A 56,792-nucleotide genomic window follows, 5' to 3' on the forward strand; every position below is an offset into this window, starting at 1 on the left:
GAACTTCTGGACTGCGTTGATATAGGATCGCTGGGTTGCCGGGGACAAATTGCGGACCGTCATGTCCTCAATCATCCGGCGGCGAAGAGGGCTTATCTCAGCCATCGGGGCCTCCTGTCTGAAGGGTGGGTTGCAACACCACCATCCTCTCAGTCAGGGCGCTCTCCTCAAAGGCCGCCACAAATCGCCGCGATTAGCGGCTTAGTTCAATCCACCGTCTAAGGGAATATTTTCATCGCTGGATAAGCCGCTTCCGCTCGAGGCAACCGGCTAACTGACTTCCGGCTGACATTGCTCGCGGCCAAGAAAACGGCCGCGAGATCGGTCACGACGAATGCCGAAATCTATTTGCTACCCTTCAAGGAGCCATCCTCGGCAAGCGCTGCGAGGTCGTACAGTCTACAGCGCTTTCCGGGCTTCGTCGGGGCCTGCGACTGAACCTCAGACCGATTGCGGATCGAGAAACGCTACGATCTCCTCGCCGAATTCCTGCGCAAATTCGATATTGGAGAAGTGCACGGACGGGAAGGTTTTCAGTCTCGCCCCAGGGATCGTGCTGGCGATCGCTTCACCCATCGCATGTGAGGTCACGGTATCGAACTCTCCCGCAATCACCAGCGTCGGGCTTTGGATAAGCGTGATCGTGCGGCGCATGTCGGCGTCGCGCACGGCGGCAAACAGGCCGGCAAGGCCCTGGCGCGATGTATTCAGCAATACGTCGCGAAATTGGCGCACAACAGGTCCATTCGCTGCGAGCATTGGCTTCGGAAACCAGTTGCCGAGAAAGGTTTCGGCGGTTTCCTGCATATCCGCCGCGGCCAGCGTTGCGGCTATCGACCGGTCAAAGTTCTCTGCCGGACCGAGATAGGAAGACGTATTGCTGAGGATCAGACGGTCGATGCGTTCCGGCGCATGGATGGCAAGCCATTGGCCGACCCAGCCACCCAGGGACAGGCCGAGGAAATGTGCCCGTTCGATCCCGAGCCAATCCATCAGTTCCAGCACGTCGCGGCCAAGCCGCCCGTCGGAATAGGCGCCGGCCGGAACATCGGAGCCGCCGTGACCGCGGAAATCATAGCGGACAACCCGAAAATGCGCGGCCAAGGTTGGGATCTGGAGATCCCACATATGCAAGTCGGTCGCAATAGAGTTGGAAAGGATAAGCGCTGGGCGGTCCTCCGGGCCATCGACCCTGTAAGCGACCTTAACGCCATCACCAGTGGTGAAGAACGACAAGGCGGTCGGTTCGTCATAATTGAGCGTGGCGGGCTGAGCGGAGCTATTGGTCATGATATGCACCTTCACTTGCTGTTGGCGCTTTCCGTGTGGAGCGCGTTTACCGAAGACAGTGCGACGCTAGTTTGACGCTCGTTCAAAAAAAATTGAAAAGATTCGAAGATCATTGTAATTAGAATATACAATGCAGCCCTTCACGCTCCAGGAAATCCAGTGCCTCGATGCGGTCGCCCGCGAAGGTGGCTTCCAGGCCGCAGCCTCGGCACTGAACCGGTCGCACACAGCCGTCTTCGCGGCGATCGCCAAGCTCGAGGCAACCCTTGGGGTGGCACTGCTCGACCGCAGCGGCTACCGGGTTAGCCTGACCGAGGCCGGGCGATCCTTTCATCGCAAGGCGCAGGCCCTGCTTGGTGAAATGGAAGTCTTGCGGCTGCATGCGCACCAGCTCTCGATGGGCGAAGAAACACGTCTGCGTGTCATTCTCGGCGATACATGCCCGCTGCATGGTGGGCTGCAATTACTGGGTGGATTTTTCGGTGACTACCCGAACACGCGGCTGGACTTGCATTTCGAGACGATCGGAGGTCCATCCGAGCGGCTCCTCCTCGATGAGGCTGACCTGATCCTCCATTGGATAGACAAGTCCGACCCGCGCTTCGAATGGATCGACCTCGGCACGATCTCGTTCGTACCGGTCGTCGCCCCGAATTTTCTGCCGTTTGCGCCCTCGCCCTCAATCACCCCCGAGCAGATGCGCGGGCTGACCCAGTGCATCATTCGCGACACCGCGCGGGATACTCCGAAGACCAATTTCTACGTGGTGGAAGGCGCACCGCAATGCACGGTCGCCGATCATACAATGAAGAAGGAGATCGTGCTTCGCGGCATGGCCTGGGGTCATCTGCCCCACTTCATGATCGGGGAGGAACTGCGCGAAGGGCGGCTGCTCTCGATTGCTGGGCAGCATTTCCCCGGCACCGATGTCGCACTCGTCGCCACCCGCCGTCGCGACCGACCGCATGGACCGGTCGCCAACCGTCTTTGGGACTACATCAAAACGCATCCACCGATTTTCGGATAGGCTGCCGTTTTGGAACTCACACGGGAAGCTTCTCCCTTCATGGTGGGAGGTCTCCTGATCGGTGACAGCACGCAGGCGTGCCGCCACATGCGTATTGGTAAGGTTTCTTTCGCACCCCTCGAGGTCAGCCCTTTCCTAGGAAACTGGAAAGTAAGCACTTGCAAAAATAGCATCTCTTGATTAATCGTTTAATCAACAAGGATCAAGACCACCGAAATGAGTGAAACGCGCCCTTCTTCCATTCGCCAAATTGCCGACAGGCTGGGTGTGTCCACGGCGACCATCTCCAATGCTCTGCGCGGGAAGGGGCGCGTTTCTCCGGCCCTTATCGAGCAGATCCGGGCTGAGGCAGACAGGCTGAGCTACGTGCCGGATCATACGGCGCGCGCGCTGCGCACGGGCAAAAGCAATACAGTCGGACTGCTCGTTCCGAACATCGGTCAACCCTTGTTTCCAACCTTCGCCCAGGCCATTGAGCGGGCGGCCAAGCAGCGCGGCCTTGCCGTTCTCATCGGCGACAGTCAGGGTGATCCGCAGCAACAGGATTTCGAGATCAGGAATATGATCGCGCGCGGCGTCGACGCCCTGATCGTCATACCGACGCGCGGTACGACCGTTATGCCAGAGAGCGTTGCAGTTCCTGTTGCCGTGATCGACAGCGCGGTCACCGGTGGCAATGTCGCCGCGAGTGATCACCGCGAAGGCGGCCGCAAGATCGCGCAGCATCTGCTTGCGCTTGGTCATGACAAGCTTCTTGTGCTTGCTGGCCCGGAGAATTCATTGGTGGCAAGCGAGCGTGTCAGAGGAATATGCGAGATATTCCGTTCGGCTGGTATCGAGCCGACGTTGACGCATAGCGACGCGACTTTTGAGGCGGGATGCGCTCTCGGCGGCGAACTTGACGTCACTCGCTTCACAGCCTGTGCGGCCGCCTATGATGCGCTGGCCATCGGCTTCGCGCTCGCCGTTCGGGAGCGGGGTTGCCGTATACCGGCTGACCTATCGCTTACGGGGTTCGATGACCTGATGTGGGCGCAAATCGTCTCGCCACCGCTGACGACAGTCCGTCAGGATCTTGAGGCCGTTGCCGTGCACGCTCTCTCCTTCGTCGCCGGCGAGACCAGTACCAGCAGAATTTTTCCGACAGAACTTGTTGTCAGGCAATCCACCGCGCGGCCATCAGCCATCGCCCAGGGAGACACAAATGCCGAATGAACCCCATGATCTCCATGCATCCGACCTGCGCGATCGCGCGGTGCGGGCCGCCCTTGCGCTCGAACCTTTCGATGTCCTGATCGTTGGCGGTACGATCGTCGATGTCGCGACCTCGGAGATTCGGCCGGCTGATATCGGCCTTGTCGGTCCGCTGATTGCGAGTGTTCATGCTGCAGCGAGCAGGACCGACGCCAAACAGACAATCGATGCTTCGGGACGCTTCATTGCGCCCGGATTCATCGATACGCATATGCATGTTGAAAGCTCGATGGTAACGCCGAGGCGATATGCGGAAACCGTCGTCCCACAGGGCACGACGACCGTATGCTGGGATCCTCATGAAGTTGGCAATGTCGCCGGTCTCGAAGGCATCCGCTGGGCGCTGGAAGCAACGAAACAGCTGCCGCTGCGCTTTTTAACCCTGGCGCCGTCCTGTGTGCCTTCTGCGCCCGGGCTGGAACTTGCCGGCGCAGAGTTCCGGTCCGGCGAAATGGCGACCATGTTGAGCTGGCCGAACATTTCGGGCGTTGCTGAAGTGATGAACATGCGCGGCGTGCTTGAGCGAAGCGAGCCGATGCGCGGGGTCATCGAAGCGGGGCTCGCCAGCGGCAAGCGCGTCTGTGGCCATGCCCGCGGCCTCGAAGGCGCTGATTTGCAGGCTTTCGTCGCGGCGGGCATTCAATCCGATCACGAGATCACGTCCGGGGAAGATCTGCTGGCGAAATTGCGCGCCGGCCTTACCGTCGAGTTGCGCGGCTCCCATGACTATGTGCTGCCCGGTGTGATCGAAGCACTGAGGACACTACCGCATCTGCCGCAGACGCTGACGATCTGCACCGACGATGTCTTCCCGGATGATCTGGTGAACGATGGAGCAATGTCGTCCGTTCTCAGGCGACTTATTGGCTATGGCATGAGGCCGGTCGACGCCATTCGAGCCGCAACGCTCAATGCTGCCATGTGGCTCAATCGATACGATCTCGGGTTGATTGCTCCCGGTCGACGCGCCGATATCGTCATCCTGTCCGACCTCGAAAAAATCAAGGTCGATCGCGTCTACGCATCGGGGCGCGAGGTCGCCAATGACGGCAGACTTGCGGAGGTTCTCAATGGCAGTGCACGGGCGGACGCGTATCGCGACACGGTAAAGCTTGCCAGGCTGTCAGCAGCCGATTTCGAGATTGCCTTGCCTGGCAGGGCCGAGGCCCGCATCAACACCGTCGTCAGCCCTCGCTTCACAAAATGGGGAGAGGCCGCCGTCGAGGTAAAGGACGGCAAGCTCGTCCTGCCTGACAACATGCTGCTCATGGCGGTTATTCACCGCCATGGGAGAAAAGACCCCTCGCCCGTTATCGGAATTCTGGAAGACTGGGGCCATTGGTGCGGCGCGTTGGCAACGACAATATCGCATGACAGCCACAACCTGACGGTCTTCGGCCGCAACCCCGCGGATATGGCCGCGGCGGCCAACGCCGTCATCGATGCCGGCGGCGGCATGGCAACGGCTGAGGATGGCAAGGTTACGGCGCTGCTCGCCCTGCCCGTCTGCGGGCTGCTGTCGGATGCTCCAGCACACGAGGTTGCCGAGGATTTCGCCAAGCTGCGCTTGGCAGCCGACGCGTTCGCCGATTGGATGCCGCCAATTCGTACCTTCAAGGCGGTCGTCGGAGCCAGCCTTGCATGCAATCCCGGCCCGCACGTCACCGACCTTGGACTGACAGACGGCACGACACTGCAAATCAGACCGCTTCTGGCCGCAGGCTCAAACTGACGTCACTGGCTGCACGGCAATGATTGCCGACTTAGGAGAGATATATACGATGGCCTCAAACACGAATGTTGTGCAGCCAAGCGAAGCATCGGAAGTGTGGTGGAAGACTTATTTCCGCATGCGTGAACGCAGTACCAATACGAAAACGGAGGTGATTGCCGGCATTACCTCCTTCCTTGCCGCCGCCTATCTACTCGTGGTGATTCCGTCCCTGCTTTCGGCTGGCGGTATCGATCGCGCGGCCGCGACGACGGCGACCATCCTCGTCATCATCGGGGCGACACTGTTCATGGCGCTCTATGCCAACATGCCCTTCGTGGTTGGCCCCGGTATCGGCGGCTCGGTTCTGGTCGGGCCGACAATGGCGGCTCTGGAACACATTCCGTGGCAGACCGGTCTTGCCATCTCGTTCTGGTCGAGCGTCATTTTCGTGCTTTTGACCGTGTTGGGTGTGCGCCAGGTCATTGCCCGCATGGTGCCAGCCCAGATCAAGCTCGGCTTGGGCGCGGCCATCGGATTGTTCATCGCCCTTCTTGGCTTCAAGAATGCGGGGCTGGTTGACGTCAACGCCAAGAGCCATGCGCTCATGCTCGGATCCTTCAGCTCGGGACAGGCCATCATCGCCGTTTTCGGGATTTTCCTGGCCGTCTTTTTGCGCGGGCGCAAAGTGCCGGGACCGATCCTTTGGGCCATTCTGGGCAGCACGCTGCTCGGCATTCCGCTTGGCGTCACGAAGCTCCCGACCACATTTTTCGGCGTACCGCACGGCATCTCCGAAATCGGTCTGCAGCTCGACTTCTTCGGCGCGCTCAAGATCCAATATTTCCCCTATCTCTTCGCCTTCTTCGCCTCGGAATTCTTCTCGACGCTGGGCACGACGCTTGCTGTCGGTGCAAAGGCCGGTCTGGTTGACGAAGCCGGCAATATGAAGGATCTTGGCAAGCCTTTCCTGGTCGACTCCATTGCCGCAACGATCAGCCCTTTACTTGGTATTCCCTCAGCCACGGCGCTTGTCGAATCCGCCACTGGCGCGGAAGTAGGTGGCCGCACCGGCCTTGCCTCCATCACAACGGCGGCTCTGTTCGCCCTCACCCTGCTCTTCACTCCCATCGCGCTGATGATCCCGGCCGCCGCCACCGCACCGGCCTTGATCCTCGTCGGCATGTCGATGTTCGGCGCACTGAAGAAAGTCGATCTCGAGAACTTTTCAGACGGTCTCTCCGCCCTGATGATGGTCTTGCTGACCTTGGTTTCAAACAGTTTCGGGACCGGCATTGCCGGAGGCCTGCTGTTCTACGTTATCGTCAAGGTTCTGTCGGGCGAGGCAAAACAGGTGTCGACCGGCATGTATCTTCTTGCCATCCCGCTCGCCTACTATTTCTGGACTGTCGCGGCTCACTAAGCGGCAAGCAGCTCGCGCATTTCGTGCGCTGATCCGGTATCAACGCCAAAAGCCGGCCCCATCCATAGATGGGGTCGACTTATCATTGTTGTCGCGCCGTTCCCAGGCAGCGCCGTCGCGTCCTATTGCGATGGCTGCTTGCGCTGCAGGAGCTCCATGGTCAGGAATAGCAGCGTTACGATTGCCAGAATGACCGTCGACGCGGCCGCAAGTGTCGGACTGACCTGCATGAACACATCATCCCATCCCTGCAGTTTCGAACCGCCCTCCCATGGCCGACGACAGCGAAAACAACCAATCGCCGGCGAAGACGGCAAGCATGGTCATAAGTGTAAGTAGGACGGCAAGCGCACTGCCCACGCGCCAGTTTTGATAGGAGTTGATATGCTCGATGACCAGCTGGCCGATCATGGTCTGAGCTGGGCCGCCAAGCAGCGCCGGCGTGATGAAGAGCGAAAGCGCCACAATGAAAACCAGCAGGCCGGCGGTTGCCACGCCGCGCATGGTCAGCGGAAAATAGACGCGCCAGAATGTCTGCGCGCCGCCTTCACCCAATGTTCGGGCCGCCGACACCAGGCTGCGGTTTACCGCATTGAGAACGGGAAACATGATGATGACGGCAAGCGGCAGCAGCGTATGCGTGATCGCGAATATCACTGTGCCTCGATTGAACAGAAGGTTCCCTCCCCCGGCATGCCCAGATAGTGCTGCAGGTTGGAGAACGGACCGTTACGGCCGAGCCGGACCAGCCAGGCAAAATTCTTGACCAGCGAACTCGTCCAGAAAGGCGTCAGTATGAGGACGAGAAGCCGCCTTTGACGCGCCGGCGACTGATGGGCGATCCAATAGGCAAGCGGATATCAGAGGGCAACCGGTGGGATTTACCTGCCAGTCGTTCCATAGCCTTTTGCTGGAGCCGTCCTTGGTCTCCTTCAGCGTCATGCACAGCTCGGCGAGTTGGCCGAAGATCCGAGCTGCGGGCATCTTTTCGGTCAATATTCTAGCGTCAGGACAAAGGGAAATTTCCAACGCCTTAGGTGACAAGTGGCAAGGCGTCGCCTGGAGCGGAACGACTTCAGGCAATCCGGTCATCGAAGGATCTCTCGCCTGGGTCGATTGCACGCTTTACGAAGAACATCTTGCCGGCGACGATCGCATCGTGATCGGGCTGATGAACGACATGAGCGTCGCTCAGTCGGAGAACGAACAGCAGCCCCTGATCTTTTTCAAGGGCCGCCATGTCGAACCGGCGTGATACGGCCGCGGAAATCGCTTTCCGAGAAAAGAGACAGAGGCCTTTCCGGAAAAAGCGGAGCGCGTTCTAAAGCGCTCCGCCAAGCATTCGAATGACGCCGATCTTAATGGCGCATCAGCGCCTGCCTATTTGCTGAGCGTGGCCTGCAGGGCTGTCCAGCCGGCAGCGAAGACGTGCGTGGAAACGATCTCCACGTATTTTCCTGCATCTTCGGGCTCTTCGTCGAAACTAGCCGTCCATTCCGCGAATGTGCGGTTCCCTTCCGTGATCGGGAGCAATCGGATCCCTGCAACATAGTTCTTCACCGGAAATGCCGGCTTCACGAAGCTGTAGGACAGCGAATGATCAACGTCGCTGAGCGCGAGCAACTGTTCGCGCACATGCGCGCCATCCGTGAGATAGAACGAGCGGATGCAGCCGACGTCGCCGCTGCCATGCCCACCCTCGATTTCGCTTTTCGCAATGGCCGGATGCCAATTCGGCAGACCGTTGAAATCGCGCACAAGTTTCCACACGGTTTCAATCGGCGCATCGATCACTGCACTTGCATATGCCTTGGCCACATTCCCCTCCTAATGTTTGATGACAAGATTTTTGAAGGCTCTCGTCTGTTCGACGAGCGCTTTTTCCACCGGCAGGCGCTCCATGCTGGAAGCGCCATAGAAGCCATGGCAACCCGGGCACCGCTCCAGAATGTAGCGGGCATCCTCCGGCTCGGCGATCGGACCGCCATGGCATAGGACGATGATGTCGGGATTGACACTCCGGGCTGCGGCGGCGATCGCATTGACCTCCTCCACGCATGCCTCCAAGGTCAGCGCGGTGTCGGCGCCGATCGCTCCGCCCGTCGTCAGTCCCATATGGGCAACAACGATGTCTGCGCCGGCTTCGGTCATCGCACGAGCGTCTTCGACCGAAAAAACATAGGGCGTCGTCAGCAAGTCCTTGCTGCGCGCCAGCCGGACGAGCTCAACTTCCAGGGCATAGCCCATACCGGTCTCTTCGAGATTGGCTCTGAAGGTGCCGTCGATCAGACCGACAGTCGGGAAGTTCTGGATGCCGGCAAATCCCAGCCCTTTCAGCTCGTCGAGAAAATGGTCGAAATTACAAAATGGATCCGTACCGTTCACGCCGGCAAGAACCGGGGTGTGCTTGACGACGGGTAGCACTTCACGGGCCATGTCGAGCACGATCTCGTTGGCGTTGCCATAGGCGAGAAGACCGGCGAGCGAGCCTCTTCCGGCCATACGGTAACGGCCGGAATTATAGATGACGATCAGATCGATGCCGCCGGCTTCCTCGCACTTGGCCGAAAGGCCGGTACCGGCGCCGCCGCCGATAATGGGAATTTTTGCGTTGATCTGCTGGCGGAACTTTTCCAGCAACTGACTTCTTTTGAACTTCATACTAACGCCTCGTGCTGATTTCGTGGAAGTGTCGAACGGCTTCGGAGCAGAACTCCGGGGAATTGATTGCATGCGGCACCCGAAGCACCCGGCGGTCCTGAGTCTGCTGCACCGTGCTTTCGATGGCGTCGAACAGCGCGGCGTTTGCTTCGGGGTCGTGGAACGGTTGGCCTGGAGCGTCCAGAAGCGACACCCCTCCGAGGGGCAGTAGGAAGCGCACTGGACCAATGCTGCGATTGAGCCGCTCGCCTATCCATTTGCCCATCGCCACGTTTTCTTCGACCGTCGTGCGCATCAGCGTGATCTGCGGGTTGTGCACATAGAGATTGCGGTGACGATACTTCTCCGGAACGGTGTCGATGCCAGCGAAATTGACCATGTCCAGTGCGCCGCAGGAGCCGACATAAGGCAGCGGTAGCTGAGCAAGGAAACCGAAACGCTCCTCCGTCGCCGGCAAAATGCCGTCAAACAGCAGATCGCATACTTCTGTTGTGGTGATGTCCAGGACCCCGGCCAGATAGCCGGACACGGCAAGCTTTTCCATGGACTGACCGCCGATGCCGGTCGCGTGGAATACCAGGCACTCGTACTGGTCGCGCAACTGCTCGACAACCTGGGTGATGCAAGGCGTGGTGACGCCGAACATCGTCAGGCCGAGCGACGGCCTGTCGTCCTGTTCTGCCTCCTTGCGATTGCGGACCATGCCGGCGATCGAATTGGCGGCATTCGACAGGACCGTTCGCGAAATGCGGTTAAGCCCGGCAATGTCGGTAATCGAGTTCACCATGGAAATATCGTTCGGGCCGACATAGGCGCTGATATTGCCGGCGGCCACGGTCGAGACCATCACGCGCGGGGTGCCGACGGGCAAAACCCGCATGGCCTGCGTGACCATCGCGGTTCCTCCCGAGCCACCAAGGCCTATAACGCCGCCGACGTCGCTACGCGACAGGATGAAGTGTTCGAACGCAAGGCCCATCGCCGAAACGGCTGAACCGCGGTCTCCCGTGAAGACGGCTTCAACACCACCCGCATGGAAGCCGGCGACGGTCTTCGCATCGACGTCGACATTGGTAGACGGCGTCGCCGTCGAAAGATCGACCAGCACGGCGGTCATCCCTTGAGCCCTGATCAGCTCCGCGACGTAGCGCAGCTCGTCTCCCTTGGTATCGCAGGAACCCGCCACATAAATGGTCTTCGGCATAGTCATCGTTTCCTCCTCACGTATTTTTCAATTTTCTTGCAGCTGTGCGTAGCCCCAAGCCGATCATCGCCAGCAGAGTGATGCCGTAGGGGGCTATGTCGGTGATTTGGTTGGGTAGCCCCTGCCCCTGGAGCCGTAGCCCGATCGCATCCGCCAAGCCGAAGCCGAAGCATGCCAAGGCGATCCCGAGTGGATGGGCGCGGCCCAGCATTACGGCGACTACAGCTATCCACCCCCGCCCGGCTGTCATGTTTTCGGCAAAAAGCGCAACGGAGCCAAGCGCCAGCTCTGCCCCCGCCAACCCGCAAAGAGCGCCGGCGAAAACAACGATGGTAGTTTGATAGCGGCTCACGTTCGCGCCCATCGCCGCTGCCGCGGACGGTACCTCGCCGATGCCGCGCAGCCGCAAGCCCCAGCGTGTGCGGAACAGGTAGATGTTGACGAGGATCACCAGCAGCCATGAGAGATAGACGAGCGCATTGTGTCCGCCGACAATCGCGCCGAACACCGGAACGTCAGCAAGACCCGGAATGCCGAAGCGAGGCAGAGCGGTAACGGACGGATCGACGAGCGTGCCGGTTACGCCGAACAGGGCGCTCAGAAAGTAAGTCGTCAATCCGGAGGCAAGCAGGTTCAGGCCGATGCCGATGACGATCGGATCACCGCCGAACCGCGCGCCGCCGAGAGCAAGTGGCGTCGCGAAGATTGCAGCACTGATGAGAGCCAGCAGCACGGCGAGTGCCGGTGAGCCAAAGGCAACGCTTGCCGCAACGACCACGAAGGCACCGACGAGCATATTGCCCTCAAGCGCGATGTTGAAAACGCCGGCGCGTTCACACAGCGCTCCGGCCATCGCCGCCAGCAGCACCGGCGTCATCAGATCGAGCACCTGGGAAAGAAGCATATTGATCATGATCTATCGCTTCCTCAGGAAGATTGGGCGTGCGGCGAGACAAAGAATGATCAATGCCTGCAAGACCCATGTGAGGACGGCTGGTAAGCCAAGCGCCCGCTCCATGGAAAATCCACCCACCTGCAAGGCTGAGAAGAATATCGATGTGATGATGGTCGCAATCGGGCTTGCCATAGCAAGAACCGCAGCCATCAGTCCGGACCAGGTGTAGCCCGGAGCAAGCAAGGCGCCATCGGTGAAACGATATTGCTGTCCGAGTATAAGCAGGGCACCGACCAGCCCGGCCAGGGCGCCGCTCAGGGAAGCCACCCGGCGTGTCTGACGCTGCAAGTTCGTTCCTGAATATTGCGCGAAGCGGGCATTGAGACCCGTCATGCGCCACTCGAAACCATTGACGCCGTGCCGGTCGTTGACGACCACGGCAATTGCGACCCCAGCCATGATCACCATGCCCCAACTGATCGGCAGTTCGAGAATGCTGCTGGGCAGGCGTGCTGCCGTCGCGACACGATAGGTTTCCGGCATACCCGTCGATGGATCGCGCAGGGGATAGCGAACGAGATAGGATGTCAGGCCGCGGGCGATATAGCTCAGGAGCAGGCTCGCGATCAGAAAAGGAATTGCGAGACTTAGCTGAAGGATGGCCGCGATCCAGGCATAAAGGCCACCTGCGCACATGGCGGCCAGCAACGCCAACACGGCTCTGAGGACACCCGGCGCCGGCAGGTAAAGCGCAACAAGCGCGGCTGCGAGCCCGCCGACCAGCATCTGCCCGTCGCCGCCGAGATTGACGAGGCCGGCGCGCAGCGCGATCGCAGCCGCCAAGGCCATACCGACCAATGGTACGGCGCGAGTGAGCGTCTCGCCCAGTCCGCGGCCGGCGACGGCGCCGGTGATGATCTCACGATAGACAGAGAGCGGATTGGCACCGGTCGAGAGAACGACAAGCCCTCCCAGGACAACCGCAGCCATGATGGAGAGCACAATGGCCACCATTCTTGATTTCGTATCGAGGCCTCCCGCCGTCGTCATGCGCTTTGTACTCCCCCCATCATCCAGCCGCCGATGGTGCTTTCGTTCATATCGTTTCCGGTGAGGCTGGCGTTGATCCGTCCCTCGAACATCACGAGAATGCGATCCGAAAGCGCCAGCAGTTCATTGAGGTCGGATGAGACCACCAGGATCGCCCGGCCTTTGTCGCGTTCGGCAATCAGCGTCTTGTGAATAAATTCTATTGCTCCGACATCCACCCCGCGTGTCGGCTCCTCAATGATGATGAGCGGCGATTGGTGCTCGATCTCACGGGCTATGACCACTTTCTGCATGTTGCCGCCGGAGAGCGAGCCGATAGGCACCTGCTCCGAGGTGGCTTTCACCCTGAATTGTTCAATCAGCCTGCGCGCCTGGGTGCGGATGGCCTCTTTGCGGAGAAATCCCCGGTGAGAGGCATCTGAAACACGATGCGTGCCAAAGACGATGTTGTCAGCAATCGAGGCTGCGGGGGCAGTTCCCGTGAGATGCCGATCCTCGGGCACATAGGAGATGCCGGCGGACCGACGATCTGCGACCGAGAAATCGGAAACGTCCTTCCCAGCGACGACCACCGAGCCCACCGCGCGCTCAAGTCCCGTGACGGCTGAAATCAACTGCGGCTGACCGTTTCCGGAAACGCCGGCGATACCGACGATTTCCCCAGGTCGAACGTCGAAAGACACATCGTCAACAACGGCAACATTTGCCTTGCGGATCGAAAGGTTCCGGACAGAGAGCATCGGCGTTGCGGTCGACACCACCTTCGTCGCGACCGTTGGCGGCACATTTCGCCCAATCATGGCACGGATGATCTCGGCCTCGTTCGTCTCCGCCGTCGTCAAGGTACCCGTGAGGCGGCCGTCACGCATGACGGTGATCTGGTCTGTGACGGCGGTGACCTCCGGAATTTTATGGGTCACGAGAATGAGCGCCATGCCTTGGCTTGCCAGATGTCGCATGGCCGTGAAGAGGCTGTCGCGCTCTAGCGGCGTGAGGACGGCCGTCGGCTCGTCGAGGATCAGGATCTTCGCCTGACGCGACAGCGCCTTTAGAATCTCGAGGCGCTGGCGTATGCCGACCGCCAGATCGCGCACACGGCTGTCGGGGTCGATCTCGAGCCCGTGCTTGGCGCCGAGCTTGCGAACAAAATCGCGAGCGGCATCGGCTGAGACAAATGGACCATTGCCGGGCTCGTTCTGGAACACCAGGTTTTCCCAGACGGTCAGGTTCGGAAACTGCCTGAATGTCTGATGAACCATGCCGACGCCGGCGGCGATGGCGCTGAGCGGGCTTGCAAAATCCATGGTTTTGCCATCGATCACGATTTCGCCGGCATCCGGTTTGATGAGCCCATAGAGGATGTTCATCAGGGTCGACTTGCCGGCCCCGTTTTCGCCCATCAGCGCGTGGATCTCGCCGCTGTTTACCTGGAGGCTGACGCCGTCATTGGCAGCAAGGCTGCCAAATCGCTTCGTAATGCCCTTCATCTGAAGCAAGGCCATTGTCGTGCTCCGGAATCGTCACTGAGCCATGGGATCAGGGATAGCGATCGCACCCGATACGATCCTTGCCTGGATTTCCTTGAGTTTGCCGATGACTTCGGTTTCCTTTGCGACCGCGCAGCCGGAGGCCGCAACGTCCGGTGACATGGCCAGCAGCTCCAGTCCGCCTTCGGCAAGGCCGAAGCCCACTACCGGCTTGGCGGAGCCCTTGAGGATGCCGTCGATGGTGGCAGGAAGAATGACATCGACGCGCTTGAGCGTGCTGTCGAGGATGGCGCCGGGAGCATCGCCACACTGATTGACGTCGAGGCCGATCGCCATCGCGCCGGGCTTGTCAGCCACCGCCTTGAAGACGCCGCCATTGCTGCCCGCCGCGACCGCATAGATGCGGTCCGCTCCATTCGCGAGCTGCAATGCGGCTTGCGTCTGCGCCCTCACCGGATCCTGGAAGGGATTATCGCCGCCGATCCATGAGGTCGGCAGGACGTTGATGTCGGAGCGCACCGCCTTTGCGCCGAGCGCGAAGGAATCGGTGTAGCGATGCAGGAACGGGATATCGAGAGCGCCGATCACACCCACCGTGTTGCTGCTCGAGGTCAAGGCAGCCTCCGCGCCGGCGAGATAGGCGGATTCCTGTTCGCGGAACACGGCGCAGTGAACATTCTTCGGCGCATCCGGAATGCAGGTATCGATGATGACGAAATTCGATTCCGGATAATCCGGCGCCAGATCGGCGATGATATCGCCGAACTCAAAGCCCATGACGGCGATGATCTGGGCCTTCATGTCGATTGCGGCCTGGACGTTCTGTCTGCGGGTAGATGGATCGGTGCCTTCGAAGATACGCGCTTTCACGCCGTGAGCCTCTGCGGCTTTTTCGATGCCGATCTTTCCGAGGCCGAGGAACTTGTTCACTCCAATGCGGCTGGGCGTGACCAGAACGTAGGTGGCGTCTTCAGCCTTGGCCGGCACCCAAAGCAATGCAAGGGCAAGGGCGGAACCGAGGCAGATATTCAGGAATTTGCTGGTGGTGGTCATTTGAGACTCCAAGGGCAAGTATGTCGCGGGAGTTGCGGAACGCAGAAGCGCCGAACAGCCAGGGCGCATTGGTTCAATAGGGCGTATCGCCACCATCGGCGTTGATCGCCTGGCCGCGAATGATCATCGCGTCGTCGCTGAGCAGGAACGAGATCGTGCGCGCGAGTTCGGCCGGATCGATGTGCCGGCGCAATTGCGAGCTGACGAGCTGCTTGAACACGTCATCGGGAGCCTGATCGACGAGACCGCCATAGGCGACTGCGACCTCGCGGAGCATGTCCGTCGCCATGCCGCCTGGGCAGACGCAGTTCACGTTGATGTCGTTCGGCGCGAGCACTTCAGACAGGACGCGCGTGAAGTTGATCATGGCCGCCTTGCTGGCGCTGTAGGCGAGCGACTGGGTGTGTCCCTTCTTGCCAGCCTCCGATGCGACATTGACGATTGCGCCCTTGATGCCCTTCGCAATCATTGCCTTGGCGACAAGTCGCGCGGCTTCGAACGCGCCAAAGACATTGATGGAGAAAATGCGCTCCCAATCCGTCCAGGGCGTTTCAAGAGGATCGACATGTCGGACGATGGCCGCACAGTTGACGAGCCCGTCCAGGGCGCCGAGCCGATACTCAGCCTGCCCGATTGCCGCTGCGATAGACTCGGCGCTGCTAAGGTCGACCACGACGCCAGAAACCGTTTTGGAATGTGGCCCGAGGCCTGCAATTGCCTCATTCAAGGCCTGCTCGCGGACATCGCCGATGACGACCGAGGCGCCTTCAGCCGCCAGCAGTTCAGCGGCGGCCTTGCCGGCACCGCCTGCACCGCCGAGGACTAGATAACGTTTGCCAGCATGCGAGCGCGTTGGCACGACTTGCCGTATGGCCAATGGCGCATGCTCGCCCCTGGTGGCGAAAGATCCCATTTTTTCCTCCCCTGGGCCTACTGACCGAGGCCCTTCATCTCGTTCTCCGCAAACCAAGTTGCTCCATTCTTCGAGATCTGACAAAGTCCACTTGTCGAGAAGTGGATCAGGAATGAACAGGATTTCACCGGCAAGGATCAGCCGGCTCATTGGTGACTGGCGCATGCTCGAGGGCAAGATCAGCCAGCAGCTGAGTTTGGCAATCGCCAAGTTGATCGCCGCGAGAGAGCTGCCCGTCGGTGGTCTGTTACCCTCGGAACGAGCGCTTGCGACGGCGCTTGCAGTAAGCCGGGGAACGGTCGTTGCGGCCTATGCTTCTTTGCGGGATGCGGAAGTGCTGGACAGCCGGCATGGCAGCGGCCATCGCATCGTTGCGTCTGCAACCACCTCGGGGGCTGCGCATACGCGCCTTGCCGGCGAAGTCTTGGCGCTCCCCCAGGATATCGATATGACCAGCGGCGCCCTGCCGCCCTCACCCGTTCTCACCCGAATGCTTGCCGCTTTGCGCGGTGCCGATCTTGCGAGCGTGGCCGCAGGCCTTGGTTACGATGCCTCCGGTCTGCCTGCGCTCCGCTGGGCTGTCGCTCGTTACTATACAGACCTCGGACTTCCGACCCATCCCGACAATATTCTGATTACCAGCGGCGCCCAGCAGGCGGTTTGGCTTCTCGCCAACGCCCTTGTCGATCCGTCGGATGCAGTCGTTGTCGAAAACCCGGTCTATCGCGGCTCGTTGGAGGCCTTTCGCCGGCGCAATGCGCGGATTGTTCCAGTTGCTGCCACAGATACCGGTCTGAACATGGTCGAATTGGAAAAGGCGCTCAGGAACCGGCCAAAGCTTCTCTATCTTTTTCCGGAAGCGCATAACCCGACGGGGCGATCGCTGGACGATGCCAGTCGCCGCAAGCTTGTGGATCTGCTAGAACGTTACCCGACTTTCCTCATCGAAGATGGTGCGCAAAACGAACTTTCCACCCTCGCTGGAACAACACCGCGTCCACTCGCCGGCCAGACGAATCCGGAGCTCGTCGCAACGATCGGAACGCTATCGAAGCTGTTCTGGGGTGGTATCCGCATCGGCTGGATCAGGTCTACGCCTCCAGTCGTGAAGCGGCTCGCGAGTTTCAAAGCGGTCAACGACCTCGGTTGTTCGATGTTCGATCAGCATCTCGCCGTCGGCCTGCTCGAAAACATCAGCGAAGCACGGACTTATCGTCACCAGGAGGTTGCCGGCCACCTGAAAGCCGCCGAGGATCTCATTACGGAGCGCGTCCAAGGCCGATGGCGCTGGTCGCGTCCTGCGGGCGGCACTGCCATGTGGATCCACATGCCCGGTGTCGATACAGTGGCGCTGTGCCAAGAGGCACAACGCCACCGCCTATTCCTGTCGGCCGGCCCCGGCTACTCCGCCAATGAGAATTTTGGCGACTTCATCCGCTTGCCTTTCGTCCGCCCGCCGGCGATCATGCAGTTCGCCATCGACACCATTTGCAATCTGGCAGGCGAGACTTTCCCCGCCTAGCAATTCCACCTGCCTACTTATTGCTCCATGTTCACATAGGATTCCGGGAAGAATCGCGGCGTGCACAGGCAATAGAATTCGAGATCTACTGCGCCCGTATTCTCGATACGCTGTGCCGCGCCGGCCGGTATGACTGCCTGATCCCCCACCTGAAGCCGCTGTTTTACGCCATCGATTTCGAGGATGCCCTCGCCTTGGCGAACGATGTAGCGCTCGATCACACCGGTCAAGCTGTGCAGCCGCGTGGTAACGCCTGTCTCAACGCGAGCGACCGCTAGCGACGCTTCCGGAGACGCATCGCAATTGTGCAACTCCGTAATATAGCATCGTTCGTCGGTCCAGAACTCGCCCTTACCGTTCGCGAAAACGATCTTGTCTTCCTCAGCCATCAGCTTCCTCCGTCATGTTTGAGCTTGCAAACTGAGCCGCGAATGGATGGCTCGGCAAGGACCACTTTGTGAAAAGTGGTTCGGACCTCGCCGTTTTGGCAACAATGGGCAAGGCGTCAGCCAAGCCGATATCAGAAGTCAGGCAGCCATAGTTCCTATGGCTTGGATGCTGGAGCCGGAATGATTCTCAATAAAAATAGCAAAATATCAATGGCTTACATTAATATCCTAACACGGAAAACAAAATCATCCCGCCTACCTGGCTTTTCAACAGGGGGATCGCCGCACAATAGGATAGCGGTGTTCTTCAATCGATATGACTGCCGCTGCCCCTGTGACATGGTATGCGTTTGACCTACCTGATCCGACGATGGACATTGGCGGCAAGGCGATCATAGGTGCTGGAGGCAAGCGGAAATGAGCAAGACGGACAATACCGTATCCTTCACCAGAACGCCTCCGACAGTGAAGGATATCGTCGAGATCGCAAGAGGAAACGCGACGATTGCGATTTCGCCAGAGGTCGAGGGAAAGATCCGCTCAGCCCGTGCGGTCGTGGAAGGCTATCTCGCCGATGATCGTCCGGTCTATGGTTTGACAACCGCTTTGGGTGCGGGTGTCGATACCAGGCTTGATGCGGATGATCTGATTGCCTTTCAGATGCGCGTGCCGCAAGCGCGTGCGGTCGGAGTCGGCCCTGCGCTGCCGCGCGAGGCTGTTCGAGCCATGATGGCGGCGCGCCTCGCCGGCATGGCGGCTGGCGGGTCCGGCGTGTCGCTGCCGGTATTTTCAGGACTGGTGGCCGCGCTTAATGCAGGTTTTCACCCGGTCGTGCCGTCGCTTGGCTCTATCGGCGCGGCCGATCTTGCTCCGCTTGCGCACATGGGCAGAGCTTTGCTGGGAGATGGTGAGGCCGAGGTCGGCGGTATGGTAACAACGGCGGGCGAAGCTCTCGAAAGGGCCGGTTTGAAACCGCTTCCGCTGGGACCGAAAGATGGCCATGTTCTCGTCGTCGCCAACAGCCTGTCCGTCGGCAGGGCATGTCTTTGTCTCGAAGACGTTTCTCGGCTGTTCGACTGGTCGCTTGCTGCAATCGCTTTGAATTTCGAGGCTTTCCGCGCTAACACATCCGCTTTCGACGACCGGGCGCTGGCTGCAAGACCGGCCTTTGGCCAGAGGGATGTCGCAGCCGGGCTTCGCGAGCTGCTTACCGGAGGCTCACTGCTCGCCGATGGTGCGGCCCGGCGGTTGCAGGATCCCTTGAGCTACCGCTGCGCTCCACAGGTCTGGGGTGCGCTTCACTATGCAATCGGCCAGGCTCATGAGGTGACGGAGATCGAGCTTGCCAGCTCGGGCGACAACCCGGTCGTGCTCGCCGATGCAGGGCTTATTCTCTCGCATGGAAATTTCGACATGACCGCCTTCGTGCTGGCATGGGAACACCTCGGTCAGGCGCTGGCGCATTGTGCCGCCGCCACCGCGTACCGCACGATGAAAATCATGTCGACCGCCATGTCGGACCTGCCGCGGTTCCTCACGCCGCTTGGCCAGAGCCGCACGGGTTTCGCGACGGTGCAAAAGACGGTCTCGGCGCTCGAGGCCGAGATACGGCATCTGGCCATACCGATCTCGCTCACACCCCTTCCGGTTGCGGACGGGGTCGAGGATCAGGCGTCGATGGCTCCGGGTGTTCTGGCCAAGACGGGGGCGATCATCGAGCGGCTGCGCTACCTCGTCGCCATCGAGCTTATCGCTTCGGCGCAAGCAGTTGAGCTCCGTGGCGTGGAGAATGAGCTTGGCACGCTCACCGGGCAAGCCTACCGGCAGGTTCGTGCTCTCGTGCCGCCTCTCGGTGAGGATCGTGCTCAAGGGCCGGATTTCGAAAGACTGTCAGAGTTCATCGAAAATACCGGCTGGAAACCTGGTCTCGTCCAAAATTCGTGACGGTGCCCAACAGGCGCGCAACCCGCCTTATCGATAGACCGGCTCAGCCGGTAAGTGACTTGGAGAATGGCAATGCAGGAAATCTGGATCGACTATCTGAATGCTCTCGATGCGAAGGCACTGGCACTTTCCAACGATGAAATTCTGGACGCCGTGACCACAGCACTCGATGCGCAAGGGCGCGGCGAGACCGTGATCGAGCCTCGTGTCCATCTCGTTCCAGAGAGCTCAGATAAAGGACATTTCAATGTCTTGCGCGGCTATGTGAAACCATTGGATTATGCAGGCGTGAAGGTCGTCGGCGACTTTGTTGACAATTACAAACAGGGCCTGCCTTCGGAAATGGCTATGCTCAACCTCTTCGATCCTCATACCGGCGTGCCGAAGGCTGTGATCGACGCGACCGCGATTACCGACATGCGCACTGGCGCGGTAACGGCTATCGGTGCCCGCCATCTTGCCCGCAGGGACAGCAAGATCCTCGGCCATATCGGAGCGCGCGGCACCTCTTATTGGAATGTGCGTCTGCTCGATCATCTCTTCGATTTCGAAGAAATCCGCGTCCACTCCCGCCGCCCGGAAAGCCGGGATGCATTCGCTGCGCGCTTGGAAAAGGACCTCGGCAAAAAGATCGTCGTGACGGATAATTGGGAAGATTGCCTCAAGGGCGCCGATATCATGATTGAGGCCAGCCGCCTGCCGGAACCTGCGCCACTCTTCAAAACGAGCTGGGTGAAGAAAGGTGCATTCGTCGTTCCCTACGGGACGATGAGCGCGCTCGAATTCGACCTGACCGACATTATGGACAAGGTCGTCGTCGACGATTGGGGACAGTGCGGTCCCGGTCGGCCGTTCGGCGCGCTGCGCCGACATGTCGATGAGGGCAAGGTGACGGCCGAGACGCTCTATGCCGAAATCGGTCAGATCGTTTGCGGCGCCAAGCCTGGCCGCGAAAATGACGAGGAGACTATCCTCTTCTGGCATCGCGGGCTCAGCACCACCGATGTCGCGCTCGGCGCGGCGATGGTCGAAAAGGCCAGATGCATGAATATCGGCCAACGCCTTCGCTTTGCGTGACCTGATATGACGACGCCCCTAGCCCCAGCCATCGCTTGCTCGCGCATGTATAATCTCAGCCCGCGGATTTCGGAGCAATGGGATCGCTTGTTCCATTGGCTTTCTCGCCGTTCCGATGTCGATCTCGAGGTTATTCCCCACGCTGCACCCGCACCCCTTTCAGAACTTTGGGCGCGCTCGGATATGGGCGTCGTTTTCATGTGCGGCTATCCGTTTTCCAAACTGGCAGCCGAGGAACGTCCCGTGCCGCTCGCGGCACCGGTTTCCCTCGCGGATTGGAGCAAGGGACAACCGGTCTATGCCAGCCACATCGTCGTGGGGCGCGATGCGTCATTTGATCTTGCAGATCTTCCAGGCTTGCGCTGGGGTTGGACAGTGCGAGACTCTCAGTCCGGCTACAATGCGCCGCGGGAGTTTTTCGCCGAAATCGCAAACGAACATTCAGCCCTAGAGACAGTCGGTCCCTTGCTCAATCCGCATGGCGTGATCGAGGCAATCCGCACCAATGCGATCGATGTCGGTGCGATCGACGCCTATGCTTTCCAACTATTGGAACTGCACGAGCCTGATATGCTCGCCCCTTTGCGAGTGATCGCGACGACAAGGCCGGCACCCTTCCCGCTCCTCGTCGCGGCCAGGCAGCTGCCTCTCGAGACAATCGATGCGCTTCAGGCGGCACTTCTCGATGCACACCGAAGCCCGGACGGCCGCGCCATTTTGAAATCGCTCGGCCTTGCCGGATTCGCCAAGCCGGATATGGCGGCCTATGGCCAGCTTCCAGCAAGAGCCAAAGCAATCGATGACGCTCTTTCAGGGCGTTGGTGAATCTGCGGCGCCGTCGCATCGCGCCCGATCGATCGTTTTGGAAGGAACACTGCCTCTCGTAGGCAGTCAGGCGCCGATGGCAGGTTTCAACAGTCTCTCCGCCGCCAGCTTCAAGCATTCTTCAAAGGCGGTCAGGTCCAGAAACAGCTGATCAGGCGCCACTTTTCGCGTGACTATCGCGCCATTGCGCGTGGCGATTCCGCCATCCAGCATCAGATTTTCTGTCATGTCGAAATTCTCGAGAGCCATGCCGTCCGGCCCACGATGGCGTCCATCGGCACCGAGATGCACGTCCGACCGATAGAAGGTACTGACGCGCTCGAAGTGATTTTCGGTGGCATTGGAAAAGGCAAAGGCGGGGCAGCCGCGTGCGCACATGAAACCCAGTTCAAAAACCGTGCCGACATCCGCCGAGACGCCCCGAAATGGCGTGAGATTGGCGATGATGAGATCGGCGCTGCTCATCAGGCTCTCATTGATGGCGCTGATTGCCAGTCCACGCTGATATTTGGTTTCCGTTTCCGGAACGGTCAGATCGCCGGGCGATACTGGCATAAAGCCATAGCTGCGCGCCAAGGCGATCTTGCGGTCCAGCACTTCCCGCGCATTGGGAAGAAACACCTCGGGACCTGCCAAATAAGCTCTCAATTCGCTACCCCTAAACAATTTGTTTGCAGCCCGGCAGCCGCCGAACCATATGAAGGATATGACCGATTCAGCGTTGTCGCGCCAGAGCGGAAGAATTGGCGTGCAAATCCGCAAACTTCTGGCGGAACATCGTTTCCGGCAAATGGCGAGGGCGATATATTCGCCTCGGCGCAAGCAGCGACCGTCGGTGACAGGCAAGAGAATTTGTGGGGTAGGAAATGGAATCCTCTATTGAAGCAACGGTCGGCACGGAAATCGATGATCGCGGTCATTGGCCGACGAAGCAGAGCAAGATCCTCGACTGGCTGATGCATGATGTTCGCGAGCAGCGCTTCATCGACAACATCCTCGTTGAACTATGCGAGAAGATGCGAGCGGTCGGAATATCGGTCGCCCGATCAACCATGCATTTCAGAACATTGCATCCGCAATGGCTCGGCGCGCGGATCCTCTGGCGCACCGGCATGAAGGAAGGCGACATCGCCACCTTCAGCTATGGCGTCGAGAAGACGCCACAGTTTCTGGCCAGTCCCATCAACGAGATTTTCAACGGTGCAATCGAAGTCCGGCAAAATCTGGAGGTCTCGGACAAAAACCAGTTGTCCTATCCCTTGTACAAGGAAATGCATGCGGAAGGGCTGACGGATTACATCGCCTGGCCGATCTATCATACGCTCGGCAAGCGCCACATCGTCACCTTTGCGTCCGATGCGCCGGGCGGGTTCACCGAACGGGACATCACCTTCCTGAAGGACTTGCTGCCGGCGCTGACGATGGTGACCGAGATCAGGCTCAAGAACATTATGGCGCGCACTCTTTTGCGCACCTATGTCGGACCGCATGCCAGCGAGCAGATCCTGGCGGGAGCGACGACGCGCGGCAGCGGCGCCACTGTCGGCGCCGCAATCCTGATCTGTGACCTTCGCGATTTCACCACGATCTCCGATATGTGGCCGAGAGACGACGTCATCGAGCTGCTCAACGGCTATTTCGATGCCATGGTTGAACCGATCGAGAAGCACGGCGGCGAAATCCTGAAATTCATGGGCGACGGGCTTCTCGCCATCTTTCCGCTCAGCGACCCCAATGCCTGCCACAATCTCCTCGTCTCCATCAGCGAAGCGCAGGCCGCGGTAGCGGCACTCAACGAAGAGAACCGAAAGCATGGCCGTGAGGTGCTTCGCTACGGAGTGGGCGTGCATGTCGGCGACGTGATGTACGGCAATATCGGTTCGCGTACACGGCTCGACTTCACCGTTATCGGCCCCGCCGTCAATATTGCTTCACGGCTGGAATCGCTAACGAAGCAGGTGAAGCGGCCGGTGCTTCTGTCCAGAGCCTTCGTCGAAATGGCCAGTTGTCAGCGCGATATGGAAAGCCTTGGCTCCTTTCCACTGAAGGGCTTGGGTGAACCGGTCGATGTTTTCGCCTTCACCGCGAAAGAAAAGCTGCCCGAGAATGCGTGATTGACTATTGGCTGGTTCTGCGGTCTCCCGCGGCCGATTTTAAGCCGCGCGATTCAATCGGTTGCAAAACGTGAAGGAACGAGGGGCTGTGATCGCCGTTCTAGCTCCCTATAATCTAAGGTGGATCATGACGATAGCCGCCTTATTTTGAGGATCGTTCTGGAGTTACAGACTGTAGTTGAGAGCTGATTCCGTCGGCTTGGCCAAAGGGTGTCCCACCCATAAATACTCTGACAAGGAGAAAACAGATGAGAAAAATCCTGACACTGGCACTTTCTGCCGTATCGCTGATGGTCGCCGGCACGGCGGCAGTGCGCGCAGCGGATCTGACGACCTATAGCGACGAGGGAACCGACGAGCGCAATGGTGTCAAGATCGGCTACCTCGATTGCGAAATCGGCGGCGGTGTGGGCTATGTCCTTGGCTCCGCGAAGGAAGTGGAGTGCACCTTCCATTCGACAGTCGGAAAGGCGCGCGTCGATCACTATACCGGTGCGATCAGGAAGATGGGCGTCGATCTCGGCTTTACGACCCGCAGCCGGCTCGTTTGGCTGGTATTCGCGCCGACAGCCGGCTACCATCGTGGCTCTCTGAGCGGCCTTTATCAGGGCGCCACGGTCGAGGCGACTGTGGGTGCTGGCGTCGGCACCAACATTCTCGTCGGCGGCACTGCCGGCTCCATCCAGCTTCAGACGGTTAGCGTTACGGGTCAGCTCGGCCTTAACCTTGCCGCAACCGGTACGTCCGTTACGCTGACTGCAACGAACTAAGTTGCGCCGCTGCAAGGCGATGTGAAATTGACGGCCGCCCCGCTATCGGCTGGGGCGGCCCTTTCGTCGACGGTTCCAAAGGTATCGATGATCAACATTCACCTGCCGTCGAGCCCGATCGGCAGCTCTCATTTCTTCGATAGGCTTGAGCTTCACCGGCGGCCTCGTTCCGATGCGGAAATGGTTTCAAGGCGAGGCGGCGTATCGCTATAGCTATGCAACTCAGAGGACCATTGGAGCCAGACTCATGACCACCGTCACCGATCGCTTCCTTCGCTATGTCGTTGTCGATACCCAATCGGATGCAAATTCGGCCACCCATCCGTCTACCGCGAAGCAGAAGAACCTAGGCCGTATCCTCGTCGAAGAGTTGCTGGCGATCGGCCTGTCCGATGCTCACCTGGATGAATATGGCTATGTCTATGCGACGATACCCTCCAACGTCGAAAGGCCGGTTCCGGTCATCTGCTTCTGCTCTCACATGGATACAGCAACCGACTTCACCGGCACGAATGTCAAGCCACAGATCGTGCGAAACTACGCCGGCGGCGACATCAGGCTTGTCGGCGATCCGCAGCGTATCATTCGTTTCGACGAGCACCCTGCCCTCAAGGATCAGATCGGCAACGACATCATTACCTCCGACGGCACGACTTTGCTCGGTGCCGATGACAAGGCCGGACTCGCCGAGATCGTGGCCGCTGCGCAATATCTCGTCGCCAATCCGCAAGTCCGCCACGGCACCATAAAGCTACTGTTCACGCCTGACGAGGAAATCGGCCGCGGCGTAGACAAGGTGGATCTCCAGAAGCTCGGTGCGCAATTTGCCTACACGGTCGACGGCGAAACCGCCGGCCACATAGAAGACGAGACTTTTTCGGCCGATGGTGTCGAGGTCCACATACAGGGTGTTGCCATTCACCCCGGTTTTGCGCTGGGCAGGATGGAAAACGCCATCAAGATTGCCGGCGCGATCATCGACAGATTGCCCAAGAGCATTGCGCCTGAAACAACGGCCGGCCGTGATGGCTTCATTCATCCGACGGGTATCAGCGCTGCCATGGAGAAAGCCTCGCTTGGTTTCATCATTCGCGATTTCAATGAGGCTGGTCTTGCTGAGAAGGAGGCCATGCTGGAGGGGATCGTCAAGGATGTCATGGCAACCTATCCGGGCTCTTCCTACACATTCACTGTGAAGCACCAATACCGCAACATGAAGACGATCCTCGATGGTCATCCCCAGATCGTCGATTATGCCGTCGAGGCAATCCATCGTGCAGGTATGGAGCCTGTGCGCGGCAGTATCCGCGGTGGTACGGATGGCTCGCGGCTCTCCTTCATGGGATTGCCTTGCGCCAATCTGTTTGCCGGCGGCCACGCGTTTCATTCGCCGCTAGAATGGGTCAGTCGCCAGGACATGGAGAAAGCTGTTAAAACGCTCGTTGAACTGGCAAAGATCTGGGCTGAGCGCGCCTAGCCACTCGGTTTCGCAGAGTAGCCTTGTCCGAAATATGAAGTAAGAACAACCCTGTTGCGAAATGGGGCAGCTCATTCTGCGCTCGGTTGGTTGTGTTATCATTGCGCAAGGCATCCGTGCAATTCTTTATTGCTATATTACTAAATTAGCTTATTCTGTACGATGGTCTTGGGAGGAAAGGACAACAAGCGTCGCCCATTCATTCCAACTCTACGGTGCGCGCGCTCCGATAATCAGAAACTGGCTGCTTAACTGGTCAAAACTGAAACGGAGTTTAGTCATGAGAGTACGATCTTCACGGATGGCGGTTGCGGCATCCGCTTTTCTTTTGTTGGCTTCGACAGCTTATGCAGAACCTGGCGGCGGGACGGATCACAGTGGCAGTTCGTCCAGTAGCGGCGGGCTTGGCGCAGGTGTGGGTGTCTCCCTCGGCGGCATCAATGCCAATGTCGGCGCTGGTCTCGGTTCCAACGGATTGAATGCCGGTGTCGCTACCTCGGTCGGCGGAACGAACGGCGTCAATACAGGAGTGGGTGCTTCCGTATCCGGAACGAGCGGTGTCAATGCAGGTGTTGGCGCATCCTTGGGTGGTTCCAACGGCGTCAACGCCAACGTTGGAACGTCTGTCGGCTCTGGCGGAGTAAACGCAAGCCTCGGGGCATCGGTTGGCGGATCCGGCGGCATTAATGCCGGCGTCGGTGCGTCCCTGGGCGGGTCTGGACTTGGCGTCGGAGCGGGTGTCGGCGTCGGCTCCGGTGGTACTGGTACCGGCACGGGCGGTACGGGTGGCCTGGGTACGGCAGGTGCAGGAACAGGCGCGAACGGAACTGGTTCCGGCCTCGGCACCGGTTCGAATAATCGTACCCTTGCAGCCTTCCGGACTTTGTCGACTGCCGAGCAGAAGCGCATGCTTATTGCCTGCCGTCAGGTTACGGCCTCAGGCGATTTCGACGCAGGTCTCGTCAACCTCTGCAAGTTGCTGCACAGTACTTCTCTCGCAGGCAGACTGTGATACTCGCCCCCGGCATCCGTCTCTGACGGCGGGCTTGGCGATCTGAAGGACATGAGCGCCCATCGTCGTAGGAATATGGCGATGGACGCTCACCTATATTGCAGGCGGCAAAGCCTCACCACTCTATATGGGCGACATTGTCGAGCGCTTGCCGGCTGCGGCGCAAGATCGCGCCGGGAGCATCGACTGCCTGGTTCAACAGCTCGCGTGCGCCGACCAATGGACGGAACCCCACCTTTTCCTCCACGATTGGAGGTGGGTCCTGATTCACCGATGGCGGCTCTGCCTGGGCATATTCCGGATATCCGGTAATCAAAGGATCGCGACTTTCGCATTGCGGCAAGCATCGGTCAAAACGTTCAACACCGGTGGCAGTCGCAGGCTTGGCCTTTAAGGCGTCGGAGCGCAAAGCGACATGCTTAACCGGCGCAGCGGCCTTGGCGCTGGCGAAAGGCGGTGGCATCGGGATCGGCACTGCCGCCGCCACCATCTGGCGGGCGGACGGGCTCGCATCGATCGCGAGTTGCGGCCCATTTGTTGCGACATGATCCAACGACCTGGCATTGTTAATCGTGATGCGTCCACTATCGTCGAAAAGCCGCATCGCGCGTTCGCTGGGCGCGGTTTCGACAATCAGATAGAGTGCGCCAACCACTGTCCCACAAACGGCAAGGCCGGTACCGAGCCTCCGGGTCACCTCGCTCTGACCGTTCCACCATCTCACAGGCTGCATATCCATCGGTCGCTCCTTTTGACAACTTCTCGGATATGTATTCTCTTGAGAACTATGGCGCTGATTTTACCGAAACATGGCCAATTGCGGGCCATATGCAAAGAAATATTGAGGAAGCACCGTCGCCAACCCAAGCTTGTCTTGGCGAGATATATTTCGCCGTTAAGCTTTATCCTTAAAATTCTTAGAGTTAGTCACGAGTACCACAAGACAAACCGTTGTTCTTGTGATCTTATTGTATCGTGGAACGGGTTAGGGTCGAGCCACGGATTCCTTCTGAAACCTAGGGTGATAAATTTCGGCACATGGTATCCACGGCAGATGAGCTTGTTCGCAACCAGCATTTTCTATCGGCAATGTTGCAGAACGCCCATGAACTCATGGCCATATACAGCGAGAATCCCCGCATTGCCTCGATTATGGCGGCGCAGCAGCGATGGCTGATGGCCCATGCCGGCTTTTCGCTGTTTCTCGGCTATCCGGATGAGCCGATACCGGGGCTTTACGCCAGTCGGTTCACGGATTTTGCCGTAAAGCACGGCATTGCCAGCCGCAATACCGCGGCCGCGTTCCTCAAGGAAATGCTGGCCTACAAGTTCATCCAACCGATACAACGCGGTTCGGATCGACGTGTCACCTTGCTCGAGCCGACCTCATTTACACGAGAGTATATGATGCGGTGGATACACACCCATCTCATCGTGCTCGATACGCTTGATGGCGGAAACCGCATGGCGGCGATAGCTATGGACCCGGACGCGACCTGGCGCATGCATCCCATCATCGCCAAACGTATCATTGATAGCGATATTTTGCGCAATCCCGGAGAGACGTTCAACCTGTTCAACTGGGCGACTTCTGGCAGCGTGGTCGTGGACTATCTCATCTCACGCATCACCTCGATGGATTTTGCCGCCGATAAAGTGCTAATTGGTCCGCTCTCGATGAAGGTCTTGCAGAGTCAGTTCATGATCTCCAAGACGCATTTGAAGCGTCTGTTCAAGCGCGCTGCTGAATTCGGTAGTGTTGGTTGGGTCGGCGCCCCGGGAAAAAGCAGCTTCTGGCTGTCCCATACCTTCGTATCTGAGTATTGGCGCTATCAGGCCGAGAAATATGCGATCATCGACACGGTGAGCCACGACGTGTTGAACACGGCTGAAAAGAGCGACGAACGATTTGGCATTGTGGTTCTGGGATTGTCTCGCGACTAATCTGCCGGATCGACCTCGTATGTGCTAGCTGGCTGTGCCCTGCCCGCATTGCGAGTGTGAGTGTCACCTCATCCAATGGATGAGACATGCTATTTGGACAAGCCTCCTTCCGCGTGACCAGATCGACTCAGTGACTGGTCATTGGCAAGACTGCGTGCGAATGCATCGTTGGAAGTGATACATATGCCCCTATTGTATTTACATAAATTATAATAATCAAAGATACTAAACGTTAACCATGATTTTCAAAATTGGTGTTTGCATCCAAACACATGCCGAGTAGTTGCAACCTATACTGTTCGGCAACTCTTTCGATACTTTCGCGGTCAATGCACACGGTTTCTAGCGCATTGCCAGAATCGGAAACATATGATTAGTTTCTTATATTCCGATGTTTGGAGGCACGGTTAGGGGATCGCGAATGCTGAAAGTGCTATGCGGTACAACTCTCGTGGGTGCCGCCATGATCATCGCAGAACCGGCTGCCATGGCTGCCACTGCAACCGGCAATATGACGGTTACCATCACCATTCAGGCACAGTGCCTGGTCCAGACGGCAGGAACCCTCAATTTTGGCACTAACGGAGTTATTACCTCCAACATCGATCAGACCAGCACGATAGGAATCCAGTGTACGTCTGGAGCAACCTATAATGTGGGCTTAAGTGCCGGTGCGGGGGCCGGCGCTACGACAGCCGTTCGGGTCATGACCGGCCCTGGGGCGGCAACGATCAACTACGGGCTCTACCGTGATTCCGCAAGGTCTCAGAGTTGGGGGGTCACGATCGGTACCGATACGGAAACAGGCACGGGCAACGGCAGCGTCCAGAACTACACGGTTTATGGCCGGGTCCCGCCCCAGACCACCCCTGCTGCCGGCGCCTATACCGATACGGTGGCGATTACGGTCACCTACTAGAGCAAACCATACGCACAGGAGGCTGCCATGCAACACAGGTTGCCACGCATTGCCGTGACTATGCTTCTGCTTATGAGTTCCCACAGCGTGAACGCAGCATCGCTGCGTGTGGCCCCCACCAGCCTGGAGCTTGTCGCTCCATCCGGCACCGCAGTTCTCAATCTCGCCAATGATGGCGATCACCCCATCAACGTCCAGGTTCGCATTTTCAAATGGAGCCAGACGGGGGGAACCGAACGGCTCGAACCGACCAGAGATGTGGTCGCCAGCCCTCCCTCAACGAAGATGAGTCCAAACGGCCAATACGTCGTCAGGGTGGTGCGCACGAGCAAAGCTCCGGTAAAGGCGGAGGAGACATATCGCGTCATCGTCGATGAACTGCCCGATCCGCGGCTCGCGCGCGCCGGAACGGTGACGTTGATCATGCGCCATTCGATTCCGATCTTTTTCAAACGGGCCGATATCAAGCCGGCTAACGTCTCTTGGAACCTCAACAGGCAAGGCAATAGCCTGTTTTTGACCGGCAAGAACAATGGCGACAGCCGGTTTCGGTTGTCGAACCTGACGGTCACACAAGGAGGCACAAAGATCGCCAGTCGCAACGGCCTGGTCGGGTACGTCCTTAGCGGCGCGACGATGCGGTGGCCAATTGCCACGGCAAAATCCCTCTCCAGCAGCGCGATCATCTTGCAAGGCCAGAGCGATCTTGGGCCGTTCAATGCAAACGTTGCTGTTGCGAAACCTTAGTGCCGGCACCGTCTTTGCAAGTATCCTTCTTTCGGTTTCGGTGCTGCGTGCTCAGGAAGTTCCCAATCCGCCTGCAGCTGTTGTTACTGCTGATCAGCCCGCAGGCACACGCGACGTCTATCTTGAGGTATTCATCAACAACGTCTCGACGAAGATGATTGGTAATTTCAAACAGCGCTCGAATGGCTCGCTCGCGGCGACGGCTGAGGAACTGCGTGAAGTCGGCATAAAGCCTCCAGCGCACGTCGACCAAACCACGCTCATTGAGCTTGGTACTTTGCCTGGCTTGTCCTATCAGGTCGATGATCCGACCCAGCGACTCTATGTTCAAGCAGGCGACAAACAGCGCGCGCCACACGTGATCAACGTCAGACAGCAGGAGGACGGCAAGGTTTCAGAGCCTCAATCCGGCTATGGGGCCGTACTCAACTATTCTCTCTATGCCAGCTCCAACAGCCTCTTCAAAAACAGTTCCGATATCTTCCAAGGAATATCCGGATCATTCGATGCCCGAATTTTCAGCCCCTACGGCACCCTCAGCCAATCCTTCATCGCCGGATACTCCAACGCCAGCCTGGATGGCGTCACCCGCCTCAACACCACCTGGAGCTATTCCGATCCAAAGAACCTCCTCACCTATCGCGCAGGCGATTTGACGACCGGCGGCCTTTCCTGGACACGACCAGTCTACTTCGGCGGTATCCAGTTCCAACGCAATTTCAGCCTGCGCTCGGATCTGGTGACGGAGCCGCTTCCCGCATTTGCCGGGACTGCGGCTGTTCCTTCCACGCTCGAAATCTACGCCCAGAATGTCAGAACCTATTCCGGGGATGTTCCCGCCGGGCCATTTGAAGTCAACAATTTGCCGGTGTTCTCGGGCGGAGGGCAAGCAACCGTCGTGCTGCGCGACAGCCTTGGGCGGGAGACAACTCAGACATTGCCGTTTTACTCCTCCAACCTTCTGCTTCGACGCGGCCTTTTGGATTTTTCAGCGGAACTTGGTGTCCCTCGTCGAAATTTCGGAACAGAGTCCAATGACTACGACAACCGCATCATGGGTGTCGCTACCGCCCGCTACGGATTGACCGATTGGCTGACGCTCGAGGGTCATTTTGAAGGTGGTGTGGATCTCCTGAACGGTGGTGTCGGAGCCGCCTTCCCGCTGGGCGGTTGGGGTGTCGCTTCGGTTGCTGGTGCAGCAAGCAAGAGTGGCGATCGCTCCGGTTCGCTTGCAAATGCATCGCTCGAACTGAGTTACGATAGATGGGCTCTTTATGCGCGCGTACAGCGCGCCTTCGACGATTACGACGATATTGCATCCGTGTCCGCCAAGCCGACGACGAGTACCGCCGGCGGACTTGCAATACTCAGTGCAGGTGTGCCGCGCGCCATCGACCAGGTGACCCTGAGCGTACCGACGCCGTTGGATCTCTCCAGCCTCAATCTTTCGTACACGAGGCTTGAAAGTGCAGACGGCACGAAGAGCAAGATCGCCAGCGTTTCATACAATCAAACCTTCAAGCACACGACGTTTTACGCCACAGCCTTCACGGATCTGGAGGAGCGAGGCAACTTCGGGGTCTTTGCCGGACTTTCCATTCCCTTCGGCGGCAATATCACCGCCAATACCGGTGTGCAGAGCGGACCGGATGGTCTCGGACTGGTTGCCGACGTTTCCAAGTCCATGCAGCAGGAAAATGGCAACTTTGGCTGGCGATTGCGGACATCCGAAGGGCAAAACACCAACAGGGAAGCGGCCCTCAGCTACCGTGCGCCATTTGGGCAGATCGAGGCCGGCGTCCAGCAACAGGATCGGGACGCTCGCGCCATGCTCCGGCTCGATGGCGCCATCGCGACCGCCGGCGGGGGGGTTTTCGCCACCAATCGTATCGACGACGCCTTCGCCATCGTCGATGTCGGCGCTCCCGACGTCGAGGTCCAGCAGCAGAACAGGCCCGTCGGCAAGACCAGCCAGAGCGGCCGTATACTCGTGCCCAATCTCAATTCCTACGAACCGAATACCGTGTCCATCGATCCGAAAAACCTTCCCGTCGACGCGGATGTGCCGGCGACGAAGGAGATCGTCGTACCTGCAGATCGCAGTGGCGTCGTCGTCAAGTTTGGCGTTGCGGAGGCACCGCAGGCCGCGCTTGTGACCATCGTGGATAAGAATGGCGCCTTCCTGCCCGCCGGCCTCCGCGGCAGATTGCAGGGAGCAAGCGAAGATTTCGTCATCGGCTATGACGGCCAGGCCTATATCCGCGGATTGCATGCTCGAAACTCGATCGAGGTTTCGTTTGAGGACGGCACCAACTGCCATGGCGATTTCCCCTATAAGCCGCAGCGTGGAGAGCAAGTCGTGATCGATAATTTGAGATGTTTTTGAGAGGGAGTTGAAAGATGTTCCGCTCGATCGTCTTTCTGCTTGCTCTCCTGCTGCCGGCGCCCGCCTTCGCGCAGAGCTGCAATTTCACCGTCACCAATATGAATTTCGGGGCAGTCGACAGCCTTTCCGGCAACCCTGTAACGACGACGGCGACGATGAACATCAGTTGCACCGGAGGCTTGCTCGACGGCGGGAGACGTATCCTGATCTGCCCCAATCTCGGCCCGGGCAGCGGTGGCGCCTCCTCTGCAACAGCACGCCAAATGCTGAACGGGATCAACCCGTTGAACTACCAAATCTATTCCGACAGCGGCATGAGCGTGGTGTGGGGATCAAGCACCTGGGCCTACCCGTCACGAGCGCCCGCCTTTGCGATGACCATGACCTTGCTCGGAGGCCTGCTGAGCGCCGCAACCGGCAGCATGACCATGTATGGCGCTGTCCTCGGCTCTCAACCAACTGCGGCAACAGGTGCCTTTACCTCGAACTTCTCGAGCGCCGACACGGCCTTCTATTACAGCTATAGCAGTGCCACCACCTGCGACTCTCCTTCCGGCTCGGTTGGAACCGCTACGTTTGCCGTGAGCGCGAGCGTTGCCGCCAATTGCCTGGTGAGTGTCCAGAACATCAACTTCGGCACCCAAGGCGTGCTGAGCGGCAATGTCGATGCGACCGGCTCAGTCACGGCAACTTGCACGCCCGGCACGACCTACACGATCTCTTTGAACGGCGGCGTGGCTAACGCCGCGCCGACGGCGCGAAAAATGTCCAAGGGCACGGAGAACGTCACCTATGGCCTCTATAAGGATTCGAGCCGCTCGCAGCCATGGGGCGATGTCAACACACCCGGCAGCACCGTGGCTGGAACCGGAAACGGAACGGCGCAACTCTTGACGGTCTATGGTCGGGTGCCACCACAAACGACACCGTCGCCAGGCAGCTATGTCGACACAGTCGTCGTTACGCTGACCTATTAGACCGCATCACGATCTTTCAGTCTCGCCCTCTGCATTTTAGATTGTCGATTGCACTTGGCAGGCCTTGCCGAAGCGGATGCTTCTTCAGGCAGCGCCGGCGCCACCCGGCTTGGTCTTTGCAATGGGCACGACAGCCTTATCCTCCGGCATATCAGAGAAGCAAACCATGTTGCGGCCGTTTCGCTTGGCTTGATAGAGGCGCCGATCAGCCACCGCGGCCAGTTCCTCCCAATGCTCGATCGCATGCTGCGATCGCCAGTCGACCCCAAAGCTGGCAGTGGCCGTCAGCTTGTGCTCGTCGCTGATGACGGCCTGCGAAAGGGTGTCGCACAGCCGCTGAGCGGTCGCATGCGCAAAGGATTCCGTGACATCGACCAGTACGATCAGAAACTCCTCACCGCCATAGCGCGCAAACAAGTCCTGCTCGCGCAGATAGGGGCTCAAAATCTGCGCCGTTCTCTGTAGAACCAAGTCGCCGACAGCATGGCCATGGCGATCGTTGATCTGCTTGAAGTGGTCGATATCGAACATGATGACGGCAATTCCGTCGAGCTTGGCTCGGGGAGCAGTAAGCAGTTCGCCGATAGCCTCCCCTAGCGCGCGGCGATTGAGAAGGCCGGTCAGCGCGTCGGTCTGCGACAGTCGCCTCAGCTCCTCCGTCATCGACTTGCGCTCCATCTCCAGATGTCGCTTCAGACGCTGTTGCTCACGCAACAGGTCGAGCCGCTGGAACATCTCACGCGCCTCTCTTCCCGCATGGCGCATGGGCGGTGGTTGGAGAAGATTGCCAGCGGCAATATCGTCAATCTGCCGTATGGCCGCAAGCATCGGGCGGAAAATGGATCGCCCGAGCACGTAGACCAGACCGAGCATCACAGATATTGCCGTGCCAGCGAGCAGGATCGAGACCAGCATCGTATTGAAGGCTTTTCGCCGCATTGCTTCAAGGGAACTCAGCGCACTGTTTTCGATTTCCTCGCGCAACTTCTCGGTCGAGCTCAGTCCTGGAACATATTTTTCGCTGAATTCGGCCGGAGACGGTGGGTTGCCGTTATTCAGCTCGAAAGCGACCCGCTGCGCATAGAGCAAGGATCCGGAGAAGTAGTTTACCGTCACTCGATCCAGCAGGAGAGCGATGGCCGGAGACTGCAGAGCGATTGGCGTGTAGGTCTTCAGGATCGCATTCACCTCCTGGAGCCGGTTTAGCTCCCCGTCGAATGCCTCGCGATAGTTCCGGCGCGCGTCTCCCTGCGAAGTCGCCATCATCACGACATAGGACCCAACTCTACCGGCTCGCTCCCTGAGCGTCCCGGCGAGGGAAGTCAGTATCACCTCGGCGCTGGTTTCGGGTGCCAGCGCAATGATCGATCGCCCGGCGATGTCGCGGTAATCCTGAGCGCGATCGGCCGCGCGGAACATCGCCCGGATTGCCTCGGCTATTCTTGCACCGCTGCGCTCATGATATGGGGTAGCGGCGACCGCATCTACTGCGCTTCGGCCGGTCTGCAGCTGCGACTTGAGGGCAATAAAGGCATTGCGCATCTCCGCAGACCCGTCGATTTCCGTCCGGAAATGCGTCTCGATGCTGGCAATGTCGCGGTCCGTTTCCTGCCTGCTATTTCTCAAGGCAGCGATGAATTGCGGCTGCTGCTCTTCCGGCGCCCCCATGAGACTATTCGCGGGGCCTCGCTCCCTGGAAATTGCGGCCGCGGCATGCAACGCAACATGGAACCGATTGAATTCCGCAACACCACGCTTGTAGTTGAGATAGTCCGATAGGCTGAAGGCAATTGTCGAGCCGGCCATCATCAAGCAAACCATGATAACGGCTATGGCTCCGATCCATTGCAGCTGTTGTATTCTAAGCCGCGACAAGGAATGCTCTCCACAAACAATTGCCTGAGGGAGACTACACCAGATTCAGTGGAATCTTCACTTAACGAACAGGCTTAAATATTTCTCACGCATGGATCATCAGCTTGCCGGGACAATTGCTGTGGCAAAGCGGGCGCATAGGCAGGAAAAACGCCGGAATTGCGTCAGCTAATCCGCCTGGATAGTGACAAAGCGCGGCACGCAGGCACCCAATGGCGGGATAGTGCTCCCGACGATCAGTTCTCGACGAGAACCGCAGGCATGAGGTTTGCGCGAGCCGAATAATGCGGCTGACCGACAACATGCGAAATCATCAGCGCGTAGACAAGGACCGCGCCTATGACGATGGCGATACCATGGAGTGGGAGACTGGCCTTGGATGGAGCGCTTGCCGTTGCCGGCCTATCTGGATCGATGCGAGGGGGGTGCTTCGCTGCTGCTTGCGCCTTCGAGAAGGGAAGCAGCAACTCCCTCTCCATGCCGGCTTGCCGCTCAAGCGGCTTGCTGAATCTCACTGTGGGCTTGAACTGGATAATTTCGCCCATTTTTACACGGTCCCTTTGTGACACGCAGCTACTGGCTATTCTCGGTGTTGTTGTCGGCATCGATGTAGTCAACACGAACGACGACCTTTTCGGGCCGTTGTTCGCCATGCGGTACGATTACGGTGACGATGCAGCGATTCTCGCGAGGCTTGACGGATAGCAGACGCCCTTTTGTTTTCGACAGGACCTCATCGGCAGCGTTCGAGCAATCCCGGACCTTGTCGCCAAGCTGAATGACCTGCCCCTGCCCCGCCAGCGCGACGCCTGCAATCGATAGTCCAGCGAGTGCGACTAAGATCCTGATCATCTGCCCAGTATACTCCAAGAGAGGCACCGGGGCGACCTCGGAGCGCAAGAAAGCAACCCTATCCCCTTCATCTTTTCGTTGAAGGTCGCCGGGTTTGGGAGGTAAATTTCGAGATATTGCAGAGCGAAGCCGGTTACACGCAATAGTGGACTTCCTCACGGTTTCATGGAAGGAAATGCGGCAAAACCGTTCGGCCGCTAGATGAACAAGACGAGCGTCGACTATTCTGCCACAGGAAGTACCATGCTCAATCTGGAAACCTCCCGACTTGTCCTCAGGCCCTGGCAAGATCGAGATCGCGTGCCATTTGCCGCTATCAACGCGGATGACGAGGTACGGCGCTATTACTATCCGCGCCTGCTCACAGCAATCAAAACGGGTGAACTGATCGATGACGCCAATGAGCGGTTGTTCCGGGACGGCTTCGGCTTCCTCGCGGTCGAGCGCAAGGCTGACGGTGTCTTGATCGGCGGTGCAGGTCTGTCGCGTCCGGGAGCGGAAGTTCCGGGCGATTTTCCGCTGGAAATCGGCTGGATTCTTGGGCGAGCCTACTGGCGGCGGGGTTATGCCACAGAAATCGGCCGCTGCTGTCTCGACTTTGCCTGGCGGCGGCTGGGAGCCGAATGCGTCATCGGCTATACCTCGGAGATCAATCTTCCCTCACGGCAGGCGATGGAGAAGATCGGGATGTCTCGCGTCGAACGCGCTGACTTCGATGACGTCACCGTGCCGCCCGGAAATATCCTGCGGCCGCATGTGCTCTATCGTATCGACAGGCCAGCGCTCTAGCCATCAGCCTTGCACCATCAGCGCTTCCGCGCGAAAACTCCGTGATGACGATACCGACAATCCATTCCTTCGCTTTCGATCCGACCTGTGGCATGCATCTGGAGCAACTGCAGTCCATCGAGCTGCCGGACGCGCCCGTGGGCTTCGACGATTTCTGGCGTAAGCGATACAAGCGTGCGCTTGCCGTCGACCCGCAACCGAGACTTCGCCATAGCAAGCTGCACGATGATCGCTGGCGTGTCTTCGACATCAGCTACATGTCGACCAACTCGTTTCAGATCAACGGCTGGCTTCTCCTTCCCCGCCACGGGCAGGTGCGTCGAGGATTGGTCGTAGGGCACGGCTATGGTGGAAGGGAGCAGCCGGACTTTGACCTGCCGCTCGAAGAGACGGCGGTGCTGTTTCCCTGTTTCCGTGGCCTGTCTCTCAGCGCATGCCCGCAAATTCCGGCGGATGCCTCGGGCCATGTGCTTTGCGGCATCGAGAGCCGCGACACCTATGTCATCGGCGGTTGCGTAGAGGATCTCTGGCTTGCGGTTTCAACGCTGGAGACGCTCTATCCGCGGATCGCAGGCAACATCGCCTATAGCGGCATCAGCTTCGGCGGCGGCCTCGGCGCTCTTGCGATTCCTTTCGATACCCGTATCGACCGCGGCCATCTCGTGGTTCCGACTTTCGGGCATCGATCGCTATGGCTGACTTTGCCGACCGTTGGCAGCGCGCAGTCGGTGCAGGCCTATCAGCAAGAGCACGGGAGCGTGTTTGAACTCCTTCGCTTCTTCGATGCTGCGATTGCCGCAAGCCGGATCAAGGTGCCGATGCTGATTGCGCCCGCCCTTTTCGATCCGGCCGTTGCGCCACCCTGCCAGTTCGCCGTCGCAAATGCGACGCAGAAGTTTAACGAAATATTCATCCTGGATGCGGGCCATTTCGAATACGATGGCATGAACGAGCAGAACGCAATTCTGCGAGACAAGGTAGGACATTTTTTCAAGGTGCCATGAACCGCGAATACCTGCGCTGGTACAGTCGACGACTGGAACGAGACATGGAGCTTCTGGTGTTCGGCCATGCCGGCGCCAAGGTATTGATGTTCCCTACGAGGGACGGACGGTTCTGGCAGTATGAGCAGATGGGGCTTGTCGCCAGCCTCGCAGAGAAATTGAACGCAGGGCAGCTTCAAATTTACTGTATCGAGGGACTTGCCGGCGAAACCTTCTATGGTTCCGGCCGACACCCATCGGAGCGCATCCGCCGACACAGGGCTTTTGAGGAATACATCCTCAACGAAGTTTTGCCGCTGATGGCGCAGAAAAATTCTCATGAATGCACGATCGTCCACGGCTGCAGCCTTGGCGCTTTCCAGGCGGCCAGCCTCGTGTTCCGTCACCCCCATCTCTTTCGCAAGCTCGTCGCCTTCTCAGGACGTTACGATCTGACGATGCGGGTCGAATCCTTCGTGGATCTGTTCGATGGCTATTATGACGACGACATATATTTCCACATGCCGACGCACTTTCTGCCGGGGCTAGCCTGCGAGTGGCAGCTCGAAAGGCTACGGCAGATCGATATCGTGCTCACGATCGGCGACGCTGATCCCTTTATCGACAACAATCGCTATCTAAGCCGGCTTCTTGCCGACAAAGGCGTCGACCATCGCCTGCACGTGTGGGATGGCCGCGCTCACAGGGCTGGCGCGTGGCGCAAGATGGCACCACTCTACATTTGAGCGCCGCTTAGGGCATTTTCAGGAAAAGTGCTGGGAATTACACCAAGCCTGCCGGAATGGGTCTGCTCATCTTGCGCGTGCCGTAGTCCCGCTCGTGGGACCGGCGGTGCTGTTGCTCGTAACTTGTCGACAGGTCGACAAGGATGCGCTCCATCAGTCCGTCCGGATAGGTTCCGGTATCATCGGTTTCGACTTCTGACTGCGCGGTAACGATCTTCAAATTCATCACTGGTCCTCCGCCTTTGCACGGAAACTCTCGAATCTATGGTCTGTTCCAGCAGTATCAGCTCAATTGTTAAAAAATTAACTACGTCCATTAACGAATCCGAACGCCGCCGCGGTGTCGCGCGCGCCAAATCGCCCCTGAATTTCAGCTTCGCAAACTAGCCCCTCGAAACGCGAACTTTGTCCGCTGGATCGGTATCTTCCGAGTCCGGGGCAGGCTCCCAGCCAAAGACGCTGCGGCCACCATAGGAGAAGGATCGCTCGAACTCGCCGGCAACGATCTCCTTCAAGTCCGGGCCGGTGACATAGCGCTCCAGCACTCTCGATTGATCGTCCAGGCGCCTTAGCGCCGCCAGTTCCTCATCGCGGCCAAGCCGCCCCCTCCTGACGGCGGATTTCATTACGCTGATCGTTTCGTCATAGACCTTCAACGGCACCGGAAAGGGATGCCTATCCTTGCCGCCATGCGCCAGCGAGAAACGCGCCGGATCGGAAAATCGGCAGGGAGCGCCGTGTACGACCTCGGCGACCATCGCCAATGCCCTTACCGTTCGCGCGCCGACGCCCGGGGTCAAAAGCAGATCTTCGAAATCCACCGGACCACGATCGGCCGCCGCTGCGAGGTTTCCATGCAGTCGCCGCATGTTCACGTCTTCCTCGCGCACATCGTGATGCTCGGGCATGATGAGATATGGCAGCAGCGGCTGAACATCCTGCTCGCAATTTTCTAGAGTTTTTCCATCCAACACTTTGAATTCACGAATAATTTTATCCGGACCAAGTGACGCAAGCAAATCCAGTTGCCGATCGCGGGAGCAGTCGGCGCGCCGATCGGCCAGATTGATGATCTCACCCTGATCCCGTCCCTCGATAGCGGCATGTGGGGAATCGAGAAAACTGCCCAGCCCCTCGGAGAGCCAATGATATCGCCTTGCCTGCCGGCGATCGCCATTCATGCCCTGCTGGATGACAACCCATTTGCCGTCATCAGCGACGATAAAGCCATGCAGGTAGAGATCGAAGCCATCCTGGACGGCTGCGCTGTCCACTTTTGCGATGAGCCGACTGGTGTTCGCAAGCGAAGAGCCATCGATACCGACCCGGTCGCCGATATGGAGCAGCTCTTCCGGGGTCTTGCGCGAATGCGCACCACGCCCGCCGCAAACATGGATGCCGAGCTCGCTTGAAAGCGGCGTGAGGCCGCGCTTCAAGGCGCCAAGCACACTCGTGGTAATGCCGGAAGAATGCCAGTCCATGCCCATGACGGCGCCGAAGGACTGGAACCAGAATGGATTGGCTAGCCGGCGAAACAGCTCGTCGCGCCCATAATGCTGGACGATCGCCTCGGTGATCACTGCGCCCAGCCGCGTCATCCGATCGCCGAGCCAGCGCGGCACACGGCCGCCATGCAACGGAAGGTCAGCTTTGCCAGATCTTTGCGCCACTATCGTCACTCTCGATTTTCGATGACGACATTCTAGTACCGGCGGCTGATTTGCGCCATCCGTTCTGTCTTTGTTTCCAACGGCCAGTGCTCAAGAGCGATTGCGCAGCAAATAAGAACGCATGGCCGAGATGCCTTCATCGATGTTGGCGCGGCCAAAGCCTATGCGAAAGCGATCGGTGGGTGTCACGTTGAGATCGGAATGATAGAGGCTGGCAGGTAAAAGCAGCACCCCAGACTGCTCGACGAGGTCTTGGGCAAAACTCTCGACACCATCCTCACCTCTATAACGCGGATAGCCGACGCAACCGCCATCGGGCGTGTACCAGTCGAAGAGGTGTTCGAATTCGGCGAAGAAGGACTTCAGCTTGACCAAATTGGAGGCAATGAGCTTATTGTTGCGCTCAAGGATCCTGTCGGCATTGAGCAGTGCAATCTGCGCCAGGCTTTCGCTCGGGCCGGAGTTGCAGATGGAGAGGTAGTGCTTCATCCGCTCCATTTTCGAAAGCACCTCGTGATCGCGGCAGGCGAGCCAGCCGATGCGCAGCCCCGGCAAGCCATAGGCTTTCGACATGACACCCAGCGACAGACCCCGTTCATAGACATCAGCAGCAGCGGGCAATATGTCTCGGCCTTCGACGGTTAGTCCCCGATAGACCTCGTCACTGAATAACCAGATGCCATGGCGACGGCAGAGATCCACCAGCGCGTCGAATCTTTCCCTTTCGAGCACCTTGCCCGTGGGATTGTGTGGGAAGTTGATCGAGATCAGCTTGGTACTGGGTCGGATCGCCGCTTTGACGGCATCGATATCGAGCGACCAATCATCTTCCGAATTAAGCGCCACGGCGGAAACGTCACAAATGCTGAGTGGGATCGTTTCAGACGACTGGTAGTTGGGCGTTACGACGATCGCATGGTCGCTCTTGTCGAGGAGCGCGTGCATTGCGATGTAGATGCCTTCCTCCGCGCCCGCGAAGCAGAGAATGTCCGCCCGGCACATCGTTTCATAAAGGCCAGCGATAGTATCACGCAGTTCCGGACCACCGAAGGTCTCTGTGTACCCAAGCCACAGATTCTCGTGAGCTTGCCGCTGTTCGGTAGTCGCCATGCTAAGCAACTCAGCCATCGTCATGCTCTGCGCGTCGGACGCGGTCATATGATAGCGCGCGCTGAATTCCCACTTCGAGAAATAGGTTTCGAGCTTGAAATCTGGAAGGACCGGCATGGGGTATTTCTCCGCAGTAACTTATACACGTTCGCGCTGGCGTTTGTTGGCAGAACGTTAGTGTCTAGTTGACAAATTGTCAAATATAGACTGATTGTAAATACGAAGACAGAAAGGGCGTCATGCCGAGAAAGACAGATGCGCCGAGAGAAGCAAAGCCGATCGAGGGCGACGTGCTGCAATTCGTTCCCGTCGCCGAGGCTGTTGCAACCCTGCTCAAGCCGCATGCGGAAGTCGTCATTCACGATCTGCGAACGCAGACGATCGCCTATATCGCCAACAATATATCCAGGCGCGATGTCGGCGGTTCGTCGCTCGCGGAATTGAAGGATATCGGGGAGCTTGGCACCGATGTCATTGGCCCCTATCCGAAAACAAACTTCGACGGTCGGCAGCTCAAATCGATTACGGCTGTGCTGCGAAACAGCAGCGGCGAGACATTTGGCTTGCTATGTATCAATTTCGACCTCGCGCCAATCGAGGCTGCTCGCGACGCACTAACGTTGCTCGCGGCTTTTCAGGGGGCCGGCACGCAGCCAACCGCTCTGTTCAATGCGGACTGGCAAGAAACCGTCAATACCGCGATTGCGGACTTTCTCGGCGAACGGGGGCTTGCGGCCTCCGCCCTTGCAAAGGAAGATCATGCCGCCCTGATCGAGAGGCTGGAACAGGAGGGTTATTTTTCCATCCGCAACCTGGTCCCTTACCTCGCCCGATTGCTCGGCATTTCGCGGGCGACCGTCTACAACCACCTGCGGCGGGCACGACAGAGCAAGCCATAGACAGATGAAGACCCAACCGGGGTGCCAGTAATCGGAGCGTCGCAGCGCTATCGCTTCAACTCACGCTCGAATTTTTCGATCTGCTGCAAGACCCATGGATCGTCGGCCGAATATTGGGGCGTCTCCCCCTCAAGCCGGCGTTGACGGCGACCACGGATCCAGTCGATGAAGGCGAGAAGCAGTCGCATGCGAATATCCAAACTTTTCAGTATCTGCGAGACCCGGCGACCTGACCGGCAAGCCGGTCGGAAGCCGAGTCTCGACCACCGCAAGGCGTTGCGGCAAATGCCTTTTGCTCTCGCCAAAATGAACGGTAGCTGAACACAGATACACGCCAGGATGGCTTTGTTTCCAATGTCAACACATCTCAAAGGGGATCTTTCCACATCGCGCAATTATTGCGGGATTCTTGCAGGTCGGTGAGTTGGCAAGGTCCCGAGCTTTTTTGATCAAGCGTACCGTAATCGCCAAAACTGACCTAGTCGGATTGAATAGTCGCGACTAAACCACGCCGCGTCGCTTCCGATTTCCCCGGAGCGGCACAAGCTTAGCCTCGCCTGTGCGAGGCTTTTTTCTTTTTGGCATACTGCCCGCTATCGGCGCGGCTCGCCGCCGGGCGCATAGACCGTATCCTGTTCAAACCGGAACACCGACCCGCAGCGACACTTCACCATGTGCTTGCGCGGATCGGGCGACGGCCGCTCAGTGGAAAAGCCGCGGGGCATCTCATCGATCTTGAAGTCGCGGGTAGATGCGCGGCGATTATCGGTCTCCGAAACCTCGGCAAAGCCAGTATGGCCACACTTTGCACATTCTAGTTTCCGTGAATATCGATCTCGCGCAGCCATTCTCTACCAATCCGGGACTCATGTTGCGCCCCTTTTATCAGCGCCGTCCTCTGTCTTGAAGACCGACGGACGCCCTCGCTGGATTTCCTCAAACTCCTGAGATCATGGAGATGGCGAGATCGGCCACAGAAAAATCCTACTATTCAAAAAAAAGGGATTGACCTGATGGCAGATGTCAGACCAATTTACCGTCCATGACAAAGGCCATGCTGACACCTCTTCCTTCTATCGACCGGACGCAGCAAGTCATCGACGCGCTGTCGAGCTTCATCGAGTCGTCGAAGCTGCAGGCTGGCGACAGGCTGCCGACCGAACGCGAACTGATGACGGCGCTTTCCGTCGGGCGCTCGACGATCCGGGAAGTGATCACCTATTTCCAGGCGTTGGGCGTTATGGAATCGCGCAAGGGCAGCGGCACCTACCTGTTGAAGCCCGTTTCCAAGGCGACCATCCACATGCCACTGTCGCTCGATCCGCCGCATCTGCGTGATGCGTTGCTGCAGACGCTGGAAGTTCGTCGCGGCATTGAGTGCGAAGCCGGCATGGTCGCAGCCCGAAAGCGTACCGACGAAGACCTCGTCATCATTGAGCAGAAGCTCAACGAGATGGAGCGCGTTCATATCGCCAAAGGTACGTCAGGGCCGGAAGACCTGGCATTTCACCTGGCAGTCTATGATGCCACGCACAATCCCTTGTTCAGGCAACTTCTGGAACAGATGCGCGAAACCTTCGAGCGCTTCTGGGACCACCCTTTCGACCGCGAGGATTTTGCCCGCCGGTCATTCCCATTCCACCGCACGCTGTTCAACGCCATCGCCGATCAGGATCCCGAGGCAGCGCGCGCCGAAACACTGAAAATTCTCGACGTGGTCGAGGAAGACATCAAGGAAATGTCCAAATGACTGACGGGCTTGAGCCATTCGAACTTGCATCCCTCATCACAGCCCATGACGACGGCAATTTCGCCGATGCCGTGGTGCCGCCGATCTTCCAGACATCGCTGTTCACCTTCTCCAGCTATGACGAGATGATCGCTTCCTATCGCGGCGAGAAAGTGCGGCCGACCTACACGCGCGGCCTCAACCCGACGGTGCGCCTGTTCGAAGAAATGCTGGCCAAGCTCGAAGGTGCTGAAGATGCGCTTGGCTTTGCCAGCGGCATGGCGGCGATTTCGTCCGCGGTGCTCAGCTTCGTCGAGCCGGGCGATCGCATCGTCGCAGTCAAGCACGTCTATCCCGACGCCTTCCGCCTCTTCGGCACCGTTCTCAAGCGCATGAAGGTCGAGGTGACCTATGTCGACGGCCGTGATGAGGAGGCCGTCGCAAAGGCACTTCCCGGCGCAAAGGTCTTCTACATGGAAAGCCCGACGAGCTGGGTCATGGAAGCGCATGATGTCGGTGCGCTCGCGGCTCTTGCCAGGAAGCATGACGTCGTCTCGATGATCGATAACAGCTGGGCTACTCCCTATTTCCAGCAGCCTTTGAAGCTCGGCGTCGATCTCGTCATTCATTCCGCCTCGAAATATCTTGGCGGTCATAGCGACGTGGTCGCCGGCATCGTCGCCGGCTCCAAGGAGATGATCGCCCGCCTGAAGGCCGAGGCCTATCCCTATCTCGGCGGCAAGCTCTCGCCCTTCGATGCATGGCTACTGATCCGCGGCCTGCGCACGTTGCCGATCCGCATGAAAGCGCATGAGGCTGCCGCGATGACGATCGCCAAGCGCCTGCAGGAGCTCGACGTCGTGGAGCAGGTCTGCCATCCGGGTCTCGCCAACCGCCTGCCTGCCGGCCTCAACGGCACTTCCGGGCTTTTCTCGTTCATCTTCCGCGAGGGTGTTGATGTTCGTGCCTTCGCCGATCGCCTGAAGCTCTTCAAGCTGGGCGTCAGCTGGGGTGGTCATGAAAGCCTGATCGTGCCGGGAGAAGTCGTTCTGCAGCAGAAGGCGCAGCCGAATTCGGCCCATACCTTCGGCATCAATCCACGCTCCGTACGTCTCCATATCGGCCTCGAAGGTACCGAGGCCCTTTGGAAGGAACTCGAGGAGGCAATCGCCGCCGCCTCGTGAATGAAGCAACCTGAGAGGAAAACCTAAAAGGGGAACAACATGAAAAGACTGATAACAGCAGCACTCTTTACCGCCATGATGGCCGGCACCGCTTTTGCCGGCACGACCTTGAAGCTCGTGGAAGTGATCACGAGCCCCGAACGTACCGAGACGCTCAAGTCGATCGTCGCCAAGTTCGAAGCCGAAAACCCCGGCACCAAGGTTGACATCATCTCCCTGCCTTGGAACGAAGCATTCCAGAAGTTCGCGACCATGGTTTCGGCCGGTGACATTCCGGACGTCATGGAAATGCCGGACACCTGGGTATCGCTCTACGGCAATAACGGCATGCTCGAAAGCCTTGAACCGTACCTTGCCAAGTGGGACCACACCAAGGAACTGACGCCGCGCGCGCTCGAGCTTGGTCGCTACGTCAAGAACACCGCCTATATGCTGCCCTACGGCTTCTATCTGCGCGCCATGTTCTACAACAAGAAGATCCTCAAGGACGCCGGCATCGCCGAACCGCCTAAGACGATGGACGAGTTCGTCAAGGCATCCGAAGCCATCTCCAAGCTGCCTGGCAAGTACGGCTACTGCATGCGCGGCGGTCCGGGCGGCCTCAACGGCTGGATGATCTTTGCTGCCTCCATGGCCGGCGAAAACAAGTACTTCAAGGACGACGGCACATCGACGATGAACAGCCCCGGCTGGGCCAAGGGCATCGAATGGATGGTCGATCTCTACAAGAAGGGCTATGCACCTAAGGATAGCGTCAACTGGGGCTTCAACGAAGTCGTCGCCGGCTTCTACTCCGGCACCTGCGCCTTCCTCGACCAGGATCCGGACGCGCTGATCGCCGTCGCCGAACGCATGAACAAAGACGATTTCGGCGTAGCGCCGCTGCCGAAGGGACCGGACGGCAAGTCCTTCCCGACCATCGGCTATGGTGGCTGGTCGATGTTCTCCAGCAGCCAGAACAAGGATCTTTCCTGGAAGCTGATCGCGACGCTCGAAGGTCCTGAAGGCAACCTGACGTGGAACAAGAAGATCGGTGCTCTGCCGGCCTACACGGCTGCGGAGAAGGACCCCTTCTACGCCGGCGACCAGTTCAAGGGTTGGTTCCAGGAGCTGGCCGACAAGAACACCGTTCCCACCGTCATGCCGACCTACCTCGAAGAATTCGCCTTCTTCAAGGATTCGCTCGCCATCAAGACGTCGCAGCAAGCGATGCTCGGCGATATCTCGGCCAAGGATCTCGCCGACCAGTGGGCAGACTATCTGACCAAGGCGCAGCAGAAATTCCTCGCCAAGAAATAATGAGCATGCGCGGCGGCGGAGCAATCCGCCGCCGCTCCTGCCCTTGAAACAGACGGCGTTCGAACGCCGCGAACGGGAACTATCGCAGATGACTACGATCGCCGACACGCTCGCCGGGCGGCAAGACCGCAGGCCGTGGCTGAAGCGCCTCGCCGACGCCTCCGAACCCTATCTCTACAGCGCACCTGCGCTCATCCTCATCATTGCCGTGATGTTGGTGCCGCTGGTGATCGGCATTTCCTATGCCTTTCGCGATATCCAGTTGCTCAATCCGTTTTCCGGCAGCTTCATCGGCCTGGAGCACTTTCGCGCTCTTTCCAAGGATACCGCCTTCTACTGGGCGTTGAAGAACACGCTCTGGTGGACGGGCGCCTCGGTTGCGCTGCAGTTTATCTTTGGACTGACCCTTGCGCTGCTGCTGGACAAGCCCTTCGTCGGCCGCTCGTTGGTGCAGGCACTGGTGTTTCTGCCCTGGGCGGTTCCTTCTTTCCTTGCCGGCCTCAATTGGTCCTGGCTGTTCAACCCGGTTATCGGTCCAATTCCTCATTGGCTTTACGCCATCGGCCTCATGAGCGAGCCGAGCAACATCCTGTCCGATCCGCATTATGCAATGTGGGGGCCGATCGTCGCTAATGTCTGGTGGGGAATTCCCTTCTTTGCGATTACGCTGCTCGCCGCACTTCAGGCGATCCCGCGCGATCTCTATGAAGCGGCCTCGATCGACGGCGCCGGCTGGTTCGAGCGCTTCCGCTCGATCACGCTTCCCTTCCTCGCGCCGACAATCGCCATCACAGTGCTTCTGCGCACGGTGTGGGTGTCGAACTTCGCCGACCTGATCATCGTCATGACCGGCGGTGGTCCCGCCGACCGCACCCAGATTGTCGCCAGCTACATCTTCACGCAGGCCTTCAAGCGGCTGGACTTCGGCTATGCCTCGGCCATCGCGCTGGTCCTGCTCGTGCTGTTGCTCGCCTATTCCATGCTGATCATCCTGCTGCGGCAGACCTTGCTGAAGGATTGAGCCATGAGACGATCCATCATACCTACCATTGCACACCGGCTGGCGATCCTCTGCTACGTCGTCTTCGCGCTCTTTCCGCTGTTCTGGCTGCTCAAGGTGTCGGTGACGCCGAATGACCTCCTCTATACGGAGGGTGTTCGTATGTGGCCGTCTCGCACGACGTGGGAGCATTATTCCTTCGTACTGCAACACAGCGACTTTCCCACTTTCTTCAAGAACAGTCTGATCGTCTCCGCCTCGACGGCGATCACGGTCACCATCTGCGCTTCGCTGTCGGGTTACGCGCTTTCGCGCTTCAACTTCCGCGCCAAATACTGGATCGTGGCGCTGATGCTGCTGACGCAGATGTTTCCGCTTGTCATGCTCGTCGCTCCGATCTTCAAGATCCTGACGCCGCTGCACCTGACGAACAGTCTGACCGGCCTCGTCATCGTCTACACTGCCTTCAACGTGCCCTTTGCCACTTTCCTGATGCAGTCCTTCTTCGACGGCATTCCGAAGGATCTAGAAGAGGCGGCGATGATCGACGGCGCGACGCAGTTCACGGCCTTCCGGCAGATCATCCTGCCGCTGACGCTACCCGGCATCGCGGCGACGCTCGGCTTCGTCTTCACGGCGGCATGGAGCGAATTGCTCTTCGCGCTGATGCTCATCAACGGCAATCAGGCTGCAACGTTCCCGGTCGGGCTTCTTACATTCGTCTCGAAATTCTCCGTGGACTTCGGGCAGATGATGGCAGCGGGCGTCATGGCGCTCATTCCGGCCGCTCTCTTCTTCCTGCTCATCCAACGCTATCTCGTGCAGGGTCTAACGGCCGGCGCGGTCAAGGGTTAGTCAAATGGCATCGATCGATATTCAGAACGTCAAGAAAGCCTACGGACATGTGCAGGTGCTGCACGACATCGATCTTCGGATCAAGGACGGCGAATTCGTCGTTCTCGTCGGCCCATCAGGGTGCGGCAAGTCCACCCTGCTCCGAATGATTGCCGGCCTTGAGGACATCAGCGGCGGTGAAATCCGCATTGCCGAAAACCGTGTCAACGAGCTGCACCCGAAGGACCGCGACATCGCCATGGTGTTCCAGTCCTATGCGCTCTATCCGCATATGAATGTGGCCGGCAACATGAGCTATAGCCTGCGGCTGCGAAAAATTGCCAAGGAGGGCATTTCAAAGGCCGTCGCCAACGCAGCAGCAAAGCTTGGCCTCGATCCGCTGCTCGAACGCCGGCCGAAGGCGCTCTCCGGCGGTCAGCGCCAGCGCGTCGCCATGGGTCGCGCCATTGTCCGCCAGCCGAAAGCATTCCTTTTCGACGAACCGCTCTCAAACCTCGACGCGCGCTTGCGCGAGCAAATGCGTGCCGAAATCAAGAAGTTGCATGGCGATCTTAAAGCGACATCGATCTATGTGACGCATGATCAGATCGAGGCGATGACGCTTGCGGACCGCATCGTTGCCATGCATGGCGGCGTCGTGCAGCAAGTGGGAAGCCCGCTTGAACTTTACGATCACCCCGCCAATCTGTTCGTGGCGGGCTTCATTGGGTCGCCCGGCATGAACTTCCTCGATGCGATCTATGAAGGGAACGGCGTCAAGCTGAAGGATGGCACGATCGTTGCACTTTCGGAGCCCCTGAAGCTGGCAGCCGGTACGAAGGTGACGCTCGGCATTCGCCCGGAACATGTGGTGCTATCGTCCAACCCAGGTGATATGGCCGCCAGTGTCGAACTCATCGAGCCGACGGGCTTTGGCATCATCCTGCATCTTTCGTTGCACGGTCTGCCCTTCAAGGTCTTCACGCTGGATCGCAGCGCGCTGAGTGCCGGCGACCGGGTCAATGTCGCATTCCCGGCTCAGCATCTGCACGTTTTCGACGAAGAAGGAAAAAGGGCGGCCTAAACCGCCCTTCCATTTTCGCTGTGAATTGTGGTCGAGCCTTATGCGAAAGGCTCGGTCGGGCTCTTCGATGGCTGCGTAAACCAACGAGGGCCTTCTTCCGTCATATAGATATGGTCTTCCAGACGGATCCCGAATTTCTGCGGGAAGACGATCATCGGCTCGTTTGAGAAGCACATGCCGGCGGCAAGCTTCGTTGAATTGCCGCGCACGATATAGGGTTCCTCATGGATCTGAAGTCCGAGGCCATGGCCGGCACGATGCGGGAGACCGGGCAGCTTATAGTCCGGTCCAAGCGAGTGCTTGGCAAGCACGGCGCGCGCTGCGTCGTCAAGGCTTGAGCAAGCCGCGCCGATCTTGGCGGCATCAAAGACCGCCTGCTGCGCTTCGCGCTCGATGGCCCAGGCATCTTCGAAGACGGTATCCCCGGCTTTCAGCTTGTAGGTTCGCGTCAAATCGGAGTGATAGCCATCGATACGCGCACCGGTATCGACCAGGATCACATCGTCTTCCCCAAGGATCTGGTCGCCATCGGCGCCATGCGGCAACGACGTCGCTTCGCCAAAGGAGACGATGCAGAAGGTCGAAGCGGATGCTCCAGCCTCGCGGTGCCGTCGATTGATGAATTCAGCCACTTCGGAGGCGCGAATACCGGGCTTCAGCAGCGCATGCGCTTGCTTGTGAACATCGAGCGTTAGGTTCATCACATAGTGAATGAGTGCGATCTCGGCTGATGATTTGATCCGGCGGAGGCCGTTGATGAGCGCGCCGCCATTCGCAAGCCTTTCGGCACCGAGCTTTGCCGCCAGTGCGTGATAGAAATAAAGCGGCATATCATCATCGAGCGCTAGAATGCCGCGTTCACCGAGGAGGCGTGCGACAAGCGCCGCACTGCTTTCCTCCTCCTGCCATTCGAGAATTTCCGCCGGCAGATGCGGCAAGGTTTCGACACGGCTGCGCTCGAACCCCGGAACGATATAGTAGAGCCCGGACTGCGTCACCAATGCGCCGAGAAACCGCTCGCTTGCATGCCATACGAGACCGGTAAAATAGCGCAGGCTCTCGCTCGGCCCGAGCAGCATGCCGGCCAAACCTTCGGCATCGAGCACTTGGCGAAGTCGCGAAAGACGCGCCTGCCTTTCCTCCTCGGTGATCCGGGGAACTGGATGTTGCCACGACATTCTTCAACTCTCCTCAATATTCTCAGTCGAATGCGTTCTGCGCCCCATGCGGCGCTGCGGTGTCGACACTAATGATCTTGTAGGCAAAATGTCGACAAGGAATTGGAAGCACACCGCAATTAACGGATCCTTTGATGACGGAGATTGGTAATTGGGGACCGCCAGTCAACCCCTCAAAGGTTTTCTCCCCTCCTCCTTTCGATTCTATCGCACGCCTCCCTTGCCCCTTTCAGGGAAAAATCCGCCCGGTAGCGCCACCTCCGCGGCGGCAAAATTGTAACGAAATTTTGCCGCGCCGCGATCAGCAAACTTTGTTCGCAACATCACGTTCCCATGAAACATCGGGAAACCTTGAGACCTATTGCGTTCATGCAGCCTGCATAGCTTCGGCGTCAGTTCATAACGATGAAGGCACTGAACATGAGGCAACGATACATTGTCACAACTTTGCTGCTGACAGCCATTGCCGGGGCAAGTGTTTCGGCGTTTGCCGCCGAGCCACCAGCAACGCAGCAGGCGCAACCACCCGCTGGCGTCGGAGCTGATCAATCGGCACCAGGCCCAATGCCGCCACCCGCTTGGTCTTGGCCCGGTCCGCATCCAGGCGGTCCGATGATGAACTTTGGCGATGGTCAGCCAATGCCGCCTTTCGGGCCTCCCGGCGGGTTCGCCCGCGGGCCAAACCTCGCTTTGGAGATTGCCGGCAAACTATCGGCTTTGGAAACGTTGATCGGTATTCGCAGCAATCAGCTCGATGCCTGGAGAAATTACACCAGCGCGCTGACCGATTTCCTAGCTTTTCCGCGGCATAGGCAGCCTGGATCGCCGACGCCGAGCGACGATGCGACGCCTCCATCCGATCACGACGGCGATAACCAGCCGGACAAACAGAATGAACTGTTCGGCGAGCGCATGGCCGATTTCGCGCTCGATCGCGCCGCTGAGGCGGCCGTGCTCAAAGACAAAGCGACCGCGTTGCGCAGCGTGCTCACCGCCGATCAGCTTGCCAAGTTGGAAAATGCAGAACGATCACTCGCTCCTGGGCCTCGCCCATTCAGTAATCGGCGCTAGAGGGTCTGCCGGATTAACCTTCCTAGCCAAGACAGCAGGACCATTTCTTCTCTGCCTCCAACCGAACAGGTTCCCCCCGGACGCCCCCAATCGGTTGGAAGGAGCGGCTCCTTTAGGAGCCGAATGGCTCGGGAATGCCCCGCCGGCGTTCCCGAGCCAATATGGTGCGTGCAACGTCGCCCATTTCCCCTGAACGTGGGGCCCGATGGACAAGCTGTTGATGCAGTGAAGCCTCGCCTCGCTGAAATCTTATAATTGTCTCATTGCAGGATTTGTTTCGGCTCTGACGAACAGATAGATTCGTCGGGCCTTTGCCTCGCGATCGGCAGCGTGGGAGTATTTTCACCGCGCTTTCTGGAGGTAATCCGGCTTCGCCATTCGTGTTGGGGGCGTCGTGACGAAGCCGGGTACGCGGGGCGATCAATGCCTGATTGAGCCAAGCATGTTGATCGACTGTAATTCTACAGGAGTCGATGAGCCGAACATTTCTGAATGTTGCTGAAATTGGGCATTTTTACGAAATTTAATGTCTCGGCTTTTCTATTCTGAGTATTATTATTTAGTAAGCTCTACAAACTTAATTTCATATTATCATCCATTGGAAGCTTCGAAAAATCTACGCAAGTAAAACATGAATTTTTGCTAACTTATCCTTGATGATTCGGAACTAATCCGACAAGAGAGCAAGCAAGGCGATTACACACTGATGGTCATACTTTCGAAAGCCGCCATGTAACGTCCCGCTCGACGCATTACGATCCCCGGATCGCTTTCGCTCAGCCGGCGAATTTACTGTCGACACTCTTGAACGATACCACCTGCTCCAAGCCGGTTGGCTGCCGGTTGCGCACAGTGATCTCTCCGCCGAAGCGCGTGACGATCTCGCGCGCGATCGCCATGCCGAGGCCGGCACCGGGAAAAGATCTTTGTCTTGCAATGTCGATGCGGAAGAAAGGTTCGAAGACCTGATTGAGCCGCTCTTCAGGAATGCCGGGGCCGGTGTCGATAATCCGCACCACAGCCCTGCTACCGAGATGTGTGACCGTAACCAGGGCCGATTGTCCATGCGTCGCGGCATTGATGAGAAGATTGCGCAGCGCTCTTGTAACGGCTAGTGGCCCCGCGCTGATCGTTGCAAGCTCAAGCTCGCCACTTTCGACATTCATGTCGATGGCCTTCAGCTCGGTGACGATATCCCCGACGATCGTGTCGAGCCTGACCTGTTCGAGGCTGTCGCTGGAAATCTCCTCGCGCACCAGCCTGATGGCACTATCGGCTATTCGGTCGAGCTCCTCGAGATCGGCGAGCCATTTGTGTCGCTCTTCATCGTTCTGAATAAACTCCGCACGCAAACGCATCCGCGTCATAGGTGTTCTGAGATCGTGCCCTGCAGCGGCAACGAGCCGCATTCGGCTTTCCGTGGCGGCCTTCACCCTGGCCGAAAGCCCGTTGAGCGCCTGTGCGGTGACGCGAATTTCGCCGGGCCCCGTCTCGGGTATATGCGGCAACGTGCCGTCGGGATTGACCGCGGCCACGGCCTGCTCCAGCAAACGCAGCGGCTTCATGATCTTGGATGCCGCGAAGATCGACACCAGCACGCTACCGATGATGATCAGGCCAAGCCATTCGGCAAGAACCTTCCAGCCGCCCGGCGGAGGACCATGCTGCGGCATCGGCATGACGAGCCAAGCGCCGTCGGCAAGCTTCAGCGACGCAATCAAGCCACCCGTCGACTGGTGCGATATGACCGCCTCGCGCATGCCGGAAATTCGGAGCAGCGCCTCCATGAGAAAGCGTGACAGCTCTTCATCCCGAGGGCCGTCGGCCGGCTTTGACGAGACGACCAGTCCGGCCGAGGTTGCGGACGCCCGATCCTTTTCGGCGAATGTTGCCATAATGGAAAGTTGACGCGCCATCGGCTGAATCATCATGTTCGGCCGTGGCCCACGCATGACGAAGCTTGCGACAAATGACGAGGAAATGACGACGAGAACGATGGCCGTGAGCAGGAGCAGCGCCAGCCGTGCACCTAGCGATCTCATGAATCGCCCTTCATCGCCGTAACCGGCACTACGAGTTGATAGCCGCCGTTGCGGATCGTTCTGAAGATCGGCTCCTCCGCTGTTTCCGAGAGCTTGCGGCGCAATCTGCTCATCAACACGTCGATCGAACGGTCTGCCGGATCGCGGTCACGACCCTGTGTCAAATCGAGCAATTGATCGCGTGACAATAGCCGCCCAGCGCGCTCCAGAAAGGCCTTGAGAAGGTCAAATTCGGCGCCAGTCAAAGATACGACCTCGCCGTTATCTCTTGTGACACGGCGAAGCTGCGGATCGAGCATCATATCCCCGAACTGATATCGCCTTTGTTCGGGTTCGGGTGAAAGATCTTCTGTCGTACGGCGCAGCACGGCGCGAATGCGCGCCGCCAGTTCTCGAGGATTGAACGGCTTGCCGAGATAATCGTCAGCCCCAATCTCAAGCCCAAGAATTCGATCGATGTCTTCCTTGAGTGCCGTCAACAGAATGACAGGCACCCGCGGCCGGCGGTTGCGCAAGTCGCGGCAGAGATCGAGCCCAGAGCCGTCCGGAAGCATCACATCCAGGACAATCAAATCGGGGTGCCTGCGATTGAGGGCATCGTTACAGCCGCGAAGATCACTTGCCGTCGACACGCGAAACCCTTGCTCCTCCAGGTATCGGCTGAGGAGCGAGCGGATCTCGTGGTCGTCATCCACTATCAAAATATCCGGCGCAGCGCTCGCGGTCATAGGTTTCATCCCGTTTTCCAACCGTTATACAAATTATCGCCCCCCTGAGAAGAACGGTTTTACGGCACCAATACGGAAACTTCGACGCAGGAAACGTTGATTTACAAAATTTCTTGAGCGGGAAATGTTAAGCAACAAAGGAATGCCACCAACACAAGCGGAGACCTAATGGAATAGGCAGCTCACGCTTGGAAAATGAGTAAGACTAATGCCGTCTGCCTTGCCGGAGAGAACGCCGTCTCACTTCGATCTAAGCTCCATATAAAAGCCTGATGGCTGGCGAAATCAAAAGCAACATCACCGCGCCGGACGTAGCGGTGCGCCCCCTTCCCGCATTTTTGCCAGACAGCGTGAGCGTTGACGCGCGTCGAGCTTCTTCATCGCTCGACATGGGATCGAAGGCGCATGAGCGGCGCGATCAATTTTCGATCGGCTAAAGGACTTTTGAAATTCAGAATGGAAATCTGTTGCGGAAACCGACGCCACGGATTTCTGGAGGCGCACCCTGATCAGGGCGCGCCCTTTATACTCAAACGACGAAGAAAGTCGAAGGGGCAACCTGCAACGCAGCGGCAATTCGCCGAAGCTTTGCGGGATCGGAATCGGCGCCGGCTTCTATGTCGACGATTTCCTCGCTTGTGAGACCACAGGTCTCGGAGAGATCGGCGATCGTGTAGCCTATGGCTTCGCGCGCCTGCCGGACGGCAGCTGCAATTTCACCATGGGGAACGGTGGAAGCCTTTGAACTATCGATATTATTCTGAGTAATGGACATGAAATTTCTCCTTCCAAAGTCCACCGGCAGTATGAATGCCGGGTGAAGGCAGCTATTGCAGCCATGGAGCACTTCGACCGCAACAAATATGGCCGAATGCTGCGTCAATATAGGCATCAATGCGGCGTAGGCAAGCGGGCAAGCGCATAGCTGCCAATATCCTGGGTCGCGGCTCGCCTTCTCCTTGAATGCCGATGTACCGGCAAACGCCTGCGATGGCGCGGGTTAGGTCAGGAATGAATTCAGGGCTGGCGCCAACGATGGAGTGCCGACACCCATCAAATTGAAGTGACTAGCTCAGCTGCCTTTTGCCGATCGATTTCAGTATCTTGCGCTCCGCGGCGAGCAGAAGTCCTTTCAACTCGGGCTCCCGCACGCGACTTGCAGCTTCGATGAAGGAAACCCACTCGCTGCGACGCTGGCCGCGCTCGGGAAAATCCTGAAAAACCTGCGCAACTTCGAGCAGATGCGTTGCGACGACACAGGGAACATCGCTGCCGTCGGTTAACTGCTTCAGATAGGTGAAATATCCAAAGGCCTTCTTCTTCACCTTGCCGCCCACACCCGCTTCCTCGAAAGCCTCGATCGCTGCGACCTCATGCGGTTTCTTGCCCTTCATGGGCCAGCCCTTTGGTATGATCCACCGGCCGCTTTCCCGACTCGTCACGATAAGAACCTCTACGGTCGGCCCTTCCGGCAGTTTTCTGTAGCAGATCGCCGCATATTGTTCGTAGAAGCGCCCGCGAAACAGTGTGTCGGCGTGAGATGCCAGCTCGGAGAGATAATTCTCCGAACGCCTCAAGCCCTTGTCCTGCGCTGACGATGCCATATCGCCACAACTACTCGCTATGCTGCTGCGAGCGGGCATTCAGC

At 58.5% G+C, this 56,792-nt stretch carries 56 protein-coding genes and 1 pseudogene; 30 read left to right on the top strand and 27 right to left on the bottom strand.

What is annotated here, in order from left to right; translation table 11 throughout:
• Window positions 1–105 (bottom strand): annotated as a pseudogene (locus QD461_RS29015) (transposase); the annotation flags it as partial.
• Between the two features lie 336 nt (window positions 106–441).
• The gene (locus tag QD461_RS29020) at window positions 442–1,290 is read right to left on the bottom strand and encodes an alpha/beta fold hydrolase (protein WP_414090684.1); all 849 of its coding nucleotides are present in this window, start codon (window positions 1,288–1,290) and stop codon (window positions 442–444) included.
• 130 nt (window positions 1,291–1,420) lie between these two features.
• Between QD461_RS29020 and QD461_RS29025 the strand changes: the two genes are divergently transcribed.
• From QD461_RS29025 to QD461_RS29040, 4 genes are all read left to right on the top strand, one after another.
• The gene (locus QD461_RS29025; RefSeq protein WP_414090685.1) at window positions 1,421–2,317 is read left to right on the top strand and encodes a LysR family transcriptional regulator; all 897 of its coding nucleotides are present in this window, start codon (window positions 1,421–1,423) and stop codon (window positions 2,315–2,317) included.
• Between the two features lie 216 nt (window positions 2,318–2,533).
• A complete protein-coding gene (locus QD461_RS29030) occupies window positions 2,534–3,532 on the top strand; it encodes a LacI family DNA-binding transcriptional regulator (RefSeq protein WP_414090686.1) in 999 nt (332 codons plus the stop codon).
• Window positions 3,522–5,303, top strand: coding sequence for an adenine deaminase (locus tag QD461_RS29035; RefSeq protein ID WP_414090687.1), 1,782 nt, complete (start codon window positions 3,522–3,524; stop codon window positions 5,301–5,303). The genes QD461_RS29030 and QD461_RS29035 overlap by 11 nt, the downstream gene beginning before the upstream one ends.
• Before the next feature lie 49 nt (window positions 5,304–5,352).
• Window positions 5,353–6,705, top strand: coding sequence for an NCS2 family permease (locus tag QD461_RS29040; RefSeq protein ID WP_414090688.1), 1,353 nt, complete (start codon window positions 5,353–5,355; stop codon window positions 6,703–6,705).
• 237 nt (window positions 6,706–6,942) lie between these two features.
• Here QD461_RS29040 and QD461_RS29045 read toward each other — a convergent pair whose 3' ends face one another.
• Window positions 6,943–7,362: an ABC transporter permease gene (locus tag QD461_RS29045; protein WP_414090689.1), complete on the bottom strand. Its 420-nt coding sequence runs from the start codon at window positions 7,360–7,362 to the stop codon at window positions 6,943–6,945.
• Window positions 7,363–7,579: 217 nt separating this feature from the next.
• Here QD461_RS29045 and QD461_RS29050 point away from each other — a divergent pair, with 217 nt between their 5' ends.
• A complete protein-coding gene (locus tag QD461_RS29050) occupies window positions 7,580–7,960 on the top strand; it encodes a flavin reductase family protein (protein ID WP_414090690.1) in 381 nt (126 codons plus the stop codon).
• A gap of 125 nt (window positions 7,961–8,085) precedes the next feature.
• Here QD461_RS29050 and QD461_RS29055 read toward each other — a convergent pair whose 3' ends face one another.
• The 8 genes from QD461_RS29055 to QD461_RS29090 all read right to left on the bottom strand — a co-directional run bounded on the left by QD461_RS29055 (window position 8,086) and on the right by QD461_RS29090 (window position 15,968).
• Window positions 8,086–8,523, bottom strand: coding sequence for an SRPBCC family protein (locus QD461_RS29055; protein WP_414090691.1), 438 nt, complete (start codon window positions 8,521–8,523; stop codon window positions 8,086–8,088).
• Window positions 8,524–8,532: 9 nt separating this feature from the next.
• The gene (locus QD461_RS29060; protein WP_184709208.1) at window positions 8,533–9,366 is read right to left on the bottom strand and encodes a phosphoenolpyruvate hydrolase family protein; all 834 of its coding nucleotides are present in this window, start codon (window positions 9,364–9,366) and stop codon (window positions 8,533–8,535) included.
• A 1-nt stretch (window position 9,367) separates the two neighbouring features.
• Window positions 9,368–10,576 (bottom strand): Tm-1-like ATP-binding domain-containing protein, encoded by a 1,209-nt coding sequence (locus tag QD461_RS29065; RefSeq protein WP_414090692.1) that lies wholly within the window; start codon window positions 10,574–10,576, stop codon window positions 9,368–9,370.
• A gap of 10 nt (window positions 10,577–10,586) precedes the next feature.
• Window positions 10,587–11,483, bottom strand: coding sequence for an ABC transporter permease (locus tag QD461_RS29070; protein WP_414090693.1), 897 nt, complete (start codon window positions 11,481–11,483; stop codon window positions 10,587–10,589).
• Between the two features lie 3 nt (window positions 11,484–11,486).
• A complete protein-coding gene (locus QD461_RS29075; protein WP_414090694.1) occupies window positions 11,487–12,515 on the bottom strand; it encodes an ABC transporter permease in 1,029 nt (342 codons plus the stop codon).
• Window positions 12,512–14,017, bottom strand: coding sequence for an ABC transporter ATP-binding protein (locus QD461_RS29080; RefSeq protein WP_414090695.1), 1,506 nt, complete (start codon window positions 14,015–14,017; stop codon window positions 12,512–12,514). The genes QD461_RS29075 and QD461_RS29080 overlap by 4 nt, the downstream gene beginning before the upstream one ends.
• An 18-nt stretch (window positions 14,018–14,035) precedes the next feature.
• Window positions 14,036–15,055 carry a BMP family ABC transporter substrate-binding protein gene (locus QD461_RS29085; RefSeq protein WP_414090696.1) on the bottom strand — a complete coding sequence of 340 codons (1,020 nt, stop codon included), beginning with the start codon at window positions 15,053–15,055 and terminating at the stop codon, window positions 14,036–14,038.
• Window positions 15,056–15,128: 73 nt separating this feature from the next.
• A complete protein-coding gene (locus QD461_RS29090; protein ID WP_414090697.1) occupies window positions 15,129–15,968 on the bottom strand; it encodes an SDR family NAD(P)-dependent oxidoreductase in 840 nt (279 codons plus the stop codon).
• A gap of 112 nt (window positions 15,969–16,080) precedes the next feature.
• On the opposite strand from QD461_RS29090, the gene QD461_RS29095 reads away from it, so the two are divergent.
• Window positions 16,081–17,490 (top strand): PLP-dependent aminotransferase family protein, encoded by a 1,410-nt coding sequence (locus QD461_RS29095; protein ID WP_414090698.1) that lies wholly within the window; start codon window positions 16,081–16,083, stop codon window positions 17,488–17,490.
• Between the two features lie 17 nt (window positions 17,491–17,507).
• On the opposite strand, the gene QD461_RS29100 is transcribed toward QD461_RS29095, so the two are convergent.
• Window positions 17,508–17,879, bottom strand: coding sequence for a cupin domain-containing protein (locus QD461_RS29100; RefSeq protein WP_414090699.1), 372 nt, complete (start codon window positions 17,877–17,879; stop codon window positions 17,508–17,510).
• 417 nt (window positions 17,880–18,296) lie between these two features.
• Here QD461_RS29100 and QD461_RS29105 point away from each other — a divergent pair, with 417 nt between their 5' ends.
• The 3 genes from QD461_RS29105 (at window position 18,297) to QD461_RS29115 (ending at window position 21,725) form a co-directional block, all read left to right on the top strand.
• Complete coding sequence (locus QD461_RS29105; RefSeq protein ID WP_414090700.1) at window positions 18,297–19,823, top strand: HAL/PAL/TAL family ammonia-lyase; 1,527 nt, start codon at window positions 18,297–18,299, stop codon at window positions 19,821–19,823.
• A 72-nt stretch (window positions 19,824–19,895) separates the two neighbouring features.
• Window positions 19,896–20,900, top strand: coding sequence for an ornithine cyclodeaminase family protein (locus QD461_RS29110; protein WP_414090701.1), 1,005 nt, complete (start codon window positions 19,896–19,898; stop codon window positions 20,898–20,900).
• Between the two features lie 6 nt (window positions 20,901–20,906).
• Window positions 20,907–21,725, top strand: coding sequence for a phosphate/phosphite/phosphonate ABC transporter substrate-binding protein (locus QD461_RS29115; RefSeq protein ID WP_414090702.1), 819 nt, complete (start codon window positions 20,907–20,909; stop codon window positions 21,723–21,725).
• A 66-nt stretch (window positions 21,726–21,791) separates the two neighbouring features.
• Here the strand turns inward: QD461_RS29115 and QD461_RS29120 are convergent, their stop codons facing one another.
• Window positions 21,792–22,373 (bottom strand): nucleoside 2-deoxyribosyltransferase, encoded by a 582-nt coding sequence (locus tag QD461_RS29120; RefSeq protein ID WP_414090703.1) that lies wholly within the window; start codon window positions 22,371–22,373, stop codon window positions 21,792–21,794.
• A gap of 218 nt (window positions 22,374–22,591) precedes the next feature.
• Here QD461_RS29120 and QD461_RS29125 point away from each other — a divergent pair, with 218 nt between their 5' ends.
• From QD461_RS29125 to QD461_RS29140, 4 genes are all read left to right on the top strand, one after another.
• Window positions 22,592–23,839 carry an adenylate/guanylate cyclase domain-containing protein gene (locus tag QD461_RS29125; RefSeq protein WP_414090704.1) on the top strand — a complete coding sequence of 416 codons (1,248 nt, stop codon included), beginning with the start codon at window positions 22,592–22,594 and terminating at the stop codon, window positions 23,837–23,839.
• Between the two features lie 248 nt (window positions 23,840–24,087).
• Entirely contained in the window at window positions 24,088–24,609 is a 522-nt protein-coding gene (locus tag QD461_RS29130; protein WP_184709186.1) for a DUF992 domain-containing protein, read from the top strand.
• Between the two features lie 247 nt (window positions 24,610–24,856).
• The gene (pepT, locus tag QD461_RS29135; protein ID WP_414090705.1) at window positions 24,857–26,086 is read left to right on the top strand and encodes a peptidase T; all 1,230 of its coding nucleotides are present in this window, start codon (window positions 24,857–24,859) and stop codon (window positions 26,084–26,086) included.
• 280 nt (window positions 26,087–26,366) lie between these two features.
• Complete coding sequence (locus QD461_RS29140) at window positions 26,367–27,098, top strand: hypothetical protein (RefSeq protein ID WP_414090706.1); 732 nt, start codon at window positions 26,367–26,369, stop codon at window positions 27,096–27,098.
• 115 nt (window positions 27,099–27,213) lie between these two features.
• Here the strand turns inward: QD461_RS29140 and QD461_RS29145 are convergent, their stop codons facing one another.
• Window positions 27,214–27,837, bottom strand: a complete 624-nt coding sequence (locus QD461_RS29145; protein ID WP_414090707.1) for a hypothetical protein — start codon at window positions 27,835–27,837, stop codon at window positions 27,214–27,216.
• A gap of 299 nt (window positions 27,838–28,136) precedes the next feature.
• Here QD461_RS29145 and QD461_RS29150 point away from each other — a divergent pair, with 299 nt between their 5' ends.
• From QD461_RS29150 to QD461_RS29170, 5 genes are all read left to right on the top strand, one after another.
• On the top strand, window positions 28,137–29,042 hold the full coding sequence (locus QD461_RS29150; protein WP_414090708.1) for a hypothetical protein: 906 nt from the start codon (window positions 28,137–28,139) through the stop codon (window positions 29,040–29,042).
• Window positions 29,043–29,463: 421 nt separating this feature from the next.
• Window positions 29,464–29,961, top strand: coding sequence for a spore coat U domain-containing protein (locus QD461_RS29155; RefSeq protein WP_414090709.1), 498 nt, complete (start codon window positions 29,464–29,466; stop codon window positions 29,959–29,961).
• Window positions 29,962–29,988: 27 nt separating this feature from the next.
• Window positions 29,989–30,708, top strand: coding sequence for a molecular chaperone (locus QD461_RS29160; protein ID WP_414090710.1), 720 nt, complete (start codon window positions 29,989–29,991; stop codon window positions 30,706–30,708).
• Window positions 30,680–33,094, top strand: coding sequence for a fimbria/pilus outer membrane usher protein (locus QD461_RS29165; RefSeq protein WP_414090711.1), 2,415 nt, complete (start codon window positions 30,680–30,682; stop codon window positions 33,092–33,094). The genes QD461_RS29160 and QD461_RS29165 overlap by 29 nt, the downstream gene beginning before the upstream one ends.
• A 14-nt stretch (window positions 33,095–33,108) precedes the next feature.
• Window positions 33,109–34,071 (top strand): spore coat U domain-containing protein, encoded by a 963-nt coding sequence (locus tag QD461_RS29170; RefSeq protein WP_414090712.1) that lies wholly within the window; start codon window positions 33,109–33,111, stop codon window positions 34,069–34,071.
• An 84-nt stretch (window positions 34,072–34,155) separates the two neighbouring features.
• Here the strand turns inward: QD461_RS29170 and QD461_RS29175 are convergent, their stop codons facing one another.
• The 3 genes from QD461_RS29175 to QD461_RS29185 all read right to left on the bottom strand — a co-directional run bounded on the left by QD461_RS29175 (window position 34,156) and on the right by QD461_RS29185 (window position 36,798).
• Window positions 34,156–35,946 carry a GGDEF domain-containing protein gene (locus QD461_RS29175; protein WP_414090713.1) on the bottom strand — a complete coding sequence of 597 codons (1,791 nt, stop codon included), beginning with the start codon at window positions 35,944–35,946 and terminating at the stop codon, window positions 34,156–34,158.
• A gap of 236 nt (window positions 35,947–36,182) precedes the next feature.
• Entirely contained in the window at window positions 36,183–36,491 is a 309-nt protein-coding gene (locus QD461_RS29180; protein WP_414090714.1) for a hypothetical protein, read from the bottom strand.
• 28 nt (window positions 36,492–36,519) lie between these two features.
• Window positions 36,520–36,798: a hypothetical protein gene (locus tag QD461_RS29185; protein ID WP_414090715.1), complete on the bottom strand. Its 279-nt coding sequence runs from the start codon at window positions 36,796–36,798 to the stop codon at window positions 36,520–36,522.
• Window positions 36,799–37,041: 243 nt separating this feature from the next.
• Here QD461_RS29185 and QD461_RS29190 point away from each other — a divergent pair, with 243 nt between their 5' ends.
• Genes QD461_RS29190 through QD461_RS29200 form a run of 3 tightly spaced genes read left to right on the top strand, consistent with a single transcriptional unit; the run spans window position 37,042 to window position 39,316 of the window.
• Window positions 37,042–37,587: a GNAT family N-acetyltransferase gene (locus QD461_RS29190; RefSeq protein ID WP_414090716.1), complete on the top strand. Its 546-nt coding sequence runs from the start codon at window positions 37,042–37,044 to the stop codon at window positions 37,585–37,587.
• Between the two features lie 44 nt (window positions 37,588–37,631).
• On the top strand, window positions 37,632–38,591 hold the full coding sequence (locus QD461_RS29195; protein WP_414090717.1) for an acetylxylan esterase: 960 nt from the start codon (window positions 37,632–37,634) through the stop codon (window positions 38,589–38,591).
• Window positions 38,588–39,316, top strand: a complete 729-nt coding sequence (locus QD461_RS29200) for an esterase family protein (RefSeq protein ID WP_414090718.1) — start codon at window positions 38,588–38,590, stop codon at window positions 39,314–39,316. The genes QD461_RS29195 and QD461_RS29200 overlap by 4 nt, the downstream gene beginning before the upstream one ends.
• A gap of 37 nt (window positions 39,317–39,353) precedes the next feature.
• On the opposite strand, the gene QD461_RS29205 is transcribed toward QD461_RS29200, so the two are convergent.
• From QD461_RS29205 to QD461_RS29215, 3 genes are all read right to left on the bottom strand, one after another.
• Window positions 39,354–39,542: a hypothetical protein gene (locus tag QD461_RS29205; protein ID WP_414090719.1), complete on the bottom strand. Its 189-nt coding sequence runs from the start codon at window positions 39,540–39,542 to the stop codon at window positions 39,354–39,356.
• A gap of 157 nt (window positions 39,543–39,699) precedes the next feature.
• Complete coding sequence (locus QD461_RS29210; RefSeq protein ID WP_414090720.1) at window positions 39,700–40,986, bottom strand: DUF763 domain-containing protein; 1,287 nt, start codon at window positions 40,984–40,986, stop codon at window positions 39,700–39,702.
• 90 nt (window positions 40,987–41,076) lie between these two features.
• Complete coding sequence (locus QD461_RS29215; protein WP_414090721.1) at window positions 41,077–42,213, bottom strand: aminotransferase class I/II-fold pyridoxal phosphate-dependent enzyme; 1,137 nt, start codon at window positions 42,211–42,213, stop codon at window positions 41,077–41,079.
• Between the two features lie 122 nt (window positions 42,214–42,335).
• Here QD461_RS29215 and QD461_RS29220 point away from each other — a divergent pair, with 122 nt between their 5' ends.
• Window positions 42,336–42,995: a transcriptional regulator gene (locus QD461_RS29220; RefSeq protein ID WP_414090722.1), complete on the top strand. Its 660-nt coding sequence runs from the start codon at window positions 42,336–42,338 to the stop codon at window positions 42,993–42,995.
• 47 nt (window positions 42,996–43,042) lie between these two features.
• On the opposite strand, the gene QD461_RS29225 is transcribed toward QD461_RS29220, so the two are convergent.
• Window positions 43,043–43,183 (bottom strand): hypothetical protein, encoded by a 141-nt coding sequence (locus QD461_RS29225; protein WP_414090723.1) that lies wholly within the window; start codon window positions 43,181–43,183, stop codon window positions 43,043–43,045.
• A 405-nt stretch (window positions 43,184–43,588) separates the two neighbouring features.
• On the bottom strand, window positions 43,589–43,843 hold the full coding sequence (locus tag QD461_RS29230) for a hypothetical protein (protein WP_414090724.1): 255 nt from the start codon (window positions 43,841–43,843) through the stop codon (window positions 43,589–43,591).
• 206 nt (window positions 43,844–44,049) lie between these two features.
• Between QD461_RS29230 and QD461_RS29235 the strand changes: the two genes are divergently transcribed.
• The 6 genes from QD461_RS29235 (at window position 44,050) to QD461_RS29260 (ending at window position 50,125) form a co-directional block, all read left to right on the top strand.
• Window positions 44,050–44,745, top strand: coding sequence for a FadR/GntR family transcriptional regulator (locus QD461_RS29235; protein ID WP_246806471.1), 696 nt, complete (start codon window positions 44,050–44,052; stop codon window positions 44,743–44,745).
• On the top strand, window positions 44,742–45,908 hold the full coding sequence (locus tag QD461_RS29240) for a PLP-dependent transferase (RefSeq protein WP_414090725.1): 1,167 nt from the start codon (window positions 44,742–44,744) through the stop codon (window positions 45,906–45,908). The genes QD461_RS29235 and QD461_RS29240 overlap by 4 nt, the downstream gene beginning before the upstream one ends.
• 39 nt (window positions 45,909–45,947) lie before the next feature.
• Window positions 45,948–47,207, top strand: coding sequence for an ABC transporter substrate-binding protein (locus QD461_RS29245; protein WP_414090726.1), 1,260 nt, complete (start codon window positions 45,948–45,950; stop codon window positions 47,205–47,207).
• Window positions 47,208–47,295: 88 nt separating this feature from the next.
• A complete protein-coding gene (locus QD461_RS29250; RefSeq protein WP_414090727.1) occupies window positions 47,296–48,228 on the top strand; it encodes a carbohydrate ABC transporter permease in 933 nt (310 codons plus the stop codon).
• A 3-nt stretch (window positions 48,229–48,231) separates the two neighbouring features.
• A complete protein-coding gene (locus tag QD461_RS29255; protein WP_184709137.1) occupies window positions 48,232–49,062 on the top strand; it encodes a carbohydrate ABC transporter permease in 831 nt (276 codons plus the stop codon).
• A 4-nt stretch (window positions 49,063–49,066) separates the two neighbouring features.
• Complete coding sequence (locus tag QD461_RS29260) at window positions 49,067–50,125, top strand: ABC transporter ATP-binding protein (RefSeq protein WP_414090728.1); 1,059 nt, start codon at window positions 49,067–49,069, stop codon at window positions 50,123–50,125.
• Between the two features lie 38 nt (window positions 50,126–50,163).
• Here QD461_RS29260 and QD461_RS29265 read toward each other — a convergent pair whose 3' ends face one another.
• Window positions 50,164–51,303 (bottom strand): M24 family metallopeptidase, encoded by a 1,140-nt coding sequence (locus QD461_RS29265; RefSeq protein ID WP_414090729.1) that lies wholly within the window; start codon window positions 51,301–51,303, stop codon window positions 50,164–50,166.
• 717 nt (window positions 51,304–52,020) lie between these two features.
• On the opposite strand from QD461_RS29265, the gene QD461_RS29270 reads away from it, so the two are divergent.
• Complete coding sequence (locus QD461_RS29270) at window positions 52,021–52,374, top strand: hypothetical protein (RefSeq protein ID WP_414090730.1); 354 nt, start codon at window positions 52,021–52,023, stop codon at window positions 52,372–52,374.
• Between the two features lie 776 nt (window positions 52,375–53,150).
• Here the strand turns inward: QD461_RS29270 and QD461_RS29275 are convergent.
• A complete protein-coding gene (locus QD461_RS29275) occupies window positions 53,151–54,416 on the bottom strand; it encodes an ATP-binding protein (RefSeq protein WP_414090731.1) in 1,266 nt (421 codons plus the stop codon).
• Window positions 54,413–55,144, bottom strand: coding sequence for a response regulator (locus QD461_RS29280; protein ID WP_414090751.1), 732 nt, complete (start codon window positions 55,142–55,144; stop codon window positions 54,413–54,415). Before QD461_RS29280 ends, QD461_RS29275 begins: the two co-directional genes overlap by 4 nt.
• A 272-nt stretch (window positions 55,145–55,416) precedes the next feature.
• Here QD461_RS29280 and QD461_RS29285 point away from each other — a divergent pair, with 272 nt between their 5' ends.
• Entirely contained in the window at window positions 55,417–55,581 is a 165-nt protein-coding gene (locus QD461_RS29285) for a hypothetical protein (RefSeq protein WP_414090732.1), read from the top strand.
• Between the two features lie 92 nt (window positions 55,582–55,673).
• On the opposite strand, the gene QD461_RS29290 is transcribed toward QD461_RS29285, so the two are convergent.
• Window positions 55,674–55,919, bottom strand: a complete 246-nt coding sequence (locus tag QD461_RS29290) for a helix-turn-helix domain-containing protein (protein ID WP_184709125.1) — start codon at window positions 55,917–55,919, stop codon at window positions 55,674–55,676.
• 292 nt (window positions 55,920–56,211) lie between these two features.
• Entirely contained in the window at window positions 56,212–56,748 is a 537-nt protein-coding gene (locus QD461_RS29295; RefSeq protein WP_414090733.1) for an NUDIX hydrolase, read from the bottom strand.
• Window positions 56,749–56,792: the final 44 nt, after the last annotated feature.

It is taken from the genome of Rhizobium sp. BR 314, assembly GCF_047445805.1.
Classification (GTDB): Bacteria; Pseudomonadota; Alphaproteobacteria; order Rhizobiales; family Rhizobiaceae; genus Rhizobium; species Rhizobium lusitanum_B.

Coding starts and splice junctions, on each gene's coding strand:
- QD461_RS29020 (WP_414090684.1), bottom strand. CDS start 1,290: ATGACCAATAGCTCCGCTCAGCCCGCCACGCTCAATTATGACGAACCG.
- QD461_RS29025 (WP_414090685.1), top strand. CDS start 1,421: ATGCAGCCCTTCACGCTCCAGGAAATCCAGTGCCTCGATGCGGTCGCC.
- QD461_RS29030 (WP_414090686.1), top strand. CDS start 2,534: ATGAGTGAAACGCGCCCTTCTTCCATTCGCCAAATTGCCGACAGGCTG.
- QD461_RS29035 (WP_414090687.1), top strand. CDS start 3,522: ATGCCGAATGAACCCCATGATCTCCATGCATCCGACCTGCGCGATCGC.
- QD461_RS29040 (WP_414090688.1), top strand. CDS start 5,353: ATGGCCTCAAACACGAATGTTGTGCAGCCAAGCGAAGCATCGGAAGTG.
- QD461_RS29060 (WP_184709208.1), bottom strand. CDS start 9,366: ATGAAGTTCAAAAGAAGTCAGTTGCTGGAAAAGTTCCGCCAGCAGATC.
- QD461_RS29065 (WP_414090692.1), bottom strand. CDS start 10,576: ATGACTATGCCGAAGACCATTTATGTGGCGGGTTCCTGCGATACCAAG.
- QD461_RS29070 (WP_414090693.1), bottom strand. CDS start 11,483: ATGATCAATATGCTTCTTTCCCAGGTGCTCGATCTGATGACGCCGGTG.
- QD461_RS29075 (WP_414090694.1), bottom strand. CDS start 12,515: ATGACGACGGCGGGAGGCCTCGATACGAAATCAAGAATGGTGGCCATT.
- QD461_RS29080 (WP_414090695.1), bottom strand. CDS start 14,017: ATGGCCTTGCTTCAGATGAAGGGCATTACGAAGCGATTTGGCAGCCTT.
- QD461_RS29085 (WP_414090696.1), bottom strand. CDS start 15,055: ATGACCACCACCAGCAAATTCCTGAATATCTGCCTCGGTTCCGCCCTT.
- QD461_RS29090 (WP_414090697.1), bottom strand. CDS start 15,968: ATGGGATCTTTCGCCACCAGGGGCGAGCATGCGCCATTGGCCATACGG.
- QD461_RS29095 (WP_414090698.1), top strand. CDS start 16,081: ATGAACAGGATTTCACCGGCAAGGATCAGCCGGCTCATTGGTGACTGG.
- QD461_RS29100 (WP_414090699.1), bottom strand. CDS start 17,879: ATGGCTGAGGAAGACAAGATCGTTTTCGCGAACGGTAAGGGCGAGTTC.
- QD461_RS29105 (WP_414090700.1), top strand. CDS start 18,297: ATGAGCAAGACGGACAATACCGTATCCTTCACCAGAACGCCTCCGACA.
- QD461_RS29110 (WP_414090701.1), top strand. CDS start 19,896: ATGCAGGAAATCTGGATCGACTATCTGAATGCTCTCGATGCGAAGGCA.
- QD461_RS29115 (WP_414090702.1), top strand. CDS start 20,907: ATGACGACGCCCCTAGCCCCAGCCATCGCTTGCTCGCGCATGTATAAT.
- QD461_RS29125 (WP_414090704.1), top strand. CDS start 22,592: ATGGAATCCTCTATTGAAGCAACGGTCGGCACGGAAATCGATGATCGC.
- QD461_RS29130 (WP_184709186.1), top strand. CDS start 24,088: ATGAGAAAAATCCTGACACTGGCACTTTCTGCCGTATCGCTGATGGTC.
- pepT (WP_414090705.1), top strand. CDS start 24,857: ATGACCACCGTCACCGATCGCTTCCTTCGCTATGTCGTTGTCGATACC.
- QD461_RS29140 (WP_414090706.1), top strand. CDS start 26,367: ATGAGAGTACGATCTTCACGGATGGCGGTTGCGGCATCCGCTTTTCTT.
- QD461_RS29145 (WP_414090707.1), bottom strand. CDS start 27,837: ATGGATATGCAGCCTGTGAGATGGTGGAACGGTCAGAGCGAGGTGACC.
- QD461_RS29150 (WP_414090708.1), top strand. CDS start 28,137: ATGGTATCCACGGCAGATGAGCTTGTTCGCAACCAGCATTTTCTATCG.
- QD461_RS29155 (WP_414090709.1), top strand. CDS start 29,464: ATGCTGAAAGTGCTATGCGGTACAACTCTCGTGGGTGCCGCCATGATC.
- QD461_RS29160 (WP_414090710.1), top strand. CDS start 29,989: ATGCAACACAGGTTGCCACGCATTGCCGTGACTATGCTTCTGCTTATG.
- QD461_RS29165 (WP_414090711.1), top strand. CDS start 30,680: ATGCAAACGTTGCTGTTGCGAAACCTTAGTGCCGGCACCGTCTTTGCA.
- QD461_RS29170 (WP_414090712.1), top strand. CDS start 33,109: ATGTTCCGCTCGATCGTCTTTCTGCTTGCTCTCCTGCTGCCGGCGCCC.
- QD461_RS29180 (WP_414090714.1), bottom strand. CDS start 36,491: ATGGGCGAAATTATCCAGTTCAAGCCCACAGTGAGATTCAGCAAGCCG.
- QD461_RS29185 (WP_414090715.1), bottom strand. CDS start 36,798: ATGATCAGGATCTTAGTCGCACTCGCTGGACTATCGATTGCAGGCGTC.
- QD461_RS29190 (WP_414090716.1), top strand. CDS start 37,042: ATGCTCAATCTGGAAACCTCCCGACTTGTCCTCAGGCCCTGGCAAGAT.
- QD461_RS29195 (WP_414090717.1), top strand. CDS start 37,632: ATGACGATACCGACAATCCATTCCTTCGCTTTCGATCCGACCTGTGGC.
- QD461_RS29200 (WP_414090718.1), top strand. CDS start 38,588: ATGAACCGCGAATACCTGCGCTGGTACAGTCGACGACTGGAACGAGAC.
- QD461_RS29205 (WP_414090719.1), bottom strand. CDS start 39,542: ATGAATTTGAAGATCGTTACCGCGCAGTCAGAAGTCGAAACCGATGAT.
- QD461_RS29215 (WP_414090721.1), bottom strand. CDS start 42,213: ATGCCGGTCCTTCCAGATTTCAAGCTCGAAACCTATTTCTCGAAGTGG.
- QD461_RS29220 (WP_414090722.1), top strand. CDS start 42,336: ATGCCGAGAAAGACAGATGCGCCGAGAGAAGCAAAGCCGATCGAGGGC.
- QD461_RS29225 (WP_414090723.1), bottom strand. CDS start 43,183: ATGCGACTGCTTCTCGCCTTCATCGACTGGATCCGTGGTCGCCGTCAA.
- QD461_RS29230 (WP_414090724.1), bottom strand. CDS start 43,843: ATGGCTGCGCGAGATCGATATTCACGGAAACTAGAATGTGCAAAGTGT.
- QD461_RS29235 (WP_246806471.1), top strand. CDS start 44,050: ATGCTGACACCTCTTCCTTCTATCGACCGGACGCAGCAAGTCATCGAC.
- QD461_RS29240 (WP_414090725.1), top strand. CDS start 44,742: ATGACTGACGGGCTTGAGCCATTCGAACTTGCATCCCTCATCACAGCC.
- QD461_RS29245 (WP_414090726.1), top strand. CDS start 45,948: ATGAAAAGACTGATAACAGCAGCACTCTTTACCGCCATGATGGCCGGC.
- QD461_RS29250 (WP_414090727.1), top strand. CDS start 47,296: ATGACTACGATCGCCGACACGCTCGCCGGGCGGCAAGACCGCAGGCCG.
- QD461_RS29255 (WP_184709137.1), top strand. CDS start 48,232: ATGAGACGATCCATCATACCTACCATTGCACACCGGCTGGCGATCCTC.
- QD461_RS29260 (WP_414090728.1), top strand. CDS start 49,067: ATGGCATCGATCGATATTCAGAACGTCAAGAAAGCCTACGGACATGTG.
- QD461_RS29265 (WP_414090729.1), bottom strand. CDS start 51,303: ATGTCGTGGCAACATCCAGTTCCCCGGATCACCGAGGAGGAAAGGCAG.
- QD461_RS29275 (WP_414090731.1), bottom strand. CDS start 54,416: ATGAGATCGCTAGGTGCACGGCTGGCGCTGCTCCTGCTCACGGCCATC.
- QD461_RS29280 (WP_414090751.1), bottom strand. CDS start 55,144: ATGACCGCGAGCGCTGCGCCGGATATTTTGATAGTGGATGACGACCAC.
- QD461_RS29285 (WP_414090732.1), top strand. CDS start 55,417: ATGGCTGGCGAAATCAAAAGCAACATCACCGCGCCGGACGTAGCGGTG.
- QD461_RS29290 (WP_184709125.1), bottom strand. CDS start 55,919: ATGTCCATTACTCAGAATAATATCGATAGTTCAAAGGCTTCCACCGTT.
- QD461_RS29295 (WP_414090733.1), bottom strand. CDS start 56,748: ATGGCATCGTCAGCGCAGGACAAGGGCTTGAGGCGTTCGGAGAATTAT.